The organism is Capnocytophaga haemolytica (assembly GCF_001553545.1).
In the GTDB taxonomy this organism is placed as follows: domain Bacteria; phylum Bacteroidota; class Bacteroidia; order Flavobacteriales; family Flavobacteriaceae; genus Capnocytophaga; species Capnocytophaga haemolytica.
This window is the reverse complement of sequence record NZ_CP014227.1, coordinates 2,532,501-2,590,171: the sequence shown is the minus strand read 5'-3', so window position 1 is coordinate 2,590,171 and position 57,671 is coordinate 2,532,501. Positions and strand designations below refer to the sequence as shown.

42 protein-coding genes (2 of these 42 cut by a window edge) are annotated in these 57,671 nt (G+C 45.7%); 28 read left to right on the top strand and 14 right to left on the bottom strand.

Going from position 1 to position 57,671, the window contains the following annotated elements; all coding sequences use genetic code 11:
• Positions 1-141 carry the 5' end (the start) of a M23 family metallopeptidase gene (locus AXF12_RS11345; RefSeq protein ID WP_066431348.1) on the bottom strand. 837 nt of this gene lie to the left of the window's left edge, so only the first 141 of its 978 coding nucleotides appear in the window; it begins with the start codon at positions 139-141; its stop codon lies beyond the left edge, outside the window.
• Between the two features lie 79 nt (positions 142-220).
• Between AXF12_RS11345 and AXF12_RS11340 the strand changes: the two genes are divergently transcribed.
• The gene (locus AXF12_RS11340) at positions 221-508 is read left to right on the top strand and encodes a Sec-independent protein translocase subunit TatA/TatB (RefSeq protein ID WP_066431346.1); all 288 of its coding nucleotides are present in this window, start codon (positions 221-223) and stop codon (positions 506-508) included.
• A gap of 2 nt (positions 509-510) precedes the next feature.
• Here the strand turns inward: AXF12_RS11340 and AXF12_RS11335 are convergent, their stop codons facing one another.
• From AXF12_RS11335 to AXF12_RS11325, 3 genes are read right to left on the bottom strand one after another with little or no spacing between them, the layout of a single operon-like run.
• Entirely contained in the window at positions 511-1,491 is a 981-nt protein-coding gene (locus tag AXF12_RS11335; protein ID WP_197697148.1) for a LuxE/PaaK family acyltransferase, read from the bottom strand.
• Positions 1,492-1,509: 18 nt separating this feature from the next.
• Positions 1,510-2,016: a DnaJ domain-containing protein gene (locus AXF12_RS11330; protein WP_066431344.1), complete on the bottom strand. Its 507-nt coding sequence runs from the start codon at positions 2,014-2,016 to the stop codon at positions 1,510-1,512.
• A gap of 5 nt (positions 2,017-2,021) precedes the next feature.
• The gene (locus AXF12_RS11325; protein WP_231909896.1) at positions 2,022-2,429 is read right to left on the bottom strand and encodes a hypothetical protein; all 408 of its coding nucleotides are present in this window, start codon (positions 2,427-2,429) and stop codon (positions 2,022-2,024) included.
• 321 nt (positions 2,430-2,750) lie between these two features.
• Between AXF12_RS11325 and AXF12_RS11320 the strand changes: the two genes are divergently transcribed.
• Positions 2,751-3,230, top strand: coding sequence for a Dps family protein (locus AXF12_RS11320; RefSeq protein WP_066431342.1), 480 nt, complete (start codon positions 2,751-2,753; stop codon positions 3,228-3,230).
• A gap of 73 nt (positions 3,231-3,303) precedes the next feature.
• Here AXF12_RS11320 and AXF12_RS11315 read toward each other — a convergent pair whose 3' ends face one another.
• From AXF12_RS11315 to AXF12_RS11295, 5 genes are all read right to left on the bottom strand, one after another.
• Positions 3,304-4,803, bottom strand: coding sequence for a DUF6850 family outer membrane beta-barrel protein (locus AXF12_RS11315; RefSeq protein ID WP_143325054.1), 1,500 nt, complete (start codon positions 4,801-4,803; stop codon positions 3,304-3,306).
• 7 nt (positions 4,804-4,810) lie between these two features.
• The gene (locus AXF12_RS11310) at positions 4,811-6,019 is read right to left on the bottom strand and encodes a DUF4876 domain-containing protein (protein WP_066431336.1); all 1,209 of its coding nucleotides are present in this window, start codon (positions 6,017-6,019) and stop codon (positions 4,811-4,813) included.
• A gap of 857 nt (positions 6,020-6,876) precedes the next feature.
• Positions 6,877-7,497: a DUF4876 domain-containing protein gene (locus AXF12_RS12600; RefSeq protein WP_231909897.1), complete on the bottom strand. Its 621-nt coding sequence runs from the start codon at positions 7,495-7,497 to the stop codon at positions 6,877-6,879.
• Between the two features lie 108 nt (positions 7,498-7,605).
• Complete coding sequence (locus AXF12_RS12595) at positions 7,606-8,085, bottom strand: hypothetical protein (RefSeq protein WP_231909898.1); 480 nt, start codon at positions 8,083-8,085, stop codon at positions 7,606-7,608.
• Positions 8,086-8,097: 12 nt separating this feature from the next.
• Complete coding sequence (locus AXF12_RS11295; RefSeq protein WP_066431329.1) at positions 8,098-10,839, bottom strand: TonB-dependent receptor; 2,742 nt, start codon at positions 10,837-10,839, stop codon at positions 8,098-8,100.
• Between the two features lie 307 nt (positions 10,840-11,146).
• Here AXF12_RS11295 and AXF12_RS11290 point away from each other — a divergent pair, with 307 nt between their 5' ends.
• Both AXF12_RS11290 and AXF12_RS11285 read left to right on the top strand, forming a co-directional pair.
• On the top strand, positions 11,147-11,377 hold the full coding sequence (locus tag AXF12_RS11290) for an HmuY family protein (protein ID WP_231909899.1): 231 nt from the start codon (positions 11,147-11,149) through the stop codon (positions 11,375-11,377).
• Between the two features lie 230 nt (positions 11,378-11,607).
• On the top strand, positions 11,608-13,236 hold the full coding sequence (locus AXF12_RS11285) for an acyl-CoA carboxylase subunit beta (protein ID WP_066431326.1): 1,629 nt from the start codon (positions 11,608-11,610) through the stop codon (positions 13,234-13,236).
• Between the two features lie 90 nt (positions 13,237-13,326).
• Here AXF12_RS11285 and AXF12_RS11280 read toward each other — a convergent pair whose 3' ends face one another.
• On the bottom strand, positions 13,327-15,213 hold the full coding sequence (locus AXF12_RS11280) for a DUF6493 family protein (RefSeq protein ID WP_066431323.1): 1,887 nt from the start codon (positions 15,211-15,213) through the stop codon (positions 13,327-13,329).
• Positions 15,214-15,279: 66 nt separating this feature from the next.
• Complete coding sequence (locus AXF12_RS11275) at positions 15,280-15,522, bottom strand: hypothetical protein (RefSeq protein WP_066431320.1); 243 nt, start codon at positions 15,520-15,522, stop codon at positions 15,280-15,282.
• Between the two features lie 155 nt (positions 15,523-15,677).
• Between AXF12_RS11275 and AXF12_RS11270 the strand changes: the two genes are divergently transcribed.
• The 3 genes from AXF12_RS11270 to AXF12_RS11260 all read left to right on the top strand — a co-directional run bounded on the left by AXF12_RS11270 (position 15,678) and on the right by AXF12_RS11260 (position 17,821).
• Positions 15,678-16,670: a hypothetical protein gene (locus tag AXF12_RS11270; protein ID WP_066431318.1), complete on the top strand. Its 993-nt coding sequence runs from the start codon at positions 15,678-15,680 to the stop codon at positions 16,668-16,670.
• A 122-nt stretch (positions 16,671-16,792) separates the two neighbouring features.
• A complete protein-coding gene (gene def / locus AXF12_RS11265; protein WP_066431316.1) occupies positions 16,793-17,383 on the top strand; it encodes a peptide deformylase in 591 nt (196 codons plus the stop codon).
• 18 nt (positions 17,384-17,401) lie between these two features.
• Entirely contained in the window at positions 17,402-17,821 is a 420-nt protein-coding gene (locus AXF12_RS11260) for a DUF5606 family protein (RefSeq protein WP_066431315.1), read from the top strand.
• 97 nt (positions 17,822-17,918) lie between these two features.
• Here AXF12_RS11260 and rpmF read toward each other — a convergent pair whose 3' ends face one another.
• Positions 17,919-18,113 (bottom strand): 50S ribosomal protein L32, encoded by a 195-nt coding sequence (gene rpmF, locus AXF12_RS11255; protein ID WP_066431313.1) that lies wholly within the window; start codon positions 18,111-18,113, stop codon positions 17,919-17,921.
• A gap of 7 nt (positions 18,114-18,120) precedes the next feature.
• Positions 18,121-18,654, bottom strand: a complete 534-nt coding sequence (locus AXF12_RS11250; RefSeq protein WP_066431307.1) for a YceD family protein — start codon at positions 18,652-18,654, stop codon at positions 18,121-18,123.
• Positions 18,655-19,370: 716 nt separating this feature from the next.
• On the opposite strand from AXF12_RS11250, the gene pncB reads away from it, so the two are divergent.
• From pncB to AXF12_RS11170, 17 genes are all read left to right on the top strand, one after another.
• Positions 19,371-20,558, top strand: a complete 1,188-nt coding sequence (pncB, locus tag AXF12_RS11240; protein WP_066431304.1) for a nicotinate phosphoribosyltransferase — start codon at positions 19,371-19,373, stop codon at positions 20,556-20,558.
• A gap of 26 nt (positions 20,559-20,584) precedes the next feature.
• A complete protein-coding gene (locus AXF12_RS11235) occupies positions 20,585-20,941 on the top strand; it encodes a four helix bundle protein (protein WP_066431301.1) in 357 nt (118 codons plus the stop codon).
• 96 nt (positions 20,942-21,037) lie between these two features.
• Entirely contained in the window at positions 21,038-21,199 is a 162-nt protein-coding gene (locus tag AXF12_RS12355; protein WP_169792834.1) for a hypothetical protein, read from the top strand.
• A gap of 56 nt (positions 21,200-21,255) precedes the next feature.
• A complete protein-coding gene (locus AXF12_RS11230; RefSeq protein ID WP_066431295.1) occupies positions 21,256-21,804 on the top strand; it encodes a Smr/MutS family protein in 549 nt (182 codons plus the stop codon).
• A 112-nt stretch (positions 21,805-21,916) separates the two neighbouring features.
• The gene (locus AXF12_RS11225) at positions 21,917-22,576 is read left to right on the top strand and encodes an ABC transporter ATP-binding protein (protein ID WP_066431292.1); all 660 of its coding nucleotides are present in this window, start codon (positions 21,917-21,919) and stop codon (positions 22,574-22,576) included.
• 64 nt (positions 22,577-22,640) lie between these two features.
• Positions 22,641-23,084: a PepSY-like domain-containing protein gene (locus tag AXF12_RS11220; protein WP_066431288.1), complete on the top strand. Its 444-nt coding sequence runs from the start codon at positions 22,641-22,643 to the stop codon at positions 23,082-23,084.
• A gap of 7 nt (positions 23,085-23,091) precedes the next feature.
• Entirely contained in the window at positions 23,092-23,493 is a 402-nt protein-coding gene (locus AXF12_RS11215; RefSeq protein WP_066432019.1) for a PepSY-like domain-containing protein, read from the top strand.
• A gap of 103 nt (positions 23,494-23,596) precedes the next feature.
• Positions 23,597-23,836, top strand: a complete 240-nt coding sequence (locus AXF12_RS11210) for a hypothetical protein (protein ID WP_143325055.1) — start codon at positions 23,597-23,599, stop codon at positions 23,834-23,836.
• Positions 23,796-24,098 (top strand): hypothetical protein, encoded by a 303-nt coding sequence (locus AXF12_RS12350; protein WP_074860974.1) that lies wholly within the window; start codon positions 23,796-23,798, stop codon positions 24,096-24,098. Before AXF12_RS11210 ends, AXF12_RS12350 begins: the two co-directional genes overlap by 41 nt.
• Before the next feature lie 6 nt (positions 24,099-24,104).
• A complete protein-coding gene (locus AXF12_RS11205) occupies positions 24,105-24,485 on the top strand; it encodes a hypothetical protein (RefSeq protein ID WP_143325056.1) in 381 nt (126 codons plus the stop codon).
• 63 nt (positions 24,486-24,548) lie between these two features.
• Positions 24,549-24,992 (top strand): PepSY-like domain-containing protein, encoded by a 444-nt coding sequence (locus AXF12_RS11200; RefSeq protein WP_066431280.1) that lies wholly within the window; start codon positions 24,549-24,551, stop codon positions 24,990-24,992.
• Between the two features lies 1 nt (position 24,993).
• Positions 24,994-25,431: a PepSY-like domain-containing protein gene (locus AXF12_RS11195; RefSeq protein ID WP_066431276.1), complete on the top strand. Its 438-nt coding sequence runs from the start codon at positions 24,994-24,996 to the stop codon at positions 25,429-25,431.
• A gap of 132 nt (positions 25,432-25,563) precedes the next feature.
• The gene (locus tag AXF12_RS11190) at positions 25,564-26,847 is read left to right on the top strand and encodes a BaiN/RdsA family NAD(P)/FAD-dependent oxidoreductase (protein ID WP_066431274.1); all 1,284 of its coding nucleotides are present in this window, start codon (positions 25,564-25,566) and stop codon (positions 26,845-26,847) included.
• Between the two features lie 59 nt (positions 26,848-26,906).
• On the top strand, positions 26,907-27,554 hold the full coding sequence (locus AXF12_RS11185; protein ID WP_066431271.1) for a hypothetical protein: 648 nt from the start codon (positions 26,907-26,909) through the stop codon (positions 27,552-27,554).
• A 313-nt stretch (positions 27,555-27,867) separates the two neighbouring features.
• Positions 27,868-29,787, top strand: coding sequence for a ribosomal protection-like ABC-F family protein (abc-f, locus tag AXF12_RS11180; RefSeq protein WP_066431268.1), 1,920 nt, complete (start codon positions 27,868-27,870; stop codon positions 29,785-29,787).
• A gap of 1 nt (position 29,788) precedes the next feature.
• Positions 29,789-31,240, top strand: coding sequence for an SGNH/GDSL hydrolase family protein (locus AXF12_RS11175; protein WP_066431265.1), 1,452 nt, complete (start codon positions 29,789-29,791; stop codon positions 31,238-31,240).
• Positions 31,241-31,250: 10 nt separating this feature from the next.
• The gene (locus AXF12_RS11170) at positions 31,251-32,912 is read left to right on the top strand and encodes an MBOAT family O-acyltransferase (RefSeq protein WP_066431263.1); all 1,662 of its coding nucleotides are present in this window, start codon (positions 31,251-31,253) and stop codon (positions 32,910-32,912) included.
• A 358-nt stretch (positions 32,913-33,270) separates the two neighbouring features.
• Here the strand turns inward: AXF12_RS11170 and gcvP are convergent, their stop codons facing one another.
• Positions 33,271-36,117, bottom strand: coding sequence for an aminomethyl-transferring glycine dehydrogenase (gene gcvP / locus AXF12_RS11165; RefSeq protein ID WP_066431260.1), 2,847 nt, complete (start codon positions 36,115-36,117; stop codon positions 33,271-33,273).
• Between the two features lie 765 nt (positions 36,118-36,882).
• Here gcvP and AXF12_RS11160 point away from each other — a divergent pair.
• From AXF12_RS11160 to AXF12_RS11145, 4 genes are all read left to right on the top strand, one after another.
• Positions 36,883-52,839 (top strand): T9SS type B sorting domain-containing protein, encoded by a 15,957-nt coding sequence (locus AXF12_RS11160; RefSeq protein ID WP_066431252.1) that lies wholly within the window; start codon positions 36,883-36,885, stop codon positions 52,837-52,839.
• Positions 52,840-53,158: 319 nt separating this feature from the next.
• Complete coding sequence (locus AXF12_RS11155) at positions 53,159-56,008, top strand: 2-oxoglutarate dehydrogenase E1 component (protein WP_066431250.1); 2,850 nt, start codon at positions 53,159-53,161, stop codon at positions 56,006-56,008.
• 32 nt (positions 56,009-56,040) lie between these two features.
• Positions 56,041-56,934 (top strand): DUF4299 family protein, encoded by an 894-nt coding sequence (locus AXF12_RS11150; protein WP_066431247.1) that lies wholly within the window; start codon positions 56,041-56,043, stop codon positions 56,932-56,934.
• Between the two features lie 30 nt (positions 56,935-56,964).
• A protein-coding gene (locus AXF12_RS11145; protein WP_066431244.1) for a DUF4299 family protein crosses the window boundary here: on the top strand, positions 56,965-57,671 show its 5' portion. It continues 199 nt past the right edge of the window; 707 of the gene's 906 nt are visible here — the first part of the coding sequence; the start codon lies at positions 56,965-56,967; its stop codon lies off the right edge, out of view.

The following is a 57,671-nucleotide window of genomic DNA, read 5'->3' as shown; positions in this document are numbered from 1 at the left end:
CATAATGAAGACTGCAAGCGTTCCGAAGAGTGCCGCTGCCAGAAGGAAGACAAGCACGTTGCGCACCTTAGTGCGCTTACGGCTTACTATGCGCTTGTACGACAACGTCTCGGGATCGTAATAATACTTTATCTTTTTCATCGCGACAAAGGTACAAAATTTTTTAGATATAATAATCTATTTCTGTAAAAAATTGTACTTTTGCAAATATTTTACAATAATGGGTATATCAGAAATTATCTTCATATTATTTATGGTTTTGGTCCTTTTTGGGGCGGATAAGCTGCCAGAAGTAGCTCGAGGCTTAGGTAAAGCAATGCGGCAAGTACGTGAGGCTACTAATGAGATCAAAACGGAACTCACTAAGACTACAGAGCAAGGCGGTGTGAACACTTCTATCATTGAGGATGCACAGCAGGAGATCAATAAGATAAAGGATGAGGTGGCTAATGCTACTTCAGTGGATTTGAAACAGGACAGTGGGGTAGAGGGTACGGTGAAGCGTTAGACTCAGAATACCATTAGGTTGCAGCCACGTATATCAGCATTATCAAATCTGCCGAGTATTTCGAAAGTACCATCGGGATAGCTTTTCCCCAGATCTTGCGTAGCGATGAAGCTGCACGAATAGAGGTTGGCTAAGTCGATGACGTTTACACCGCCTGTTTTTCCGTGAGGTAGAAGGTTTAGTGCATCGTTGGTGTCGCGGATTAGGATTTTCATCCAAGGAACGGGTGTAAAGATACCCTTGCCAACGGAATAGGCTTGTGAGAAGAGTTCGGTCATCCCATATTCGGAATGAATATGTGCTACGCCAAAACCTCTACGCAATGTGCGGTGTAATTCTTCTCGAACGAGCTCTTTGCGGCGTCCTTTCATACCACCTGTTTCCATTACCGTAGTGAAAGAGAGTAAAAATTGGTAGCGTTCTACTAAATCAAGTAGTGCAAAAGATACGCCTATGAGAAAGACTTTCTGCTCGTGGCGGTCGAGCTGGTTCATTAGGTCAGCTAAGGTGTTTAGCTCGTTGAGATAGAAGCCACTAAGTGGTTTGTTAGAGGCTTTTATGAGGTCGCTGACCATTGTGATGAGTGAGGAGCCGCTACGCTCTAAATAGGAGGGCAGAAGGGCTAAGATGACGTAGTCAGCGGGGTTGCCATAAAATAGCTCGAAGCCTTTGTGAAAGCTCTGCTCATAAAGGGATAAGTCTTTTACGTAATGCTTGGAAGTTTGTGATCCTGTGGTACCGCTGCTTGTAAAGATAGCTTCTTCGGGGGTATTGCCGCAGTATATCTTCTTCGTTTTAAAGAATTCAATAGGTAGGAAAGGAATGTGCTCAATGGAGAGGACATTCGTAGGGTTTTTACCTAAGAAGTTGCAGAAGTCGCGATAAACGGGGTTGTGTGTGTATTGGTAGGCAAATACAGCAAGGGCAGCCTGCTTGAAATCACCCTCTGATTGGATGTTGAATATATCGTTAATCAACTGCATTATAACAGTGAGGCTATGCTACTTCAACAGTCCAAAATAAGGATTGAGGAGCAGGAAGTTGAGCACAATGATTGCCACAGCTATTGCGACTTTCACCCACGATACGACTTTTTTCTTAGGAGATGCTAAGAGGGCGTCGTACTGCTTGCGCACTTGTAGGGTTTTGTCTTTTTTCTCTAAATAAATGTCTACCAGCGAGGGTAGGTCTGCAGCGGAGTAAGAAGAGGGGGTTGTATCTCTCTCTGTTTTGTTTTCAGGTCTGGCAGTTCTATTTTGTTTAGTGCCTTTTCTTTTCTTGGAGCTTTTCTGGAACTCAGCCCATTGTGCGTCGTATTCTTGCTTCTTTACAGGGTCGGTGAATACGGCGTAGGCCTCTTGAAGGCTTTTGAACTTCTCAGAAAAGAAAGCGTCGCCCTGATGCTTATCAGGGTGGAAAGCCTTAGCGAGTTTTTTATAGGCGTCTTTGATTTCGTCGAGAGAGGCTGTTTGGTGAACGCCTAATATTTCATAATAATCTTTTAGCATTATCTTTATTTTTTTGCCATCGGGTTATTGTTTTTCTCCCAACCGATGAGTTTACCGTTTTGGAATGTGAATATAAGGGCGTCATAGTGCCAACGCTCGGTTGAGGAGCTTTTGAAAGCAGCACTTTGCACCTCGTTGGGTATGCCCACAGCCATTTTTACTAAATAGTCGGACATTCCCTCTTTGAATTGATTTTTTTCAATCAAGTGCAGAGTGGGATCGCCATAAGTACTCTTAATGAGTCCGTGGATGATATCCTTAGTTTTTTGCTCGTCAACTACAGCATCTTCCCATTTTTTACGCATCTCTTCAATGGCTTTTTCGCGCTTTAAGTTTGTACGAGCTTGCGTAGCAAATACATAAATCACATAAGCCACGCATAAGCCGAATATGGAATAATAAACTATTTGCATTATGTTTCACTTCTTACTGAGCGCGCAAAAATACTATATTTTTCGCGAATGTCAAAATTTATTTTAATTTTATTGTGCTAAAAATCGGGAATAAACTTTGTAAAATGCTTGTTTTCATTATATTACATCTGTTTTTGACAGCAGTGGTGATTTGTCATTTTTTCATCTATTTGTGCTATCGATCCGTTGTGTGTTCGTCTGGAGTCCGTTCGGATATCAATTAATATTATATTAAAATGTAAAATATCTATCTATGGCGTATTGCTATTATGCGGAAATGTCGTATCTTTGCGCTGTAAAATATTAAAAATAATAAGAATCATGAGTTTAAACAGCTTAGGGCTTGATAAAGCCAAATTAGGAAAAGAAATTGAGGCGCTTAACGTATTGTTGGCTAACTATCAGACGTATTATCAGAACTTGCGCGGGGTGCATTGGAACATCAAAGGGAAACGTTTCTTTGAGCTTCACGTAAAGTTTGAGGATCTCTACACAGCTGCTCAAGAGCAAGTTGACGAGATTGCTGAACGTATCCTTACACTCGGTGGGGTGCCTTATCATACGTTTGCGAGCTATGTGAAACACGCTACGGTGCCAGTAGGCGAAAACGTTTTTGACGATGATAAAACCGTGCGCTTGGTTATCGATAGCATTAGTGAATTGCTACGTGTGGAGCGACCTCTCCTTGACTTATCAGATGAGTTGAATGACGAGGGGACAAACACCCTGATTAGCGATTTAGTGGTTGAGCAAGAGAAGAATGTCTGGATGCTCAAATCATATCTTAATGAGGCAATTTAATTGCATTAATACTATTGTCATTCATGAAATCCTTCTTATTCTTCGGAGTAAGGAGGATTTTCTTTTTACTGCCTTAGAAGTGAATGCCTATGCTGAGGCTATGCAGGTAATTTACGCGCTTTGGGAAAAGGGCTATCGCACTGCCTACACGGGTGAAAAGGCTGAGATTGTCGTGCAGACGGTGGTTGTACTCAATGCCCAGCGTGAGGCGGTGCTCATCCGAGGAGAGGTACTGCGCATTATCGGCGAGCATTTGTGAGAGACTTCTCTGGCTGTCGTTCCGCAATAGATATTCTTTACTGAGCGTTCGGCGGCTTAGCCAATCGAGAGTGTAACAGAGATAATGCTTTCTCTGGAAGGCTTGTGTATAGCTCAGATGAAGTCCTGCAGCAAGGTAGCTAAAATGCTCAAAGCTTTCAATGAGTGTATAATCCTCACGGTGGGTTTGATAGCTCACGTACGGACTGATGAGCAACTGCGACTCTCCTTCGCTGATGAAAATAAGGCTCAGGCGATAGTCGGCAGTCTTTAAAGTGTAATTTTTGTGGGTAGAAAGTACTTCAGCTCCGTTGCTATTGCGGGCGGAGAGGAGCGGCTCTATTCCTGCTTTTTGTCTATTGGAGTAGCTGAGCTTCAGCCCATAAGCGTACGATTTTTTATGGAAGAGTTTTGTGATCTCAGCATTCCATTGGCTATTTACAAGTGTGGAGGCGACGACATTGTTTTCGTCGGGGATATATTTTTCCACTTGGAGACGCTCGTAATCCACAGCGAGATACCAGTTGCCACGCTGATTGACGACCTGCGCCCCTGCGCCATAGCCGTAACCGTCGTAGATGCCTCGCAGATGATTTCCTTTCAGTAAATTATTGTAGTAGCCCAAGCCATTGAGATGGTATACAGAGGGTTGCCCTGTTTCGCTGAAGAACTTAATGTCGTTGGATTGTGTGTATTTCTCGAAACTTCCGTGCAGGGCGAGCGTGAGATGGTAGAAATCCCTCAGCGCACCTCCCGCTTTGATGCGAAGGTCTGAACTGATGTTTTTCGGACGTGGATCCCTATTGCGGCTTGCCAGTTTGGCAGCGTAATTGAGCGCTGCCCCCCAGCCGAACCTTTTATAATGCTTCAGATAGCCGCCCGCAAAAGCGTAGCGCTCCGTTTGCATATCTCCACCGATAGAATCCGCAGTGAAATACGGATATATCAGCGTGCGATCGATCGATTCGTTCCAGCGAAGATCTTTTTCCTTTTGATTTTGATAACTGGCACTTCCCCAGAGCCTTTTCCCATTCTTATATTCTAAGAACGACTCCGCCCGCACGCCAAATCCTTCGGTGCCACTGGGAAACTGCTTTGCGTATGCCTCGTTTTCGCTTTTGCCATAGTGCGCCTCAACGGTGGAGAACGAATCACTGCCCCAACTGCTCATCAGCGAAGGATTTTTGGTGATGCTGCGCACAAAATTGCGTATGCCGTACTCATTTTTTAAATTTCGATAAAGCGTATCGGGCACCTGACCCCAGAGGGAGGCGCTCATCACTATAAATAAAGGTGTAAGAAAATATGCTCTCATCGTCGTACTATTTTATCAGTGAGGCTTGCACTCTCGGGATGAAATCCACGGTGGAGTTATTCGTGTCTTGATAGTATATCTTGCCTGCCTCGCTATTTGATACCTTGCGGCGCACTGCCATCCCATAACGCCCGTTGTCGCCTTGATGCTCGGAGCTGTACGTCCATCCGCTGTCGAGCGCTTCAGAGGTGAGCAGCCACTGAAACTCCTCTTTCGGAGCGAGATTTACCGCATCGACAATCCACTGATTAGGAATTTTGTAGTTTTCTTGTGGGATATCAAAGTCCATCCCTGTTTCTCTGTAAGTGTAATTGTATTTGTACTCAGCGAGATATTGGCTGGCAGTCATTCCTTTGGGCAGACGTGCGATGGCAAACGATTTATTGCCTTGATTGCTAAGCACCAGCTCTCCGAGAATATTATTCAGGTTAGGCACTTGTGGATTGTCGGGATCCTCGTCGTCATCCGACTTTTTTATTTCAAAATTCGCCTGCCGCAGGTCGATTGAGTTCTTGTTATATTCCCTGTGGTCGATCGCGTCAGTTGCAATGATGATGGACGTATAGGGCAGCACGGGATAGTCCTTTCCGCTGCCAGGGATTTGCTGCACCGCATCCACATTAAAAGCCTCAGCGATGATGTTAGGGCTATGCTGCACTTTGGCATTCGTTTCAAAAAAAGATTGTAAGATCAGCAGTCCGTCGGCATACAATATCTCATCAGTATTGTTGTACAGCTTTATGTAACTATCCCCGATATACTGTTTTCCTTCGGGTGTACGCGTTCCAGAGATAAATATCTCTTCGAGGATTAGATCCTGAGCGGTTTGTTTAAGCATCAATTGCAGCGATTTGTGGGTCGAAGGCTCCGTGAGGTCAATCTTTTCCGAAAATGCCGATACGCTGCCTGTCAGCTTCTCATTGCCACGCTGATACGTTAGTCTGCCCTCTACCGACACCTCGTAACTTCCTGCGGCAAGGGGAATGCTTAGCGTGAGGCTCTGTAAATCGGTGTATTTTTTGGTAATCACGCCGCCCGTATTGAGTTCTTTAAGGCGGATGGTAAGCTCATTATACGAGAGTATTTTTTCACCTTCGAGGGCGATAAGCGTAAGGTTGAGAAGGCGCTCGCCATCGTTTGTATTCTCGTCTTTCCTGCAAGAGACTATTGATAATGCAGCGATGATAATGATAATGAGTTTTGAAAGTATCCTCATTTAAATTATTTTTAAGTGTTTATTTTTTAAAACAAAAATTATTGAGCTGTGAATTTTTATCCTGAGAAAAATTTCTTTCTTGCTCAGCTTGAGCAAGTGTAAAAAACTTTTGAAACTAACCGTCCGACCTCTCGGATCGTCAAAAAAAATCTGAAACTCATCGTCCGACACCTCGGATTGACTAAAAAAGTTCAGAAACTAACCGTCCGAGTACTCGGATTGATTAAAAAACTTCTGAAACTAACCGTCCGATCTATCGGATTGTCTAAAATTGTTCAGAAAGTAATTTGCGTGGCTCACGCAAGCCAAAAAAACTTCAGAAAGTGATTTGCGCAAGCTGCGCAAGTCAAAAAAAGTTCAGAAAGTGATTTGCGCAAGCTGCGCAAGTGCAAAAAACTTCTGAAACTAACCGTCGCATACATTTGCAATCCTAAAAAACTTTTTTTAATTGCCGTCCCACGTCTGTACAAGTGCAAAAAAGTTCAGAAAGTGATCAGCTCACAGCTGTACAAGCCTAAAAAACTTTTTTTAGTTGCCGTCCCACGTCGGGATAAGAAAAAAAAACTTCAGAAAATAGCTTTCCCACATCGGGGCAAGCCAAAAAAACTTTCAAAAATGATTTTCCACGTCGGGGAAAGCGTAAAAAAGTTTAGAAAGTAATTTTCCCACATCGGGGCAAGCTATAAAAAATAGTTTTTGAGCTTGTAAATACCCTAAAATAGGCTCTCGGAGTGCTATTTTAGGGTAAATACAACCTCTTTTTGTATACAGAAGTGCGCTTTCAGGTAGTTTTCAATGAAAAAAATAGTAAATGACTTTGTTTTGTAATCTGCCACAACTGTATACCGAGTGCAGCATTATTTAAACATTGTAGGCGGCGCAGTGATTACAAAGTCGTCGGTGGAATTGTTTGTATCTTGGAAGATAGGTTTCCCGCCGTTCTCTGACAGCACTTTTCTACGAACAGATTTTCCATAGCGGTTCTTGTCGTTCCTGTTTAAACCTGAATAGCTCCATCCGCTATCAAGTGAAGGATCGGTTACAATGCGTTTAAAATCATCCTTCGAACACAGATTTACCGCATCGACGATCCATTCATTAGGTATCTTCATCGCATCGCGTGTTTTTATCCCTGCGACAGTTTTGTAGCTATACTCGTACTTATAATCTTTAAGGAATGTTTCAGAGGTCATCCCCTTCGGCAGACGAGCAATTACATAGCTTCGATAGCCTCTGTTGTGGAATATAAGTTTTTCGTATAAAACAATGGTGTTGGTCACCTGAGGATTATCAACATCCTTCATATTCGGATAGAAGTTCTCGAAATTTGCCTTTGATAAGTCTACAGAATTAGAGTTTTTCTCTTTGTGATTAATGCCTTGTTCAGCAATAATGATGTATTCACCAGGTTTTACAGGATATTTTGTTCCATCACCAGGGATTTGAACAATCCCCTCGGTAGTAAACGCTTCTTTCATTATGTCGGGGGTGTACACATCGGTATCACTTGTCAAGAATCGTGAGTCGGCAAATAGCAACCCATCGGCATAAAGTGTTTTTTCAGTGTTGTTGTATAACTTGATATATTAATCGCCAATGTATTGTTTGTTTTCAGGCGTCAAGGTACCGTTATAGAAAATTTCTTCTATGATGAAATCCTTCCCGAACAATTTTAATGAAAGGTCAACCTGTTGCGTTATAGCGGCAGTATTTAAATCTACTTTATTGATGAACGCACTAAAATCACCCTCCTTTTCTTCGTTGTTGAACTTGTACTGGGCTTTTGCATCCACCTTTACTTCATAACTTCCGTGGGGAATAGCAAAGTTAAACATCTTTGCGTTGGTATTTTCGTAGGTCTTTACCGTTGTCTTGGCAGTATTCAGCTCGGTGAAAGTAAAGGTGATGGTTTTATACTTAGCGATTTCCATCTTTTCAGGCGCCTTTATCTCCAGCGAGAGGGTGCCTTTGCCGTTGTCAGAAGGGTCGGAGTTGTCGTCCTTCTTACAACCCACAGCGATTGCTAGCAGCGCAATCATCACAATGATGTATTTCAAGTTTTTCATTTGAAAATATAGTTAAAAATTAATATTCATCTCCATACCGAAATAAGGATCAACCACGCCTTTGCGGTTTACCCATAAGCCGTTGCTCTGATAACTTTCGGCATAATTAAAAAGATTGTTCACGTACATCGACGCGGTGAAGTAGTGGTAAAACTGCTTCGAAATCTTTAAATGCAAGTGCATTGACATCGGCACTCGCAGCGACGTCCCGCGGGAGGTGGGATAGGTGAGAAATTGCAATAGATAATCATTGCGCTCGCTCTCCGTGTAAGGATGTCGCACCCCATCTTCACTGATGTAGTGCGTCGGCACCCCGCTCACAGGCGGATTTTGGTCTAAGGTGTACCACACAAGGTCGCAACGCAGCGAGGTGATAAGCCCGAGTGCTTCGAGATACGTGTCAGCAGTAAAACTACTCTGAAAACGTTCGCGGTCATAGCGTTCCACCTCGGGATAAACGCCCAGATGGTAGTAAGTGCGGTTGTTAATGGTCATTGTGCTGGCAAATCGCAGCGCAGCTTGCGAGTTGTAGTAGCGCGTACGCAGCCACGCTCCGCTGAGGGTCATCCGCGTATGCAGCAAGGGCAAACGCTTGCCTGCATACTGAAATTCCACCCCTTGCTTGTCTGTCGCCGAGCCGTTGCTCTCCAAACTCCGCAGCACCAATTGATTTTTTTCCTCGAAGGGCAATTGCTCCACGCGTGGCGCCTCGGTGAGGTTGTTGCTGTCGATGCCCGAGGTGTCGTATTTCTTGTAGGAAACCTTGTGGTAATCGCTCATCTTGCGGAATCCGTTGTCCATCTTCTCGTTGAAGTAAGTCACATACAGCGAATGCCCGCCGTAGCTCAGCCCCAGCCGAGCCTCACGCTTTACATTCACCGCCGACTCCAGCGCGGGGTTTGTCTGCGAGAAAATATAAGTGCGGTAGTGCACCCGCCGATAATCTTTGTTGTTGTGGTAATAGTTGAGCTGCTCGATGTCGTCGTAAATATCCTGTGGGTATAACATTTCCTGTGTCGGCAGCTTGCTATGCTTGCCCCATCCCGCCGAGAGGCTCCCCTCGAGCGTTTTTCCACTGCTGAATTTTGCCAAAGGCAAGCGCAGCATAGCGTTCACCCGCGGATCGAGGTACACGCGCCCGCGCATCTTATAGTTCGCAGGCAAACCCAACAGACTGCTACCTTGCAAGCCTGCCCTCAGCGTTATTTTTACTGATCCTAACTCCTTGCTCAGCTCGTCCTGCACGTAGAAAGCAGCGTTTTGCATCGCTGGCACTGCGCTGAAGGCTCGAGGGCGTATGTTCATATCCTCCGATGGCGGATGTGCGATGTCGTACACCTGTCCGCGCCCGCGATTCTTAGCGTAAGTGTACGTAGCCCCTAAGAGCAACTCGCTCTTCAGCCCAAAAACCTCAAACTCCGACGTGCTGGAGAGGTCTGTGAATACGTCCAAAGGCTTGCCGTCAATCAATAAGTGCGACACGTAGTTAGGATCCATATAAACACCGTAGTATTCGCCCTCCTGCCAATTAGTTGCAATGGCTTTTGCCGACTTGACGCTCACGAACTTATCTTGCGTAATCTGGTCAAACGACTGCGAGAGGCTCGCCTGAACGTTTACCTCCTTAAACCATTTCTCGGAGAGTTGCGTGCCAAAAGCCGAAGCGATTCTTATATTGCTGAATGACGAATGGTAAGCGTCGCCGCGCACGCTATTGTCAGGGTCGAGCTTCTCCTCATCAAAAGTGCCCGTATAATCCAAGCTGAGCGATAGCGCGGAACGCCTCTCCGCCCCGAATTTCTTCTCGCTGCGCAGCGAGGCAGTGTAGCGCTTGTAGTTTTCAAAGCTGTTCCGCGGATCGATCTTGGCGTTGAGGTAATCAAAACTCGTGTTGAGCGTCAAGGCTTTATCTTTAAACTCAAAACCTTTCCCGAGGTAAAACAGCTTGCTGAAACCATCGGCTTTAATACGTCCGCTGAGCTTCGTCGCCCCTTTCTTACGGGTTATTTGCACCAATCCACTACTCAGATCGCCGTACTTCACCGACGGAATCCCACGGACTACCTCCACCTTCTCAATCTCATCAGTAGCAATGGCGCGCATATCCACGCCGCTACGGGTTGTGTTGCGCTTTCCATCTACGCTACTCGACTGCGGGGTTACTAGCATATCGTAGCCCACCGTCTCCTGCATATTGGCGTTTGTATTCAGCGGCACGCCATCCACTCTGAAGCCCACACCCATTGCCCCCGTACTGTACTGACTGCTGCTGATGCCCGCCTCCCTTAATGTAAGCGTGTTGGCGCGGTTCAGCACAGGGGATGACACGCTCCGCCCAGGTAAGAGGCTCACCAAGTCAGTGAAGCTCGACGGCTGCAAATGCTGCATTGCCTTACGGTCGATAACCGAAGTCGAGGTCGGTGCCGCCACCTCTCTGGCAGTAACCACCACTTCCTGCAACTGCTCAGCACTGGGGCGCACGCGCAGGGCAATAAGCGTATCCCTTGCAATAGTAACGCTCTTGTGAATGGCTTCAAAGCCCACGTGCGAAGTGCTCAAAGTGTACTTCCCTGCAGCCACACTCAGCGAGGCAAGCCCGTTGCTATCCGTGGCGGCTGCTTTCTGCCCTAAGAATATAGCCAACTCCTGCACAGGACGCCCAAGGGTGTCCCGCACCTGAAAGTCTACCCTTATCTGTGCGAAAGTCAGCTGGATAGCACACGTATAGACCATAAGCAAGAGCGTTCGCTTCATTGTGCTTTTTAAGTTCCTTTTTAAATCGGCGGCAAAGATACAAAAATAAACTATCAAAGTAAAATAATTCTAAATAAAAATACGTATCAAACCCTAAAACTACCCTCTTTGCACCAAAATCACCCACAGAAAAATTTTCTTTCGGACTCATCTCGAACACTGCTCGAACACATCTCGAACACATCCCGAACACATCTCCTACCTTTTTAGGCTCGTCTAAAATCTAACAAAGGGTATATTTGCAGTCAATAATACTACGTATATATATGTTTACAGAAAAACACATTTTACTATTATCCCTTGGAATTTGACTTTCTGTGGCAATAAGTTCCGCACCAAAGCCAACCTGCTGCTCAACGAGGCTTTGCTTTTTTCAGGTCCCCCGCCGAGCTATGTGCCATCCTTCCACACTTACCTCATTCGCACTGCCGATGGGGCGCACTACTTCAAGCTGCAAATCGTCAGTTGGTACGATGAGCATATTGAAATCGGCGATACAGGCGGCAAGATTAGCTTTTATGTGGAGGAGGTTAAATAATGAGCAGAGAGTAGAGAGTAATGAGAGGGTAAATGTTTGATTTTTTGTAACTTTTGCAGTTACCGATAAAGAGGCGGGCAACGCTGTTCGCCAGGTTAGGGTATGCCCTTTGTATGCCCTCTCAATGCTCTCTGAAATCATTGCAGCAGATTGATGAGGAATGTTTATTGCGCTCTACTCATTGCTCATTACTCATTAATTTGTATCTTTGCGCCCTATTTACGTAAACGATGGACATTCAATTCAATACCAATGAAGATCACAATAAGTTAGCCCTCGCGGAGCTGCGCAAGCGGCTAAAGCGCGTATATCTCGGTGGCGGGGCTAAGAACCTTGAAAAGCTGCATGCGGCGGGGAAACTCTCTGCCCGTGAACGCATTGACTATCTGCTCGATAAGGGAGCACGGCGGATAGAAATCGGTGCCTTTGCGGGTGAGGGTATGTACCCAGAACACGGCGGCTGTCCCTCAGCGGGGGTAGTGGTGGTGATGGGCTATGTAGCAGGCGTGCAGTGCATCGTAGTGGCGAATGACGCTACTGTAAAGGCTGGAGCGTGGTTCCCCATTACCGCTAAGAAGAACCTGCGGGCGCAGGAAATCGCTATGGAGAACCGCCTGCCAATCATCTACTTGGTGGATAGTGCGGGGGTGTACCTGCCGTTGCAAGACGAGATATTCCCTGATAAAGAGCACTTTGGGCGTATCTTCCGCAACAACGCTCAGATGAGTGCGTTGGGTATCACCCAAATCGCGGTGGTGATGGGCAGTTGTGTAGCGGGAGGGGCTTACCTGCCCATTATGAGCGATGAGGCGATGATAGTGGATAAGACGGGCTCTATATTCCTTGCGGGTAGCTACTTGGTCAGGGCGGCTATCGGTGAGGATATCGACAATGAAACCCTTGGTGGGGCGACTACTCACTGCGAAATCAGTGGGGTTACCGATTATAAGGCACTCGATGATAAGGATGCTTTGGATAGGGTAAGGCGTACGATGGGCAAGCTCGGGGACTATCAGCGGGCGGGCTTTAATCGGGCTGCGGCTGTGCCTCCTGCGAAAGACCCTAAGGAGATTTATGGGATACTGCCAACCTCTCGCTCTGAGCCGTATGATATGAAGGAATTGATACTGCGTTTAGTTGATAACTCTGAGTATGACGAGTACAAGGTGGGCTATGGGCAGACGCTCATCACAGGCTATGCACGGATCGATGGTTGGGCGGTAGGCATTGTCGCCAACCAGCGCAAGGTGGTGAAAACCAAAAAAGGCGAGATGCAGTTCGGCGGGGTGATTTACTCCGACAGTGCCGACAAGGCAACGCGCTTTATTGCCAACTGCAATCAAAAGCGAATACCGCTGGTCTTTTTGCAGGACGTTACGGGCTTTATGGTAGGCTCGAAGTCCGAGCACGGCGGCATCATCAAGGACGGGGCGAAGCTCGTGAATGCTGTGGCGAACTCCGTAGTGCCGAAGTTCACCATAGTGGTGGGCAACTCGTACGGGGCAGGCAATTATGCGATGTGTGGCAAGGCGTACGACCCGCGCCTCATTGCCTCGTGGCCCTCGGGGAACATCGCTGTGATGGGCGGAGCGCAAGCCGCTAAGGTGCTCTTGCAGATAGAGACCGCCACGCTGAAAAAGCGCGGTGAGGAGCTTACTCCCGAGCGCGAGGCAGCACTCTTTGAGGAGATTAAAGCGAAGTATGACGAGCAGATATCTCCCTATTACGCCGCTGCCCGCCTCTGGACGGATGCCGTTATCGATCCGTTGGAGACCCGTCTTTGGATCAGTATGGGGATTGAGGCTGCCGACCACGCACCAATTGAAAGGGCGTTTAACCTCGGGATAATACAAGTTTAATGTATAATTTATAGTGTATAATGCCCAGCAATTCATTTACTGATTGCTGGGCATTACTATTTATGTGCACTATACATTATTCATTGTGCATTATAAACTGAGCATTAGTTTGTGATTGCTTGGCTTATCTCTCTCATCTACATACTTCTTATAATTTTGGACTACCGCTTGTGTAAAGGCTTTTACTTCTGCGTAGGGCAGCGGTCTGTCGGTGAACTCTAAAAAACGCTTTACGGGGGCGTATTTGCTTGCTAAGAGTCGCCTTGTGCAGTCGGCGAGGTAGGTAGTGTCTACGCCCGCTCCCAATGCCCAGAGTAGGTAGTCGGTTGCCATATCGCGCAGCGGCTGCTTTTCGCCTATGAGGCAGGTAGCCACAAATAGCCAGCCGCCACTCTTTACGGGCAATTGCCATTGCAGAAGGAGCTGCACCACTCGGGTAGCAGCGTGCAAGGGTTCTGCGCGCTCGCCAACGCCTATCGGCAATATGTAGCGCAGCACTAAGCGGTCGATCGCATTGGGTTGCAAACTCAGCTGGTAGGCGATATTCTCTCCCATAGTCTGCGCGCCCCAATGCTTTTTAAATTGCAGCTGATACCGCTCGTAGTAATCAACGGTTGCTTTTTTTACTTCATACTTAGGATATACCTCCGCTTCTTTTGCGCCTATACATCGCGCTTGGGCTACCGTTACGTCTTCTGCTAAGGGACTCACCCCTGCTGCTTTATACGCTTGCAAACGCTCTTCTAATACTGCTGGATCGATGTAAAAAGGCTGTTGCGTAGGGGTAGAGAGGAATCCTAACGTATTATGACTTGCCTGCCGCGTTAATACCTCTTCTGCTTTATCTCTTAAGAAACTGAAATTATCGTGCTCCTCCTTGGGGTAGTAGTGGGAATACTTGTCCTTGTATACCTCTCCTGTGAGCACTTTATAGAGCGACCCGTAGTATTGATAGTATATTCCAAATCGCTCTTTAAGCTGCTGCACATAGGGCGCGATCTGCTCCGCATAGTTAGCAGGCAGCGCATCTTGCAGGCTTACAAACGCCTCGAAAATAGCGTCTAACTGTGCGGTCGTACCCTCACGCAGCGAGTCGCCTATGGCAAATAGCAGTTCGTCCCACGTGGCGATAGTTTTTAGCGGTTCGGGTGTGCGGGTAGGGTATACCTCTGAGAGGTTGCCCTTTGCGCTGCTGTCCTCTTCGGGGGTTACGCCCGCCTCGGCTAAGTACGCCGCTACTTTCTCCTTCAAGTACACCCGATAGGGCAATACCACAGCATCTACCACCGCTTTGCTGTAATAAGTCGTGAGCAACTGCGCCACCCGCTGCTGTACCTTTTCATCGCTAATAGTGAAGAACACCCCCAATCGCTCCGTGCCCTCTGTGCCCTCCTTTGTACCCTCCTGTTTTATGAGTTGTTCTACAATCTCCAAGCCTATGAGTATCGACTTGCCAATGCGCGGTGTATTGGCACATAAGAAGAAGTTATCGTGAAATGCCTGCGCATCAAACGCCTTTTCTTGGGCTATCTTCCGCAGCTGTGGCAAGGCAAAGTTGATGAGACTCGAGTTGCCTAAGCTCAGCAGGGCAAGCATACGCTCCTGATTGCACAACAATAGTGCGTTAGAGGGATGCAACACTTCTATAAGCCGACAGAGGAGGTCGAGCACGGGCTTCTTGCGTGGGGCGAGCAATGCCTCAAAGGCAGCGGTTACAAACGCCTCCACAGGCAGTATGCCCTTCTCTTGCAGTTGCTTAAAGAAATTGATATGTAGCTGGTTGTCAAACGTCAGGCTTTCCATATAAAGAGGCAATACGCTGAGTACCTTCTCGGCGAGCTCGGGTTGCTTTGCTAAGAGAGCTACTAAGCTCACACCCTGCTCTTCTTGGAAACCCCAAATACTGTTGTAAAGTCTCTGTGCAAAGGGTCCCTCATCAAAGGTGAGATCGCCCGCCTCCCATAACGCCACTAACATCGCAAAGGAGAACGAAAGAGGCGATTTCTTTAAGGTGAGCGCAATCCCCTCTCTGAGGTAAGAACCCTACTCGGTGTGCAGCAGTGCTAAGAAAGGCGTGGTGTACTCGCTGCATAGAAAGTACAAGTCCTTATTGCGCTCATAGCTCAGCTCCATTTTGCCTTCTACTTTCAATAGCGATTTCAGGTCGCTGCACACGCACATTGCCGCATAGCTGATAGCGAGGTAACGCTCAAAGCGCAACGCAAAATCCTCGTTTATTCCCAAGTATTGCTCCATAGCAGCCTTTAAGTCATCTAACTGTTGCATAAGTATATTTTGGGGGGCAAAGATACGGAAATATGCTTAATGATGTAATGGTTTTTAAGTGTAAAATAATCACTAAGCAAAATTATTGCTTGTGAATGATGTTTTATTCACAAGAAAGTTATATCTTTGCCGCGTTAAACAAATATCTTATAGCAATGAAGAAAATAATAACACTCGCAGCAGCGTTACTCTTTGTAGTAGCTTGCAGCAAAAATGATGACAAGGAAACTCCTACGCCAACCCCACCAGCTCCTAACCCTCCTTCTGTAACACCTACACCTGACCCCACTCCTACGCCTCCACCTACTCCTCCAGAGCAGATTTCTATGCTTCCAAAGAAGTCAGTTGCTGTTGGAAGTAATGGTGATACAGAGACTATGGATTATACCTACGAGGGTGATAAGATTAGAACTATTAAGAGACAAGTAAAAGATAGCAAGGGTATACGTAACAGTATAGATACTTATACCTACGAGGGCGATCTTGTCAAAATGTTTACAACAACCAGTGAGGGTAACTCATTAAAAACGACTTATTTCTATGATGGAGGATTACTAAAAAGTAGAGTGTCCAAAACGCACCAAGTAGGTAAAGATAATGCCATACATACAAGTGTTAGCACCACATCCTACACTTATAAAGGGCAAAAGTTAGTTTCTTGGTATACGAGTGTGGTTCTTACTAAAACTTTACAAGGAGAGAAAAAGCCTTCTATTATTATTACAGATTCCAATACGCTTGAATACATATCATCTACTGAGGTAAAAATTAGAAGTGAATATAATGGTGGTTTTCTCAAAGAAATTTCTTATAGTAAAGTTTATTTCGATGCTGATGGTGATGTTCTTCGTGATGAAGGCGTAAAAGACAATGGGAAAATAGAGTATCGCGTTGAGTATACTTATTCAAATGAGAAAACGGTTCCTTGGGTAACGTTCTTTAGAATTATAACTCCTGAAATGCCTTTTGTTGGTGCATCATCTAACAAGAAGAACATTCTTACAGGAAAGATTTATAATCAGGGGAGTTTGACCTCTACTACTAAACACGAATACTCTTACGACGATCACAATCGACTTACTAAAATTATCAACACGAATCAGAACTCTATAGGTAATTTTACGGAAACTATTACTTACGAGTATTGATAGATATGTATTCATAACATAAAAAAAAGGCGTCTATCACAATGGTAGACGCCCTTTTTATTTATGATCCATTGTTCATTATAAATTATTTATTACCTTTGCACCCGCAAAAAAGATATACAATGGTTTTACCGATTATCGCTTATGGCGACCCCGTATTACGAAAGGTAGGAGTGGAGATCACTCCTGACTACCCCAACCTGAAAGCCCTTATAGCTAATATGTACGACACTATGGAGGCGAGTAATGGCGTTGGCTTGGCAGCCCCTCAGGTGGGCTTGGCTATCCGCTTGTTTGTGGTAGATGCTGCGCCCTTTGCCGATGATGAAGATCTGAGCAAGGAGGAACGCGATTTTCTCTTAGGCTTTAAGCAGACTTTTATCAACGCTCAGATGATAGAAGAGGTGGGTGAGGAGTGGCTTTTTAATGAAGGCTGCCTGAGCATCCCTGGTGTACGTGAGGACGTGTCGCGCCGCCCTAAGATTACCATCTCTTACCTCGATGAGAACTTCCATCCTCAGACCCTTACGGTCGATGGGCTGGTGGCGCGTATCATCCAGCACGAGTACGACCATATTCAAGGGGTGCTTTTCACCGATAAACTCTCGTCGTTCAAAAAGCAACTTATCAAGAATAAACTTACTAATATCAGCAAAGGGAAAGTGAAGGTCGCTTACCGAATGAAGTTCCCTGACGCTCCTAAAAGAAGATAATTTAAACAACTCACTTATATGAATTTGACCAAAATATTAGCCATCTCAGGCAAGCCAGGTTTGTACCATTTAGAGAAGCAAACTCGTGCAGGGTTTTTAGCCACTTCACTTGTTGACGATAGCCGCGTATCAGTAGGGCTTCGCAATAATGTGAGTCTGCTCTCGGAAATCGCTATTTACACCAATGAAAGGGAGGTGCCTCTTGCGGAGGTTTTCAAGAATATGAAGCAAGTGGAGAATGGGCAGCCTGCCTCGGTATCGTCTAAATCCGATGGGGCTACTCTTGAAGAGTACTTCTTTACTGTACTGCCCACTTACGACAGCGACCGCGTCTATGCGAGTGATATCAAGAAGGTGATCCAGTGGTATAACTTATTGCTTGCCAAAGGGTTCTTGGAGGACACAGAGGAGGGGGATGACGCTGCCGCCTCTGCATAGTAGGGCGTTAAAAGGCATAAAAAAGAGGAGAGGTTAAGTTAGCTTCTCCTCTTTTTTTCACTATGAAAAAATTAAGTTTATAATTTTCTTAGGCGTATTATTCAGCTGCCTCAGTGCTATCGATGAGCACTTGCCCGCGGTAGTAGAGTTTACCTTCGTACCAGTGTGCGCGGTGATACAAGTGCAATTCGCCTGTTACAGAGTCTTTAGCGATTTGAGGAACTGCAGCCTTGTCGTGAGTTCTACGCTTATCTCTTCTTGTGCTTGATTGTCTTCTTTTAGGATGTGCCATTACTTAATTATTTATCAGTTATTAAATTCTTTAAACTTTCCCAACGTGGGTCAATATGTTCTGTTTCGTCAATAGGTTCTTTGGGCGATAGTGCTTCTAACTTGTCCAGCACTTCGGAGTGCATTTTGTCGCTGACGACGTCAGGGTGAATGCGCTTGGCAGGGATGGACAGCACTACAAGCTCGTAGATGTACTGCGCTACATTGAACTGATGTGCCCCGTGAGGGAGTATCAGCAGCTCATCGTCGTCATCGTTGTACTCTTCGCCAAATTTCACTACTAAGAAGAGTTCGCCTTCCACAGGCAAGTCAAAAGGCTCGTTGGAGACGTCGCAGTTCACATTTACGATGCCTTTATTCTTGAAGTGGAGCTCCATAAGGGTGCTTTTCTTGTCGAGAGAGAGGGTTACTTTCTCGTCGATGTCGTTCACTTCCTCGTAGTCAAAAAGTGCTAAGAACCTCTTATCAATCGCGTAAACGAACTCGTGTTTGCCTTGCTTGAGCCCTACAAAAGAAACCTCATATTCCTTTAACTTATTCATTCTGTATAGGTTTACGTGTTGATAATTCGATTTTCTGAGGTGCAAAGGTACGACTTATTTTTTAATTACAAACATTTTTTCAACTTTTTTTTACAAAAAACACTCGTAGGGCACTCCTCAGGGCTGCCTTTAAGCGACGTAGAAGGAGGTTACTTGAGTGAGATGCTCACTTGGCGCACTACCTTCCCTAAGGGGAGGAATACTGAGATGGTACATTAAGTGTTAGGTAGTTTTTAGCATATTCTCATAAAAATGATGTTATTGTTGTATATTATGCAATGTGAAATAACCCAAAAATGACCCTTTTTGGGTAGGGAAAAGGGATGATATTCATCCGTGCTGCATCCGTATTGGTAGCGTATTGGTACCGTAGTTGCTCTTACCTTGCTCTTACGTTGTTCTTAGGTGGAGAGATTAGGGATTAGTAGTTAGTGGTTAAAATATTAAGAGATAATGTTGTGTTGCGGTATTGTTAAAAAGATGGTGCAAAGTTAATAAATAATTTATAATGCACAAGGGGTAGTGGTCAGTTTTTTTACGAGGGGTAAGAGGTGGGGAATGAGTGGTGAGTATTGAGGGGCTATCAGTCAGTGAGTTGCAATGGAAAATCAGTGTTGCTACAAAATTATGCGTTATACATTATTTGTTATTTATTAAAAAGTTGTATCTTTGCATTTGCAATGAGTCCTTATGAATAGTTTATAAATACAATATAGATGGCAGTAGAAAATTACTCTGTTTTTAATTCCATTTTGGATAACGATTTTTACAAGTTCACGATGCAGTGTGCTGTGGTGCAGCTTTTCCCTACGAATAAGGGGCGTTATACGTTTATCAACCGAGGCAAGCACGAATTTCCTGAGGGCTTTGCAGGGGCATTGCAGCAGGGGGTCAATGCGATGGCTCAGCTGAAGCTCACTAAGGATGAGAAGCTGTTTTTGCAGGAGAATTGTCCTTACCTCTCGCCGCTGTATTTGGACTTTCTCGAGGGGTATCGCTATGATCCTTCGGAGGTGAAGATAGAGCAGCGTGGGGCGGACTTGGAGGTACACGTCGAGGGGTATTGGTATCGTACGATCCTCTGGGAAGTGCCGCTGCTGGCGATGATCAGTGAGTTGTACTACCGCTTGACCAAGGCACAGGGCTGGAGCGATGAGCGCATTGTGGAGAACACGCTGGAGAAGGTGCGGGTATACAATGAGCTGAATGTGGCTTTTGCTGAGTTTGGCACGCGCCGCAGGCATTCGTATCACGTGCACGACATCGTGATGCGCACGCTTACCAATGGTGCTGCGCGGCGCTTTGCGGGCTCGAGCAATGTGCATTTTGCGATGAAGTACCAAGTGAAGCCTATCGGTACGCACGCCCACGAGTGGTTTATGTTCCACGCGGCGGAGTACAGCTATAAGATGTCGAACGCCTTGTCATTAGAGCATTGGGTGGACGTCTACCGTGGCGACTTGGGGGTAGCGCTTTCGGATACGTATACTACGGACGTGTTTTTTAAGCAGTTTGACAAGAAGTTTAGCAAGCTCTTTGACGGGGTGCGGCACGATAGCGGCGACCCTATCGTCTTTGCAGAGAAGACGATCGCTCACTATAAGCGTATGGGGATTGACCCGCTTTCGAAGTACATCATTTTCTCGGATGGGCTCAATACGGAGAAGGTGCAGCTCATCACTGAGGCGTGTAGGGGTAAGATAGGGCTTTCGTTTGGTATTGGCACTGACTTGACGAACGATGTGGGTTTGCGTCCGATGAACATCGTGATGAAGCTCACTGAGGTGCTTACTTCGGACAATGAGTGGGTGCCTACGGTAAAGCTCTCCGATGAGCCTAATAAGCATACAGGCGATAAACGAATGATAGAGTTGGCAAAGGGCATACTTAATATTAGTGTATAATTTATAATGTATAATGTATAATTATTATGAGGGAGAGTGTTTTAAGGGAGAAGAGTTTTCATTTTGCTATAAGGATTGTGAGGCTCTATAAGTACTTATGCGAACAGAAGGATGAATATATATTATCAAAGCAGGTGATGCGCAGTGGCACTTCGATAGGGGCTATGGTTAGGGAATCGGAATGCTCTGAAAGTCTGTCGGATTTTACGCATAAACTGTCCATTGCACATAAGGAAATAAATGAGACGCTTTATTGGCTTGAATTGCTTTTTATGACTGAATATATCACTGAAAAGGAATTTGAGAGTATTAATGCAGAGGCAGTTGAATTGATCAAAATACTCACAAGTAGTATAAAAACCGCAAAGAAAAACAATAAATAATGTATAATTGTAGTAATTAGTGATTAGTAATTAGTGATTAGTTCGGTGCGTTAGCATCATTATACATTGTGCATTATACATTATACACTAAAAAATATGAATTACATATTAATGATATTAGGAGTAGCCATAGCCTTGTCGCGCTATTGGTTTAAGCAGTACGATCAGCTGTTGCTGACCGTAGGTGTGGTGCTATTGATGGTAGGTGTATACCGCATATCACGCGGATTGCCGCCAAAGGAAGAGAGTAATGAGTAAATTGCTAATCCCTATTCCCTATTCGCTATTCGCTAATCCCTAACCCCTAATAAACAATGAACATAGGAGATACAGTAGAGGTACTTGACGATACCATTCGCGGGGCGGTGATTGGTATTCGTGGTAATGAAATAACGGTGCTCAGCGATGAGGGTTTTGAGTTGGTTTTTCCTGCCCACGAGTTGGTTGTACTTAGGGCGGAGGGAGACCTTACGCGCAGTTTTGTGGCGGCAGATGCTGATACGCTTGCAAAGGACGCCCCTCAGCGGCGTGCAAAGCCTGTGGCACTGTCCAAGAAAGAGAAGAAGGTGCCACCGATGGAGGTAGACTTACACATTGAGCAACTTACCGATTCGATTAAGAATATGACGCCTTACGATATGCTCACTTTGCAGTTGGAGACGGCAAGGCGGCAGTTGGAATTTGCCATCGAGAAGCGGCTGCAACGCGTGGTTTTTATCCACGGAGTAGGGGAGGGGGTACTGCGCACTGAGTTGGAGTTCCTCCTCGGGCGTTACCCCAACGTTACCTTCTATGATGCTGAATACGCCAAATACGGCGTAGGAGCTACCGAGGTGTATATTTATCAGAGCAGAGGTCAGTAGTCAGGGGGCAGAGGTCAGAAGTCAGTAAAGAGTAAAGAGTAAATTGCTAACGCGCCGAACTATTCGCTAATTCCTAATTTTCTAATTTCTCCTTTCTAATTTCTTAAAAAAGATGATTCAAGCAACAAACATACATAAGACTTACAAGGATTTGGAGGTACTCAAAGGGGTGAGCATCGAGGTGGCTCGTGGCGAGGTGGTTTCCATTGTGGGGGCATCGGGTGCGGGCAAAACTACGCTATTGCACATTTTGGGTACGCTCGACAGTGCTGATAGTGGGCAGGGCAGCACGCTGCGCATAGGCGGCACCGATGTGCTGAGTCTCTCACAGAAGGCTTTGGCGCGCTTTCGCAATGCGCATATAGGCTTTATCTTTCAGTTTCACCAGCTGCTGCCTGAGTTTACGGCATTGGAGAACGTGTGTATCCCCGCGTTGATTGCTGGTCAGCGGCTCGCTGAGGCAGAAGAGCGAGCGCGTGAGCTGTTGGGCTTCTTGGGCTTGGCTGAGCGGGCTGACCATAAACCAGCGGCACTCTCAGGCGGTGAGCAACAGCGGGTGTCAGTAGCCCGAGCTTTGATGAATCGCCCTGATGTGGTATTTGCCGATGAGCCCAGCGGTAACCTCGATTCGGAATCGGCAGAGCAGCTGCATAGGCTGTTTTTCCGTTTGCGCGATGAGCTGGGACAAACCTTTGTGATTGTTACTCATAACGAGGAACTTGCCGCGATGGCTGACCGCAAACTTACGATGGTAGACGGTAGATTTTTGTGAGAAGTATTGTTTATTTCAAAATAAGTAGTATTTTTGCCGCATATTAATTAAAAATATTATAAAGATGAAAAAAATGATCAATTTTGCGGTGGTAATCATCGCTATGCTTAGTTTTAGCAATGCTTTTGCAAATGACGACCGTCAGATTAACTTCAATCAGTTGCCCAAGAAGGCACAGGCATTCGTAAAGCAGTATTACTCATTGGAGAGTGTTGCCTCAGTGTGGGTTGATGATGACGACCGTGATAAGGACTACAAGGTGGTGTTTCACAATGGTGATGAAGTGGAGTTTCACACCAATGGCGATTGGGATCAGGTCAAATCGCGCAGTGGTAAAGTGCCTGAGAAACTGTTGCCCGCTGGTATTAAGAGTTTTCTGAGCAAGAATCACGCAGGGGCTGGGGTTTATAAACTCGATAAGAAACGCTCAGGCTATGAAGTAGAGCTCGCCAATGGTGTAGAGGCTGAGTTTGATGCAAGAGGTAATTTCTTGAGATACGATGATTAGTAGCGGTATGAAGAAGTATATTTTATTGATTTTACCGCTGTTGATGGTCAGTTGTGCTTCGTTGCCACCAGAAGCAAGGAACTTCGTCTCTACCCACTTTCCTAATGCAAAGATTGTGGAGGTAGAGCGCGAGGACAATGGGCAGCGGTTCTCTGTGGAGATGAGCGATAAAACTGAGATTGAGTTTACCCGTGATGGCAATTGGGTGAAGGTAGAGGCTGAGGACGGCAATAGCATTCCTACGACTTTCTTACCGAAGGCAATCGCCGAATATGCTGCTAAGAACGGTTTGATTATAGAAGGTATTAGCAAAACAAATATTGGCTTTAGGGTTGATTTTGTGGGTAACGCCCCTGATGCGTACTTCGATAGCAAAGGTGACTTGGTCAATACGAATTATAATTATTAGTAAAGTAGTGGTTAGCGGTTAGTGCCTAGTGCAGAGTTCACAGTGCTCAGGTGCTGGACTAATCGCTAAGTGCTAACCACTAATTTTTAATTTCTAAATGATAATGTTGAATTACAAAAGACATACTGATGCAGAAGAGGCTTTGGCGTTAGACGCTGTGGAAGAGCCGTTAGCACCGCTAACAGCTGCTGAGCGAGTGCAAATAACACAAGCAAGGGAGCGAATGGCACAAGGTATTTATGTGAGTTCAGAAGAGAGAAAACAGTACATAAAGGAGTTTTTTATTAAAGAAGATAAAAAATATGCTGGTACTATGGGACAAGGAGGCTTTACAAAGTCTTAGTGATACGTATAGTTTTTGGAATAGAAAAACCTTTTCGACCTCATATTCTAAGAAGATAGAGTTAGCACTTGATTTGTTTGAACGAGAGCTTGCTGACGATCCTTACTTCTTGGCTCGCTATATTGAGGATGAAGATTTGTATCAGCGTTCATTCTTTAAGAATCGTTTTTATGTTTATTATTCAATAAATGAGGCTTTGGGTATAATAAGCATTCTCTATTTTAGAGGAGCTAAACAAGAGTCTCTGTTTGATTTTTATTAGATGAATATGAAGCATTGTCTACTCATTTTGATGCTTTGTGCACTCAGTAGTTGCATTATGGCAAAGCGATCGTACTATGTATATGGTTCCTCTGAGTTTGCTGAGAAAGAGAAGGAGCTCACCATAAAACTCACTACGGCAGCGGCTATAGCACAGGATTTTACGGGGCATAAGGGACGGCTATATCTCACGGTGATTTACGATGACTATTATGTGTTTTCGGAAAAAACTTATATCTATCACTTCAATCCTAAGGTAGGGTATGGCAATTCGGGGGTATGGGTCAGTGGAAAGGATGCAAGGTTTAAGCGTGTGGAGCGGGGCAAGTACATTCCTATGCCTTATGGACTTGGCGCGCGATTGCCTGAATGGGTGAGTGAGCCGTGAAGAGAAAAATAACCTGCGGTGAGTGCTAAAAGCTAAAAGCTCATTGCTAAAAGCTAATTATATATGTTAAAACAATGGTTACTAACAGCGGCTGTGGTGTTTAGCTTTAGCATCGCCTCAGCGCAACAAGAAGAGGGGTTAATCCCCATTGGGGCATTGCCTCAGGCTGCACAGCAGTTTGTGCAGCAGTATTATTCAGAACTTGCGGTGGTTTCCGTATGGCAAGAAGCCGACAGAGGTGAGCGCACCGAGTATACCGTCCTCTTTGACGATGGTACAGAGGTAGAGTTTCGCCACAATGGTCAATGGAAGGAAATCAAGGCACGCAACGGAGCGGTATCTGATAAGGTGCTGCCTGCGAAGATCAGTAAGTATGTGAAGAAGCACTATCCTAAGGCACTCGTTAAAGCCATAGACAAGGGCAATACCAAATACGAGGTAGATCTGAGCAATGGGGTGGACTTGGAGTTTAGTTTAAAGGGTAAATTTTTAAGAGCAGACGATTAAGATGAAAAAGATATGGTTATTAGCTGCCGCAGCACTCGCTGTGGGCACGCTTTCGGCACAAGATAGAAAGATAGCATTTTCAGCACTGCCTGCTACGGCAGAGAACTTTGTGCATCAACACTTTCTGGTAGCGGATATCGCCTCAGTATGGCAGGACAGCGACTGGGATAGCACTGAGTATACTGTTTTTTTTAAGAATGGTGTAGAAGTAGAGTTCAATGGTGAAGGTGAGTGGAAGGAAATCAAGGTGCGCCGTGGGGTAGTGCCCGAGCGATTGATACCTACGGCAATCCTCACAGAGGTGCAAGCGCATTTTGTGCCCTCAACCATCAAGGAACTCAAACGCAACCTACACAGTGGTCGCTTTAAGGTAGAACTCAGTGATGGTAGAGACCTACTCTTCGACAAAGAAGGTAATTTTATTGGTATTGACGATTAGTTAGAGGTCAGAGAATAGAAATCAAAGGTCAGTAGTCAGAACAAATAGTTGATTACTGACCTTTTTTGTGTACTATTGCTATGTGGAAAATATGTTGTACTTTTGCGCACATTAAACAAGCATACACTACTTATGAGTAAAGTAATTTGTGATACGAATATTGTTGAACAACCAAAAACGAGCAATGTTGAACTCTTAGATCTACTCGTTATTGGTGGAGGTGCAGCAGGCTTTTTCACCGCTATCAATGCCGCTGAGCGATACCCTCAGTGGCGCATCACTATCTTAGAGAAGGGCAAAGAGCCTTTGCAGAAGGTGCGTATCTCTGGGGGTGGGCGGTGTAACCTCACCAATGCGGAGTATGTGCCGCAGGAGTTCGTCCGTGCCTATCCACGTGGAGCTAAGGAGTTGCTGAGTCCTTTTCATCGCTTTATGAGTGGCGACGTGATGGAGTGGTTCGAAGCGCACGGCGTGCCCGTAAAGATAGAGGCTGACGGGCGTGTATTCCCCGATTCCAATAACTCAGAGAGTATCATCAACTGTTTTATGAAGGCTATCCAAAAGAGCGGTATAGCTTTACTTACAGCGCAGAACGTCCGTGATATACAATTTGCTAATGACTTATGGCAGGTGCAGACCGCTACCGATACTTTTACAACAGAGCGGTTAGTTGTTACCACAGGCAGCAATCCCAAGATGTGGGACATCTTAGCCCGCTTGGGGCATACTATTGTGCCGCCTGTGCCTTCTTTATTTACTTTCCATACAGATGATACATTTATCAAAGACTTGGCAGGGGTAAGTGCTGAGGTAGCACTCTCGTTGTTAAGCACAGAGGGTACGCCGCTAAAAGTACGACAACGAGGTCCACTACTCATTACCCATTGGGGGTTTAGCGGTCCTGCTGTGTTGCGGGCTTCGGCTTGGGGGGCACGGCTGTTGGCAGATCGCGATTACCAATGTGTGCTACAAGTGAATTGGACGGCTGCCAGCGGTGAGGAGCTTACTTTTGAGCAGGTACTTGCCGATTTGCAAGAGCAGAAAGCGCAACACGCCAAGCGACAGGTGTATACCCACCCGCTCTACGGTTTGCCCAAGCGACTGTGGGAGCGCATCACCGAGCGAGAGGGCATTGCGGGGCAACTATGGGCAGAAGTGGGGAAGCCCTTCTTGCGCGATTTAGCTATGGCACTTACCGCCTCGCACTTTCGCATTACGGGCAAGGCAACCTTTAAAGAGGAGTTTGTAACCGCAGGCGGGGTAAGGCTCTCTGAGGTGAACTTCAAGACCTTTGAAAGCAAGCTGCACCCACGCCTTTACCTCGCAGGTGAAGTGCTTGATATTGATGCTGTAACAGGCGGCTTTAACTTCCAAAATGCGTGGACAGGGGGGTATGTGATAGCTGATAGCTTTTAGAGTATACCTAAAAGCACTTTTACACTCTATTCTAAAAGCTAATTCCTAAAGGCTAATAAATGAATATATTACAAGATTATCTTACGATTTATGAGCGTTATCCTCTGGGGGAATATCTGCCTAAGGAGGCACGGCGGGCACGCTTTGAGGCGTTACGCGATTGGGAGCTATTCCCTTATGAAGCGTTACCCTCAGCGGAGGCATTACAAGACTTTGTATTTGCCAATGAAGATAAAGTGCTGCTCAGTGTACCCTTCTTTAAGAAGCTGCGTTCTATATGGGCTGGGGGTGAGGGCTGTGCGGCGTGGTTTGCTCGTCTGTTGTTGCACTTACGCGAGGGACTTAACACTGCTTGGGCTTTGGACTTGGAGACCGACGACCTCATCAGTGCACTGCTCGCTGACGACCCCGACGACCCTCAGGGACTCACCTTGTGGTACGATACCCTGCGCAAAGGCTTTTGGTTTTCGCTACACGAGTTGCCTTGGGCGATTCTCTTAGATGATGACCTGCCCACTGAGCTTGCCCGCATCGATGAATTTGAGACACTTTCACAGCGTTTGGGCAAGGACGACCGTGCGATGATTGCCGAGTGCCGTATGTTCTACAATGCATTGGCTGACTTTCGCACCCACAAGGAGCAATACAAAGGCTTAGAGGATTACCTCAGAGCACATCAATTGCCACTGCGCTATAGTTTTAGATAGCTTTTTAGCTTTTAGGGGATAGCTTTCAGCTCTCTACATTATCCATTACCATTACTCTCTATTGAAAAACGAAGCCAGAACGGATGCATAACGAAGCTGAATGTTAGGCTTCACTTTTTTTATGATTAGATGTCAATGATCAATTTACTCTCTGCTCTTTTTTCTCTTTATAATCGTCTATTTTCCAAAAAAGTTGTACTTTTGCGCCTTGTAAGAGCTTCGAGCTTTGAGCTTTGAGGGGCAAGCTATGCGTGATACGTATGGTTTGTGCGCTGTCTAAAAGCTAAAAGCTGAGAGCTGAAAGCTAAAAAAAGTGCTAAACGTTCACGATTTATCGGTTTCATTCCAAGGGGAATATTTATTTGAAGAGGTTGCCTTTATGCTCAAAGGAGGCGACCGTGTGGGGCTTATCGGCAAGAACGGCGCGGGCAAATCTACAATGCTCAAGCTGCTCTCGGGTGAACTCAAGCCCGACTCTGGGGTCATCGCTACTGATAAGGACGTACGCATCGGCTTCCTCAAGCAGGACATAGACTTCATCGCTGGGCGCACTATCCTCGAGGAGGCGTACCAAGCCTTTGACGAAATCAAGCAGGTGGAGGCGCAGTTAGACGCTATCCACCACCAGCTGGAACACCGCACCGACTACGAGAGCGAGGCATATCACCAACTGCTCGACACGCTCAGCGAACTCACCCACCGCTACGACATCCTCGGCGGTTATCACTACCAAGGCGACACCGAAAAGGTGCTCATCGGGCTGGGCTTTAAGCGCGAGGACTTTGGCAAGCTCACCGATAGCTTCTCGGGGGGCTGGCGTATGCGCATCGAGCTGGCTAAGCTCCTCCTGCAAAACAACGACATCCTGCTGCTGGACGAGCCTACCAACCACTTGGATATCGAGTCGATATTGTGGCTGGAGCAGTTCCTCACCACCTACTCAGGGGCGGTAGTGGTAGTATCGCACGACCGTATGTTCCTCGACAATGTTACCAATAGAACGATTGAGATTTCCGTAGGCAAGATATACGATTACCCCAAGCCCTACACGCAGTTCTTAGAACTCCGCAAGGAGATACGCGAGCAGCAACTCGCCTCACAGAAGAACCAAGAGAAGAAGATACAACAGACAGAAAAGCTCATCGAAAAGTTCCGCGCCAAGGCTACCAAAGCCTCAATGGCGCAGTCGCTGATGAAGAAGCTCGACAAGATAGAGCGCATAGAGGTAGATGAGGAGGACAATGCCGTGATGAGCGTGCGCTTCCCCGTATCGGTAACCCCAGGCAAGGTGGTGCTGGAAATCAGCGATGTATCAAAGGCTTACGGCGATAAGCAGGTGCTCGAACACCTGTCGCTATTAGTGGAGCGCGGCAGCAAGATTGCCTTTGTAGGGCAGAACGGGCAAGGCAAAACCACGCTGGCAAAGATGATCGTGAGGGAGATACCCTTTGAGGGACATATACGCCTCGGGCATAATGTGCAGTTGGGCTATTTTGCACAGAACCAAGCTCATTACTTAGACGGCGAACTGACGGTACTCGATACGATGTTTGGTGCTGCCAACGACAGCAATCGCACGAAAATACGAGACATCTTGGGGGCGTTCCTCTTCCGTGGCGATGAGGTGGATAAGAAAGTGAAGGTGCTCTCAGGGGGCGAACGCAACCGCTTGGCATTGGCGAAGATGCTGCTCTCGGACTTCAACGTGCTGGTGATGGACGAGCCTACGAACCACTTGGATATCAAGTCCAAAAACGTACTGAAAGCCGCCCTACAACAGTTTGAGGGTACGCTCATCATCGTATCGCACGACCGCGACTTCCTTCAGGGGCTCACCGATAAGGTATACGAGTTTAAGGATAGACACATCAAGGAATATCTTGGGGATATTGATTTTTACTTGGAGCAGCGTGCTGCAGCGTCGTTTAGAGAGGTGGAGAGAGTAGAGCGTAATGAGCAGAGAGTAGAGCAGAACACATTATCAGCTCCTCTCAAGCCTGATACCTCAAGCCTGATGCCTCAAGCTTACGCAGAGCAGAAACAACAAAAGGCGTTGCAGAATAAGATTAACAAGATAGAAAAGCGCATTGCTGAGGTGGAAACTGAGCTCAATCAGATGCTCAAAACAATGGAAGGCGGTATGCAAAGCGATGACTTCTACAAGGATTACGACCGTAAGAAACAAGAATTAGACACTCTGATGGAAGAGTGGGAAACCTTAGCAATTGATTGATATGCAACCTAAAAACATTCTTTTATTCATCGTGAGCGTGTTGCTCGCCCTACTGCTGATGACCCTCTTTAGCAGTTACTACACTACACCCCAAGGCACTGTGCGCGAGGGCATTGCTATCGGTGGCAAGATGCTGCGCTACCCTACTGTCGACATCCTCTTCCGCCAAGAAGAAAAGGAAAACCACAAAGTAGACGAGCTGATTAAGGATACGAAAACTATCGTTAAAGAAGAAGATGTGGTTACCGTAGCCGATACCATCACTGCCCCGCCCGACAGTCTTGATACCAATGCGATGGGCAAGATTTACTACCCAGGTAACCGCATTGATTATATCCGCGACTTAAAAAAACGCCTCCGCAAAGGGATATGCCAAATAGTGCACTATGGCGATTCGCAGCTCGAGGGCGACCGCATCACCGCCTATGTGCGCAATCGCTTGCAGATGGCTTACAGTGGTGGCGGTCCAGGCTTTGTGCCCATCAAAGTGGTTTACGGACAGAACAGCTTAGACATCACTACCTCACCACAGTGGGAACGTTATGCCTTCTTCGACCGTAAGCAGCGCAAAGGCGTTGCCCATAACAAGTACGGGCTCTTTGCTACCTACTCGCGCTTTACACCTTACTACGCCCTGCCTGTCGATACCACTAAGGTGAAATTTACCACCGCCTCCTTCACTGTAAAGCCCTCGGTGAAATCTTATGCAAGGCTGCGCAATTACACCAAGTTTGCCCTCTATTACGGCAATACCACTACCCCCGTAGACATCCGCGTATACCAAGATGGGGTGCTCATCCGCGAAGATGCCCTCATTGCCGATGGACAGGCACACGCCTATCGGTTGAACTTCACCACCACCCCCGCAGAGCTGAAAGTGGAGTTCCTTACGCGCGTAAGTCCTGATTTCTACGGCATCACCCTCGATGCAGCAGCGGGCGTGCGTATGGATAACGTAGCAATGCGCGGTGAGGCTGGGCGCATCTTCACCCGTATGAACTACCCCAACATACGCCAGATGAGCGTAGAACGCCCTGTGGATATCTTCATCTTTCAATATGGCGGCAACACCATTCCGTATATGCGCACCGAGCATCAACTGCGCGAGTACGTACAGGGGCTACTCTACAATATGAAATACCTCAAGAAAGCCAACCCCACGGCAATGCTGATGCTCATCGGTCCGGGGGATATGACCACCTCGCAGAATGGCAAGCTCGTTACTTACCCAATGCTGCCGAAGCTCAACGAAATAATGAAAGAACAGTGCTTGGAGAACGGTATCGCCTATTTCAGTCTGTACGAGGCTATGGGCGGCACCAACTCAATGGAAACTTGGGTGAAGAAAGGTATGGCAGCCTCTGACTACGTGCACTTCACCCCCAAAGGCACTCAGCTGATCTCCGAAGTGTTTTACCAATGCCTCCATAACGATCTTAACGCAGTAGAATAACTCCATCACAATGATAGAATTTTTTAAGAACTTCTTTAACTTCGAGTCCGACCATCCGCTGACCTTTGTGCGTATCGATTTCTGGATATTCTTCGCATTGGTCTACGCCATCTTCGTGCTCATCTTTGATCGCAAACACGTGCGCAACCTCTTTTTGCTACTGGCGAGCTTCTATTTCTACTACAAAGCCAGCGGTATGTTTGTGCTGTTGCTGGTGTTCAGTACGCTCACGGACTTCTATCTGGGGCACTACATTTACGCCCAAACCGATGAACGCCGCCGCAAGATAGCCGTTACCATCAGCGTGTGTCTGAACCTCTTAGTGCTCTTCTACTTTAAATACGCCTACTTCTTCACCGATAGCTACAATGCCCTCTTCCATACCCATCACCAGACGTTTAACTACTTAGCCTATTGGGCGAATGGCTTTTCTAACACAGGCTACTTCACCGTGGACAAGATTATCCTGCCTGTGGGGATATCCTTCTACACCTTCCAGACCATCAGCTACACCGTAGATATCTACCGCCATAAGCTACCGCCTTTGCGCTCTATCTTGGACTTCGGTTTCTACGTGAGTTTCTTCCCCCAACTTGTGGCAGGTCCCATTGTGCGTGCCGAAGAGTTTGTGCCGCAGATATTGCAGCGCACTTACATCTCACGCGATGATTTTAACAAGGCGATATTCCTTATCCTAAAAGGCTTAATAAAGAAGATGATCTTTGCCGACTTCATTGCCCTGCACTTTCTTGACCGCGTATTCGATGCGCCTACGATGCACTCAGGCTTTGAGGGAATAATGGCACTCATTGGCTATTCTTTGCAGATTTACGGCGACTTCTCGGGCTATACTGACATCGCCATTGGCGTTGCCCTCTTGATGGGCTTTCAGCTGCCCGTAAACTTCAATTCGCCTTATAAAGCCCTCAATTGTGGCGACTTCTGGAAGCGTTGGCACATCTCGCTCTCCACTTGGCTGAAGGATTACCTTTATATCCCTCTGGGGGGTAATCGCAATGCCTCGTTGGGTACTTTTATCTTCGGGCTTTTCTTTGCCATAGTGGCAGTGGTGGCGGTGCATAACCTCGCCTTCACCATCATCATTGGGGTATTGCTCGTAGCAGGTGCCGTAGCGGCGTATTACTTTAAAGATTTTGAACACGCGGTGATTACCAATATCAACATTATGCTTACGATGCTCATCGGGGGGCTATGGCACGGTGCTAGCTGGAAGTTCGTGATATGGGGCGGGCTCAATGGGTTAGGGGTCGTTGCCTATAAGTATTGGCGCAAGGTCAGCCCCTACGAGCATTCCACCCGATGGATAGCCCGCTTTTGGAAGATCACCTTCACCTTTGTCTTTATCACCTTTACACGTATTTTCTTCCGCAGTACCGATATGGAAGCCGTGGGACAGTGGTTCGGACAGGTGGCACATAATATGAATTGGGCAGGGGCAATGCAAGTGATTAAGTACAACAACATCCCCTTTATGATTATCCTCATCGGCTATATCACCCATTGGCTACCTCAAAAGTGGAAAGACCACATCGAGCATATCTTCGCACACAGCCATTATGTGGTAAAGGGAGCCATTGCCGTAGTAGTAGTGCTGATCTGCTATCAAGCCTACTCCACCGATCTGCAAGCATTTATATATTTTCAGTTTTAGAATAAAATCAAGGGTCAGCGAGCAGAAATATTTTCTCCTTACTACTCTGTCCATTTATCGAAACTATTACGGACACGTATCGGATACATATCGAATGAATATCGAACAGATCTCGAACAATAATAAGAAAATAAAACTAAGAATAACGGAAAATTAACCTATTATAATGGGATAAAAGAACTACTAAAGCTCAATGCAATATGGCACTATACCCTTAATCTTAAGGAATTTTTAGGTAATAGAATAAAGAAAAGGCACTGCGAAATACTTTCGCAGTGCCTTTTCTATAAGCTACACTATATAGGGGTTAGGAGTCAGGAGTCAGTTCTGTGAGCTGAGACCTGAGACCTGAGAGCTATTAAACCATATACGCCTCAATAGGGGCGCAGGTGCAGACTAAGTTCCTGTCACCGTGGGCGTCGTTTACGCGGCGCACTGCAGGCCAAAACTTATTCTCACTGAGGTAGGGTAGGGGGAAAGCGGCTTTCTGTCGACTGTAAGGCAGGTGCCACTCGTCAGCGGTGAGCATAGCCTGTGTATGAGGAGCATTCTTTAGCACGTTGTTAGTATCAGCCTCACTGCATTCGTCAATCTCTTTGCGGATAGCCACCATCGCTTCGACAAACTGATCGAGTTGTGCCTTGCTCTCACTTTCAGTAGGCTCTACCATCAGAGTGCCTGCTACGGGGAAAGAGACGGTGGGTGCGTGGAATCCGTAGTCCATTAGGCGCTTAGCGATGTCGATAGCTTCAATGCCTTTCTCCTTAAATGGACGACAATCAAGGATCATCTCGTGGGCTGCCCTACCTTTTTCACCTGTATAGAGTATTGGGTAATACGCCTTAAGACACTCTTTGAGGTAGTTAGCATTGAGGATTGCATAGCACGTTGCATCAGCGAGCCCTTTACCACCCAGCATCTTGATATAGGCATAGGAAATAAGGCACACGTAAGCACTTCCGTAAGGAGCCTCAGAAACAGCGATATGCGACTTCTTTCCGCCTACGGACACAATGGGGTTGGTAGGTAGAAAATCCTTCAAGTGGGCAGCCACACAGATAGGACCTACCCCAGGACCTCCACCGCCGTGAGGAATAGCAAATGTTTTGTGTAGGTTCAGGTGGCACACGTCAGCACCAATAGTGGCAGGATTGGTCAACCCCACTTGGGCATTCATATTAGCACCGTCCATATACACCTGGCCGCCGTTTTCGTGCACGATCTTCACCAGCTCAGTGATTGACGACTCAAATACGCCGTGGGTGGAAGGGTAGGTGATCATCACTGCTGCCAAGCGGTCGCGGTGGGTTTCCGCCTTTTCCTTGAAGTCAGCTACATCGATATTGCCTTGGGCGTCGGTAGCCGTTACCACCACTTCCATACCAGCCATCACTGCTGAGGCAGGATTGGTGCCGTGGGCTGAGGCAGGTATCAGGCATACATTGCGGTGCCCCTCACCCCTTGACTGATGGTATGAGCGGATCACCATCAAACCTGTGTATTCGCCATTAGCTCCTGAATTTGGTTGTAGAGAAGTGGCTGCAAAGCCCGTGATAGTCGCCAGATCGTGCTCTAACTCTGTAAGCATTATGTGGTAACCCTCGGCTTGCTCACGAGGTACAAAGGGGTGGATATTCGCCCAAGCAGCACTGCTCAAAGCGAGCATCTCGGTAGCGGCAGTGAGCTTCATCGTGCACGAGCCAAGCGATATCATTGAGTGGTTCAGCGACAAGTCTTTGCGCTCTAAGCTCTTAATGTAGCGCATCATATCAGTTTCGTTATGGTAACGGTGGAACACCTCAGCAGTGAGAAAATCGCTGTGGCGTTGTAACTCCTCAGGGATGGCATTACCTTCAATGAGCGCTCCCACAGGGGTGATCTTCTTGTGTTCAGCCTCTGAGAATACGCTAAGAATAGCGTTTAGCTCGTCGATACCCACTGTTTCGTTTAGTGAGATGGCTATGGTATCGCTTGTTGGATAATAGAAGTTGATACCTTGTTTCTCAGCTACTTCGCGCACTTTGGCAGCGTTGGCTTTTACTCTGACAGTGTCGAAGAATGTGTTATTCACCACCGTAAAGCCTGCTTGCTCTAAGTGGATCTTTAAGGTAAAGGTGGCTTGGTGTACCTTGTGAGCGATGTACCGCAAGCCCTCAGGACCGTGGTATACGGCGTACATACCCGCCATCACTGCTAGCAGCACCTGAGCGGTACAGATGTTGGAGGTCGCTTTTTCGCGCTTGATATGCTGCTCACGTGTTTGTAACGCCATACGCAGTGCGCGGTTATTGTCGGCATCGATGGTGATCCCTATGATGCGCCCTGGTATGGAACGCTTATACTCAGCCCGAGTAGCAAAATAGCCTGCGTGTGGGCCTCCATAGCCCAGTGGAATGCCAAAGCGCTGCGAGCTGCCTACTACCACGTCAGCACCGAAGTTTGCAGGTGCCTCTAAGAGTACTAAGCTCAGCAGGTCAGCAGCGACTACTACTTTTATTTGCTTGCTATGTGCCTCGTTGATAAAGTCGTTGTAGTTGAAGAGCGCCCCACTGGTTGCAGGGTATTGCACCAAAGCACCGAAGTAAGTCTCGTCGAGGCTTGTGGTTTGGTGATTGCCTACCACTACCTCAATGCCAAAAGGCTCGGCGCGGGTGGTGAGTACTAATAAAGTCTGAGGGAGTATTTCTTCTGAAACAAAAAAACGCTTTACATTGGCTTTCTTCTGTTCGCGTGAGCGTAGGTCAAAGAGCATCAGCATCGCTTCCGCAACCGATGTAGATTCGTCCAAGAGAGAGGCGTTGGCGATTTCCATTCCAGTAAGGTCAGCAATGACCGTTTGGAAGTTGAGCAGTGCCTCTAAGCGCCCTTGTGCGATTTCAGCTTGGTAAGGCGTGTAGGCGGTGTACCAACCTGGGTTCTCAAAAATGTTACGCTTGATTACCGAGGGGGTGATTGCCTCGTGGTAACCCAGCCCAATATAACTCTTAAAGATTTTATTTTTCTTAGCGAGCGTATCAATGTGATTCAGCAATTGGTACTCGCTCATCCCCTCAGGGAGGTCAAGTGGTTTCCTGAGGCGTATGTGCTCAGGGATAATTTCATCGATAAGCGCGTCAAGGCTTTCGGCTCCGATAGTGCGGAGCATTTCGGGGAGGTCTTTTTCCGCAGCCCCGATGTGGCGTAATTCAAATAGTTCTGTGTTCATAAGTTTTACGAATTTTAATGCGACAAAGATATAAATACTTTTCTTATCTACCAAATATTTTTGCGTTTATATATAATAGGTGTAAATAATTGCTTAGCACTTTGCAATACCTACCTATATATTTTCTGTATGTGAACGATCATTAAAATAAATTGTGTATCTTTGTCGTGTAAATTGGTTTCAATAGAAAAGTGTTGTTGTGAGTAACGTTAATTTTTGCAAAAAAAGTTTTTGTAGGGTAAAAAAGGGACGCGGTGTTTTTGTGAGAAGGGTAATTTTTTGACGGTGTGCTATATAAATGAGAATAATGTTTTTGATTGCTGATTTGTAAGTAATTATAAATGAATTGGTGTTTTTATTTTATAGGTTATTCAAAAAGATAGTGTGTAAAAAAGAACGCTTTTAAGAAATTCTCGAAGTGTTAAATAGTGTTAATTTTTTGATTATTGTTTTTTAATTAAAATAAATGTTTTACTTTTGCGGTTGAGTAGTGTAGTGTAACTATTATACAGAGCAATATGCAGAAAAGCCTTTTAGAGGTATGTTTGTATACTACTTTGTAAGTCAATTTGTTATAAAAATACATTGCTTAGGGTAATTTGATAGCCCGAGGCTTAGAAAAGCACTTAGATTTGTTAATAGAAGGTTAAAATTTCAGTGGGAGGCTCAGGGCAGTTTAGATAGTAAATAAAGTATGTGTGGCTGCGAGCTATGCAATATAAAAACTACGGAAAGATGATATTACGACATATAACTTCAACGAGTATGAAAAAGTTATTTTTATTACAATGTTTCTTATGGGCGTCTGTTGCCGCCTTTGCACAAACGTTAAAGCCTTATGCACCTATCTACCAAGAGACGGTAAAGGGGGATATGTTGGTAATAGGAAACTCTATTATCAATAAGGGGAAGTATCCAGCCAATACTCCCACAAAGGTAGTTTTCCCATTAAAGAATGAAGATTCAAATAATAGTGTGGAGCTCAACTTTACCGATGTGGATAATGATCCGAGTACCTTTAACTCGAGTTCGGCTGACCTGCTTAATCCTGTAAAAGGGGTAAATGCTCGTTGTTCGAAGATTAAGAAGGCCTACCTCTATTGGGCTGCTCATTTTACAAGAGATAAGCTAAACAAAGGGCGTCTGATGCAAGCTAACTTTAATAAGGTGAAGTTTAAAACACCTAATGGAGGCTATCAGCAGCTCACAGCCGATGAGCTTATTTTTGATGGTCTTACGGGAGGTGTTCCAGAAGTAGGTAAAGAGAATAGGGCGTATATTGCTCGTAAGGATGTTACTAACTTAGTAGCGGCAGGAGGCTTTGGTACCTACTTTGTCGCTGATATGCAAGCTCCTCAGCAAACAGCCTCTGAAGTTAACAGTTCTGCAGGTTGGGTGCTTTATGTCGTATATGAAAACCCTGATATAAGAAGCCATTATATTACTCTGTTCAATGGCTTTGCTACTGTAATTAATAAGCCAAATGGTGCTGTTACCTTCCCTATCTCAGGATTTAAAACAACCCCTGTGGGAACTGTAAATGCCAAAATAGGTTTTGCTGCTCTGGAAGGGGAGCTCCCTTGGATAGATGATGCGGTTCAAATTAAAGGGAAGAACCCTAATTTTGAATATATACAAGCTCCAGGACGTCAAGATTTACTTGATAATCTATGGTGTCATAGAAAAGGACCTAACTTCTTTAACAGTACTGTTACTGATGAGAATGGTATTAACACTCATCGTAACCCTGCTTCTGAGAACCTCTTTGGTTTTGATGCGGGGATTGCTGATGTACCCAACTCTGGGAATCATATCTTAGACAATACCACTACTTCTGTACAAATCAAGCTTACCGCAGAAGGTGGGTGCTCTGATGCTTACAACCCTTTTATGTTTGCCTTTAGTATTGAGGTAATGCGCCCTGAGGTGGAATTGGTGAAAACTGTTTGGAATACGTCAAACCAAAATATCACAGGTCAACAAATACAAAAAGGAACACCTTTAGTATATCAATTACAGTTTAGAAATACAGGGGCAGATGATGTAGAAGGAATGGTGATCACTGATAAACTGCCTTCTACTATCGACTTCGACCCTGCTACGGCTAACTATCAATTTCCTAATAGTCCAGGGATGACTGCTGCAGATGTGAGCTACAATGTCGCTAACCACGAACTCACCTTTAGGATACCTAATTCTTTGGTGAGCCGTGAAGACCACGCTTGGCACCAAATACGCTTCTCAGTAAAGGCAGCATCTGATTGTAGTAGGTATATTGACGCCTGCTCTAATGTGATTAAGAATCAAGCGGTGGCTACAGGGAAAGGTAAAGAGGATAAAAAACAATTTACAGCCCAGAGCTATAATGGGGTCGACTGTTCTACCCGTGAGGAAGGTCCTTCGAATGTGGTGGTTGACCTAAGCAACTGTGTGGCTGAGCGTACTGAAGTGCTCTGTAAAGGCAAGGTGACCATCACAGCAGGTAATGGCTTCGATACTTACCGTTGGACTAAAAAAGGCTCTACCCAAGTATTAGGAACAAAGCAGACTTTAGAGGTGTCTGAGCCTGGGGTCTACAGAGTGGACAAAACAAAACCTGGTTGTGTGAATGCTCCTGAAGAGATCACTGTAAAATACTACGAAGAGGTACTTAACAACCCTATCTCAAAATATATCAACGATAAGAGAATCAATGGTGAGGTATTCAAGTGTGCCAACGATGGCTTGGATTACCCACAGATCTACTTGTGTGGGGCTAATGCTAGAGCAGAAATCAGCCTCAGTGGTAGGGTGAATAACGCTGTCAGCTATAAATGGCAGAAGCGTGTGAATTGTACTGTGCCATCTTCACACCCTAAGGACTGCCCAGTACGCAATGAATACGGCTGTACTTGGCAGGATGTTGCCACAGGTCCTAACGTATCGCTGCGAGATAGGGGCGACTACCGTGTGGAAATCACCTACAATCCAGGGCAGTGTGTGGCTACCCACTACTTCACTATTACTAAGAATGATATAAGACCTCAAGTAGATAAGCGCGATATTATCTGTACTAAAAAAGGTACTATCAAAATCAATAATGTACCTACTAATTATAAGTTTGCGCTTTATCAAGGTACTTCAATGTTGAAAAACTACCAAGATAGCAGTGAGTTTACTATTGATAACCCAGGTACTTATACGGTAAAGATCAAACAAGAGCTCACTACTACGGCTACTTACTCTCCTTGTATCTTTGAGGAAACCGTACAAATAGATAAACGTACGCCTAACTTGGTGGTTACTACTAAACCGATGAACTGTTCTACTAGTCAAGGTAGTATCCGTATACAACTTGAGGGCAACCCTTATCCACCTATTACGTATACCATCAAAAGAGATAACGCCACTAAGGATATCGTCGATGGTCCTACAAAAACCAATAGTGTGGATTACACCAAAACAGGTTTGAACAACGGTGCTTACATCGTTGAAGCAAAAACCGACGATGGTTGTTCACTCACCCAGCGCGTGACAGTGGCTAAAACTACCGACATACAAGCTACTGCCTCTGTACTACAAGATATTATGTGTGGGGGTCAGGGCTCTGTACGTGTAACAGTCACAGGGGGAACGCCTCACGCTACAACAGGCTATAATGTAGTGATGAGACCTGGTGGAACTTCGCGACAAACATATAAAAATGGCTATACAGACTTCACCATCACCACTGCAGGTACTTACTCCTTTGAAGTGGTAGATCAGAATGGCTGTAAGGTGACTACTGCTGCCGTTACTATTAAGAAGATTGCTGAGCCTTCCTTTACTGCTAACTATGTGCCTACCCAGTGTGGGGCTACCGCTAAGATAGTGGTAACCACCACCAACCCTACAGGCTATAACTTCACTTTTGAATATAGTCTTGACAACGGGACTTACCAAAGCGGTAACGAGTTTCCTGGGGTAGCCTCTGGCAGATCGCATACGGTGAAGGTACGCTATAAATATGGTAGCAATACTTGCGAGCTAAGTCCTAAGACCGTAACCGTTCCTGCACAAACTGACACCCACCTCTTAGCTTCAGCAGGGGTAGAGTCCCTCATCGGTTGTGGTACAGGGGCTAACGCTGATAAAGCTAAAGTACGCTTTACCAATGTAGAGGGCGGTGACGGCAATTACCAGTTTAGCTTCGATGGAGGTAACTCGTGGACTACTAACCGTAGTGCTTATCTGCCAGCAGGTACCCACAACCTATACGTGAAAGACGGTGCAGGCTGTCAAGTAGGTCCTATCAAAGTAGAGGTAAAGAAGAAACCAGATCAACCTAACCTCCAACAACCTACTGTAACCTACAGTTGTGAGGGTAAAGGTAGTTTTACCATCAATAAGCCAGCGGGCTATAACTATGAGTATAGTATAGATGGTGGTGCTACTTGGCGTACAGATAACAACTTTAAGAACTTAGCACCTGGTACTTATAATGTATTGGTACGCTACTCTGATGCTACCATCCCTACTCCTAATGTACTCTTCAATGAAACATTTGGACAAGGTAAGAACACTAGTACACCGTATATTAATAAAAAGTACCACTTACAGCTACAAACAGGCGAGACCCCTAAGAATGCTTTAGGCGGCTTGAGTTCTTACGGACCTCACAAGACCTTAGCTGACGGTGAATATGTGGTGACCCACAGTTTGGGTGCTGATAATAACGGTGCGTGGGTAATCCCTAACGACCATACAGGCTTGCCTGATGGGCGCTACTTGATGGTCAATATTGGTGATATCATAGGTAGAGATGGAGCAATTCTCTATCAGCGCAAGATTACTGATATCCTCCCTAATAAGAAGATTAAATTCTCAATTGCCTTGATGAACCTCTTGGCGTATACTGATGGTCGCTACCCAGGTGGTGCACCTGATATCGCTTTAGAGTTGTACTACAACGAAACTGGTATCCTCGACGGTAGCAGCCGTGTAGCTTCTGAGCGTATCAACCCTCGTATTCGTGGTTGGCGCAATGCCAACGACTGGACAGTAAAAACCTTTGAGCTTGATCCGGGCACTCACGGCACGCTTTATGCGGTAGTTCGCTCATACAGTGACGTGACTGATGGTAATGACTTGGCTATTGACGATATCTACCTATGGCAGCAGCCTGAAATATGTCCTTTCACCCAGACCATTACGGTGAAAGTAGACAATGGTCGAGCTTTCAAAATAGATGATTCATCAGAACGAACTACGCAGCCGACTTGTAATACAGGTACGGGCAGTTATCAAATAGGGGTGCTTAACCCTCCTGCTGCGGGTTATTATGTGTCAAAAGATGGAGGTGCCTTTGTAAGAGAAACAGCAAACCCATTTGTATGGAATAATATTGCTCCAGGTAATCACCGCGTAGTAATTAGCTATGAGGCTAATAACACTACTCCTTGTAAGTTTACAAAGAATGTCAATATCTCAGCACCTACAGCTATAACAGCACCAACTGTACAAGGGGGTGACTTAGGTTGTAGCCCTGCTACCTTTGAACTCATAGCAACAGGAGTTACAGGTGGTAAAGCACCTTATAAATACAATTTCTATAGAGGAACAACACGCCTTGCGGGACCACAGGCTTCTAATAAACATACAGTTAATGCTGCAGGTACTTACACTGTATGGGCAGTAGATGACAATGGTTGTGAGGGTGCAAAAACAACTGTTGTGGTAAATCCTGCAAAAACACTTACACTTCAAGAAAACGCTACTGGCTCTGATTACTGTGCAGCTCCCACTGCTAAGGTGGCTGTAAAAGTAACTGTGACAGGAGGGGGTTCAGAAGCTCCGTATACCTATAAGTTAAATGGAATTGTAAAATCACCTAACAACCCTTCAGATACTTACGTATTTACAGGTTTGTCAGCAGGCAATTATACTGCTGAGGTGATAGGTAAGAACGGCTGTAGTGCTACTTATAATTTTGAAGTAAAGAATAAAATACAAACAGTAGGAGGAGCAGTAGTTATTAAAGATATTTTCTGTACAGCAGCTAATAAGAATGGTAAGATCACTTTGACAGTAAAGGATGGCTACCCACCATATACCTACATTATTAGAAGAGGAACTACCCAAGTACAAGGGGCAACTCCAGTGCCTCCTACGGGGGTTATTTCTTATGAAACGGCTACTGCTGGCACCTATACCTTTGAGGTAACTGACAGCAAAGGATGTAAAGTAACAGCTTCTGCTACTCTTACAGAACCTGCGGCTCCTACCGTTACAGTTACTACTACAGATATTAAATGTAATGGAGCTGGTAATGGTGAGGCTAAAGTTACTATAACAGGAGGTACTGCACCTTATAATCTCTTTATAGGCACTACACCAAAGGGTATGAGCAATGGGCAAATTACTCTTACAGGTATAGCTGTGGGAACACATACGTTAAAAATAGTAGATGCCAAAGGCTGTGAAACGACTACTACTATTGTGATAAGAGAACCAGAGCCATTAGTTGGCTTTGCTGCCGTAGCAGGGCTTATAGGCTGTGGCTCTGGTGCCAATGCTGACAAGGCAAAAGTGCGTATCTCGAACGTGAAAGGTGGTACACCACCTTACCAATACAGTTTTGGTGGTAATTTTAGCAGTAACAAAGAAGTATGGGTACCAGCTGGCACACATACTGTAACCATACGTGATGCCAAAGGCTGTGAAAAACAGCTTACGGTAACCGTACCACCCAAGATAGCTGACCCTGTTGTTACCCAAACTATCGTTGATTACGATTGTGAAGGTAAGGCTACTGTGCGCTTTACAGGAACTCCAGGTAGTTACAACTTTGAATACCACATAGGTGGTAAGGTAGCCTCTGGTACTACGGGCACCATTTCAGGGCTTACCCCTGGTACTTATACGGCTACTATTAAGTATAGAAATACCGTTCTACCAGCAAACTCAATGTTAATAGATGAGGATTTTGGTTTTGGAGCAGAGGCTTGTTTAGGTGAAATAGATCCTTTGGCAACAATAGAATTGCAATGTTTCCAAAACTGTCCTACAACAAGAGATTGCTTGGTAAATCACAATGGTTATGGTATTGTTAATCGTAAGTCACAAGCACTTATGATTAATGTTTTTCCTGGTAGTTGGACACAACCAAACTCACGTCATTACGCTGCTGGTACAGTATTAGGCGATACTGACCGCTTTATGAATATGGATATGGCAGACGGACAGCCAGGAACTAATGATATTCTCTATGAAAAATTAGTGAATGATGTAGATCCAACAAGGAAGATAAAATTTGAACTCTGGATATACAATTTATTCCAAGACAATAGCATACCTTCTCCACAAGGAAAATTACCAGAAGACCCTGAATTAACATTCGAGATAGTTGATGCTTCTAATAATGTACTATTTAGAAAAGATTCTGGTAAAATACCTAAGAATGGAGGAAATCCAGATGCTTGGATAAAGTTTGATGGAGAGTCTACTAATGTTGCAGGAACAAGTTCGGTAAAGATACGTATACGTAATAAAAACTTTACAGGATATGGTTGCGACTTCTTGGTAGATGATATTAAAGCGTTCCAAGAACCTGAAACTTGTTGGCTTGAAAAAGAAATAACAGTGAATGTACCTACTGGTCACGAGTTTAAAGTGACACAAGAGGGTCAAACCAACGCTACTTGTAATGGTACTAATACTGGTAAGGTAAAATTCAAGGTAGAAAACATAGGAAGCAGTGGCAGCACTTATAATATCAAGGTAAACAATGTAGCTCGCCCAGCACTGCAAAACCTTACAGCAGCTACAATAGAGATAGACAACTTGCAACCTGGTAGCAATACCATTGTGTTTGAAAACCGTGGTTGTGTGGTTACCAAGACAGTTAATATTACTCAACCTAACCCATTGAGTCTTACAGCTACCATAACTACACCAGCAATGTGTTCGAACAATAAAGTTGCAAGAGTAACTCTTACAACTGTGGGAGGTACACCAGCATATACCTATACTTGGCACCCAGCAGGCGGCGGAGCTCCTATGACACAAAGTTCACCAATGTTTGATATCACAGCACCAGCAAGTGGTAGCTTTGTAGTGAAAGATGCTAATGGTTGTGTGGCTACTACTACAGGTTCCTTCACCGTGCGAGAGCCTAAACTAGTAACCTTTAATACTGAAAAAGTAGGATGCTATTCAGGTAATAATGATGGCTGGATAGAAGTGAAGAATATCGACGGTAACGATGGCTATAAGTTACAGATAGATGGCGGTACCTCTATAACACTTACTGCAGGTGCAACAAACTATAGGTTCAACGGCTTAAGCCAAGGTACTCATACCATTAGGGTAATAGATCAGTATGGCTGTGAAAGCAGTACAACCGTTACTATTGATGGCAAGCTTGATGTAAATACCTCGGTAGTGCCAGTAAGTTGTGTAGCAGGTAAGATTACAGTAACTGCTACAGGTGGTAATGGCACTTATCAATATGCCTTTAAAGAAGCGGGTACAGCAGGTGCCCCTGTTTATGGTGCTGCAAATAGCATTACAGTACCCGTCTTTGCAGGTACTTCTAAAAACTATGAAATATACGTTAAGTCAGGCGATTGTACTAAGACCTCTACAGTAACCGTTAATAAAGCGGATGATGTTGACTTTACCCTTACGAAGGTTGAACCTTCTTGTAACGGTAGTGCCGATGGTAAGATAACCTTGAATAACATCAAAGGCGATACTACCTTTACAGTTACCGTAACAGGCGGGGCAACACCTCAAACCTTTGGAGGTATCAACACACGCACCTACACTATTAATAACTTAGCGGCAGGTAGCTATTCAATAGGTGTAACCGATAAGTATGGTTGTGTGGTAAATAAAACTATCACCCTTGCCGACTTCCCAGTCCTTGAAGGTACACTTAGCGTTACAGCAGGCACAGGGCAATGTACAACTACAGGTACAACAGCCATAGGCTTAACAGTTCATATCAAGCCAGCTGACTACACGAACTACACCGCACGTTATGATTTGTGTTATAGTGTAGATAACGGTACTTCTTGGCACGCAGTAACAGGCGCCAACACCAACATACCTGTAGGTAGTGGTTATACGCCAGGTACTTCGGTAATATTACAGTTAAAGACCATCACTAAGGGCGGCAACTGTGCTACTGACCCTGCAATCTGTACAGCTCAAATGGCAGCTTACGTCGTGCCAGGTCCTATCAAAGGGGTAACAGTGTCAACAACAGTACCTACCTTTACCAATGGTTGTGCACACGCACCAGCAGGCTTTAATGCAACAGTAACTGTTCCAGCAGGTGAAGGTAACCCACCATTCCAATACCGTGTTAACGGTGGTGCTTGGGAGCCAACAACACCTACACCAAATAGAACCTATACATTTAACAATCTCATCGTAGGTAGAACTTACCTATTTGAGGTAAAAGATAGTTATGGCTGTATTGCAGTTAGTGAAAAAGATATATATGAAGGAGTGGCTACACCAGCGGTTACCGTAACTACTGAACCTAAGCACTTATGTGCAGGTACAACCACTGGCGGTCAGCTTACTATCACAGTAACACGTAGTGCAAGCTATACAAGCCTTCCAGCAAATGCAACCTACAACTGGACAATCCATCAGAAAACGCCAGGCTTAGGCACAACACCAGGTCCTGTAATGGCAACAGGAGGTCCTCGACCATTCCTTGCCGCAGGAGTGCCTGACACCTTCGTAGCCCCAGTGCCAGCAAACTTAGCCGCGGGTACTTACTACGTGGTCATTAGGGAAAATACACCTAATGCTTGTCAGTGGGGTAGCCGTGATGTGGAAATAAAAGTACTGTCGCCATTGACACTTACTTTCACAGCAACTACCAATATCACTTGTGCTACTGATGGTACAATAGATATTAAAGCCAATGGTGGTGGCGGTAAGTATACTTACAAGGTAGAGCCTGCAAATCCAGCTGACTTTGTCAACCCAATAGCAGCAAGCACAGCACCTACTTTGACAGTGCCACGTAGCAATATTGCAAATGCACCAGTACATCCAGACCCTGCAAAGAATGTAACAGTGAATATCACCGTTACTGACCAGTATGGCTGTACCGACGTGAAGCAGCATACCTTTGTGGTACCACCTTCACCTAAGATCAACCGTATAGAAGGCGAAACTTGTAGCACAACCCTCGGCTTGAAAGTATGGCCACAGGCTAAAGCACCAGCAAGTCCTAATACCGATGCCCCACCTACTGAGCTTGGCAACTACGAGTATACTATCGATGGCGGTGTTTCTTGGCAAGCAAGTAACGTATTCACAGGCTTAGTGCCTACCACTTACGACGTGAGAATACGTGAAAAAGCTACAGGTTGTGAATACACTTACCCAGGTGGTTATGTACTCAGCCCAACCTTAGAGGTAGAGTTGAGTGTTGATAAGCACATCTCTTGTAATACACCACCTGATGGTGCTATCAAAATAGAAGTGAAGAAAGGTTCAGGTAAATATCACTTTACCGTGACAGGACCTGCAGGTGCTACACCTGCCAGTGGTACGATAGTGGCACCAGCTACGGTTCAGAATATCAATGTTACCACAGCAGGGGTATATACTATCAACGTACACGACGAAGCTACACCAGCAAGTTGTGTAGGCTTTACTAAGACGATAACAGTAAATGCTGGTGAGGTGCCTAACTTCGATGTGAATACCCAATCAGTAACCTGCCACGGCGGTACTGATGGTGCTATCTATATCATCGAGACTAATGCAGCGATAGGGGCTTATACGTATGCTATTCAAGGTTCTGCAGGGGTAGTACCTGCTCCAGGAGCTGATAAGAAGATACCTAACTTAAAGGCAGGTGTCTATACTATCACAGCTACAGCACCTAATAACTGTCAGTTCACCAGAACGGTAACCGTAGGTGAACCAACAGCTATAACTGTTAGTGCTACACAAATACAAGTTCAGCAGTTTGGTTGCGACCCATCGGGTAACGCACAGAGTGCACAGATCACAGTGCCTAATAGCGCTATCTCTGGTGGTACACCACCATACGTGATAAGCTATCAATTTAAGGCGGTCACAGGTACAGGTAATACATTCATCATTGGTGATGCTACAGGGGGTATAGCAACCATCACCATCACCGATAGCAGTGGATGTAGTACAGTCACTACGCGACAAATATTGCCTTACGAAGGCTTTGATGAAAATACGGCTACTGTAACGGTAACAGGTGGTACTTGTGCGACAGGTGATACAGCACAAGTGAAAGTACAACGTCTTGGTGGTGGTAGCTTTACAGCAGGTCAGGTATTCTATGCTCATAGTGCTACGAAACCTACATCACCTATCGGTACAGCACCTGAGTGGCAGGCAAGTAATACATTTACTAATTTAGCAGTAAATACCTTGCATACCTTCTGGATTGGTCACAAAACTACGGGCTGTATCATCCAAGTAGGCTATCGCTCAGTCGATCCTAACAACTTTAGGATTACCGATCCAAGAATTAAGAATGTAACTTGTAAAGGTGATAACGACGGTACGGCATCGTTCACATTGAGCAATACTGTTGCAGGTCACAATTACCAAGCTACCTTCCAAACATCAGCAGGTGGTACTACTATCGCACCGATAACTGTACCAGCAAGCAACATCATTACGGTGCCAAACTTGAAACCTGCTACCTATACAATGACAGTAACTGACTTGACCTCTCAGTGTGTACAAAGCACTACCTTCACTATTGAAGAGCCAGATGCAGCACTGACAGCCACCACAAGCGTACAGTCAATCACTTGTCAGGGTAATGATGGTAAGATAAGTGTGGTAAGCCCAACAGGTGGATGGGGCAGCTACGAATATTATGTAGGTAATACAGCACCAACACCAAGCTCAGTTTGGTTGACTACTAATGAGTTTAGCAACTTGGCACCAGGTACTTACCACGTATGGATACGTGATAGAGGTGGATGTGCTAAGCCAGTAGGAGGCACAGTTATGCTTGTCAATCCAAACCCTATAACAGGTACAGTTACGATCACAGCTCAGAACTGTGGTGTAAATGTAGGTCAGATCACCGTACAGAATGTACAAGGTGGTGCAGGCAAGGATTACATATATCAATTGATAAAAGACGGAGCTCCATTAGGAAGCCCACAAACAAGTAATGTATTCAGCGGTCTCGGCGCAGGTCACTATCAGGTGGTAGTATCTGATGCTTGGGGTTGTACAGCAACGCTCACTTCATCAGCTACCCTTTACGACCCTGTAACCGATGTAGACGCTAAGATCACTAAGCAAGTAACTTGTACACCTGCTACAGGGGCTACGCTCTCAGTTACTTACCAAGGTGGTTCTAGTAACTTGTGGTTCACATTGAAGACAAGCCCAGCGGGTACGGTAGTTCAACAGAATGCAATAGGCGTATTCACTAACGTCCCAGCAGGTAAGTACAAAGTAGATGTATTCGACAGAACTACTGGTTGTGCAACCGCAACAACTGCCGCTGAAATTGATGTTACCGATGCAGCGACGGTAACCTTTACCACAACCCAAACCAATGTAAGTTGCCACGGCGACAACAACGGTTCGTTTGTAGTAACCTTACCAGCATCGCAAACACAAACAGACTATCAAGTAAGGGTGGTAGGTGCAGCACCGTTTACACCACGTGTTGAAACAGTGAACACCACACCTAAGGATATCCGCTTTGAAGGTCTTACTGCGGGAGTTTACACAATCACAGTAACCTCATCACGTAGCTGTACAACTACCAGCACAGTAACCATTACAGAGCCTAATAAGCTAATTGTAAGCAATACCACTACGGTGACTACTCACTTCAAGTGTGATGCTGACAACAACGCGATGCAGGCAGTAATCAAAGCCGTTGCCGACGGAGGTACAGCACCTTATCAGTACGCCTTCCAAGTGTACGACGGCACAAGCACCAATACATCTGCCTTTACAAATAGCGATGTATACAGTGTGACAAGTGCAGGCAGTGCTACACAGACTATTGTAGTGTATGTACGCGATGCCAACGGTTGTACAGCAAGCAATAGCACTACACCTATTGTATTGCCACCGCTTAAGCGTATCACTGATATAGGTATTGTTAAGACGCAACCTATTAACTGTAATCAACCTGAAAAGATTGATATTACCATAGTAGGAGGCTCTAATAAGGGATATCGTATCGATATCACTACAACAGGAGCAGGCACACCAGTACCAGCTACGCAAACCCTTACAGCAGGAGTGAATACACTCAATGGAGTACAGTTTGATAAACCGGGTAACTACACTATTCAAGTCACAGACCTTGCAACAGATTGTTATACCTCAACAAACTACTTCATTGATAAGTTCGACACTATTGAAGCGAAGGCTACTGTAAGCAGCTCTGTAACTTGCTACGGTGCTAATGATGGTAACATAGAGCTTACTATTACAGGCTATCGAGGAAGCTATCGCTACACAGTATACGATGCGAATACCTTAACACCTATCACGCCTCCTAAGACAGCTGTGATACCAGGTTCAGGTAGTGCAACAAGAACAGATTTGATCACAGGCTTGCCACAAGGTAGCTATGTGGTACGTATAGAAGAGCAACAATCGCCATTCTGTACCGTTACTACTACGACAGCTATCATAGGTCAGCCAAGTGCACCGATCACCTTGTCGCCAACAATCACTAATCGCCTTACTTGCAACGGTGGCGGTAATGACGGAGCCTTCAGTATTGATGCAAAAGGTGGCTGGGGTACTTACGAATACCGATTGCTGGTAGGTGGTACACCACACGCAGTTTATGGTACTTATAGCGATACCTCAGTGTTCAGAGGCTTAAGTGCAGCTACTTACACAGTTCAAGTAAGAGATAAAGGTGGTTGCGAAACATCAACTAATGTAGTGATAGCTCCACCAACACCGATAACAGCTACTTACACAAGCACTGTGAGAGTAAACTGCTACGGTGATAAGACAGCCGTAATTCAGGTGACCAGCACTACAGGTGGTAGTGGTAACTACACTTACGAGTTGTGGAATGTAGGAGGGGCACAAGTATACGGTACACAAACCGATACTACCTTCTCAGGCTTGTACGCAGGTGTTTATAAAGTGAAGATTATTGACGGTTGGGGTTGTGATACCGAGTTAGGTCCTATCACTATCTTAGAACCTGATGAAATAAGAGTCACTGCAGCGATCGTCGATCCGCAAACCTGCTTGCACCAAGCTACAATATCTGTAACAGCCACAGGCGGTACAGGAGCGTATGCATATGGTGAAAGCGCAACAGGTCCTTGGAGCTCAGTAAATACCTTTGTGAAAGGTACAGGTACTTACACCTTCTATGTACGGGATGCTAACGGATGCGTATCGAAGGCGTCCAACAGTATCGACATTAAGGATGTGCCACCACTTACTATTGGGGTACGTACTGATACCGCTTATGTGAAGTGTAATGGTGATGCTTCGGCTCAGATTACCTTCTCAGCTACAGGTGGATTAGGTAACTATCAATACAAGCTCTATAAAGGTGGGGTAGCTCAAACAGCTACAGCTACTCAGATAAGTGCTACTGACTGGGCATTCGGAGGCTTGACCTCTGGTACTTACCAAGTAGTAGTAACCAGCGTAGACTGTGTGGCTACTGAAACTATTCAGATAAACGAAGCACCAGCATTGCAAGTAGGTGTGGCAACACATACCGACATCAGCTGCTTCGGTGAAAAAGACGGTACAATATCAGTAACGGTAACAGGTGGAACAGGTAAGATACTTTACGCTATCACACCGCGTCTTGACCGCTTCGAAGAAAAGAACTTCTTCGATAAGTTGGCAAAAGGCAAGTACACCGTATTAGCTCAAGATGAAAATGGTTGCTTCCGTGAGTTCCATTTCGAAATCAAGGAACCAACATTGCTCAGAGCAGCGATCGATAAGAAGACTGATGAGGTATGTATAGGCAGTGCCGACGGTACAGTATCTATTACCATCACAGGAGGCACACCTACTTATACCACATCTATTGATAAAGTTACTTGGACACCTAACAAGACCCTCTATACAGGCTTGGCTTCAGGTACACACTTTATCTATGTGAAGGATGCTCGTGGTTGTGAAACTACCGTACCAGTGAATATAGGTGAGGGAGTAGACCTCCAAGCTACTGCAACAGTGGAATACAGCTGTCCTAACAATGGTGTGAAGAACACTATCAAGGCAAGTGTGAACCCACAACATTCAGTACTTACATCATTCAGTTTGGACGGTGGTGCTAAGCAAGCAAGCGGTACCTTCAACAATGTAGCAGCAGGGGTACACACCATCACGTTCGAACACGCTAATGGTTGTACACGTACCTTGACGGTAACAGTAGAGGCTTATACATCGCTTACAGCTACCACTGCTACGAAGACCGATATCACTTGCTACGGCTTGAAGAACGGTACGATTACCTACGAGGTAACAGGTGGTACAGGTAGCTATACCTACGAAATTACGCCGAATACAGGCACATTCTCAGGTACTGGCTATACAGGCTTATCGCAAGGCTATTACACTGTGAAGGTGAGAGATAATGTACTGGGTTGTGAAATATCACAAGTGTTTAACATCATCGAACCTGATCAGCTTATAGCCACAGCGAAGACGGTAACAGAAACCTGCTTCGGACAAAATGATGGAGCATTGAGCTTTACTATCAAGGGTGGTAGACCTGCTTATAACTATACCCTTAAAGATCCATCAGGCAGTGTTATCGGCTCTGGTAACTTAGCTGTAGGGGCAGTGGTTACAAAGACAAGTATGACACCAGGTAGATATATGTTAGAATATGGTGATTCAGGTAGCTGTACACAAACCTTAGAAATAAGTATAGCAGCCGCTCCTGACCTCAGACCATCGCAAGATATAGAAGTGAAAGTGCGTTGTGCTACCTCATCAACAACCTACACAACAGGTTATGTGGTAGTAACCTTTAACAATGCCAACGGAACGCTTACACGTAGCAATACATCGTATGCTATCAATAGCACCGACCCAGCTGATGCGCGTCCGTTTGCAGAGTTCAATGGTAACCAAGCGATCACACACGACATAGATGCAGGTGATAATCAAGAAATCACTATCTTCTATAAGGGTGCAGGAGTAGCTACTGTATGTCACCATACTGTTACTAAGCACTTCGATATCAAGCGTTACCCAGGCTTAGAAGTTAAGGATAAGTCAGATGTACGTCGGCCTAACCACGTGATAGTAGAGGCAAGAGGTGGTCAGCCACCATACACTTACTACTTCAATGGATTGTACAACGGCACTAACGAGTACACTGTAAGAGGTTCCGACCCAGGACGTACAGCTAATGGACGTATCTATAAGACGGTAGTAGTTCGCGCAGTGGATGAGGCAGGATGTGAAACCTTCTTGACACTTGAAAAAGAATACATCAAGTCGGTACCACCTACACACTTCACACCGAACGACGACGGACAGAATGATGGTTGGGATCCAGATCCAGATCGTAGTTATCCAAATGCTGTAACACGCATCTACGACCGATATGGACGTTTGATCAAAGAGTTGCGTGCAGGTGAAAAATGGGATGGACGTTATGACGGTAAGGAAATGCCATCAGGTGACTACTGGTACATAATGCGTCTCAATGATGAAGCTGACGACCGTGAATTTATGGGTCACTTCACTCTATACCGTTAAGAAGCTCATATTAATAAATAATTAAATAGGTTTAAATCCCCTGTGGGAGTGCCTTTGGCACTCCCACAGGGGATTTAATAATACACTTGTTTCTCTTTGAAGTAGGCTTGTCGTGAAGAAGGAAATATGGTAGTTTTTGGTAGATGATAGGATTTTAGTGGATTGATAGAAATTGAGCGTAACTATTTTTATCATAGAGAATTAGAGAAAGTAGGTGAATATTGCATAAAAATTTGTGTTAAAAAGTTTGCCCATCTAAAAAGAAATCCGTACCTTTGCCTACTAATAACGAAACGTAACGAAACGAAACACGCTTATTATGGATAAGTATTCTTTTTTGAATGCCGCAAGTACGGCTTTTTTTGGTGAATTATATGATAAATATTGTGAAAATCCCGATGCAGTAGAGGCAAGTTGGCGCGCCTTTTTTCAGGGGTTTGACTTTGCCCAAGAAGAATATGGTGCGGGCAGTGATACACACGAGGACAGAACCCCACGGGTGGTATCGGAGCTGCACAAGGGTGCTGTGCCCACACAATCGGTTGCTACCTCACAAGCAGTGGTGGTTGCCCCCGAGAAGGTAGAGAAAGAATTGAAAGTTTTGACCCTTATCAATGGGTATCGGCAGTGGGGGCATCTCTTTGCACCCATTAATCCGCTACGCGCGCGCGAGGCATATACCCCCGATTTGAGCCTTGAGGCTTATGGGCTCTCGGAGGCTGATCTGGATACGGTTTTTGATTGTGCCAAGGAGATAGGGCTGCCTGCAAGTGCTTTGCGCACCATCGTTGAGCGGCTTAAAACGCTCTTTTGCACTGCCGTAGCAACTGAGTACACTTATGTGCGCGACCCTCAAGAGCGCGCGTGGATAGAACAGCGTTTGCAAGAGGACCTAGAGCGGCAATTTACTAAGGAAGAAAAGATACAGATACTTACCAAACTCAATGAAGCTACTTCGTTTGAGAACTTCCTACATACGAAATACGTAGGGCAAAAGCGTTTTTCGCTTGAGGGGAATGATACGCTTATCCCTGCGCTTGACTTCCTCATTGAGGAGGCGGGTGAGAAAGGTGTGGAGCACATTGTGTTGGGTATGGCACACCGCGGGCGACTGAATGTGCTCGCAAATATCTTTGACAAGAACCCTCAGGATATTTTCTCCGAGTTTGATGGAAAGGATTACGAGATGGACGACACTTTTGATGGCGATGTGAAGTATCACTTAGGAGTAACGACCTTAAAGGATACGCGCAAGGGCAAGCCTATGGATTTGAACTTGGCACCCAATCCATCACATTTGGAAGCGGTTTCGCCTGTGGTAGAAGGGATTACGCGTGCAAAGCAAGACCACTATTGTGCGGATAATTTTTCAAAAGCACTGCCTATTCTTTTGCACGGCGATGCGGCAGTATCGGGGCAGGGCATCGTCTACGAAGTGTTGCAAATGTGCCGCCTACGCGGTTTCCAAACGGGGGGTACGATCCATATCGTTACAAACAATCAAGTGGGCTTTACCACTAATTACACCGATTCGCGTTCTTCTACCTATTGCACAGATATTGCTAAGTCGCAGGATATACCTGTGCTGCACGTCAATAGTGATAATGCAGAGGCGGTGGTAAAGACCTTTCTCTTTGCGTTGGATTATCGCCAAAGGTTTGGGAAGGATATATTTATAGACCTCTTGGGCTATCGCAAATATGGGCATAACGAGGGTGATGAACCGCGCTTTACGCAACCAAAGCTCTATAAACTCATCGCTAAGCATCCGAATCCGCGTGATATTTATGCCAAGGAGCTGATGGCACAAGGGGTGGTTGATGAGGCGTTTGTTACCCAGATAGAGAATGACTATAAATCGAAATTAGACAACGATTTAGAGGTGTCGCGCAAATACCCAATGACCATCATCAAGCCGTTTATGCTCAATGAATGGGGCGGCTTTGAGCTTGTCGCACGGGAGGTAATGCTCGTATCGGTGAATACTTCTTTTGACAAGGAAAAGTTAGTAGAAATTGCTAAACTGACCACACAGTTGCCTGAGGGAAAGAGTTTTATCAATAAGATAAAGAAGGTGATTGCTGACCGCCGCGAAGGTATCCTTGAGAAGGATGCCATCGATTGGGGTGGAGCGGAACACTTGGCGTACGCATCGCTCTTGGCTGAGGGTTACGATGTGCGCCTGACAGGTGAGGATGTGCAGCGCGGTACGTTCTCGCATCGCCACGCGGTGGTGAAAACGGAGGATACAGAGGAGGAGATTACACCTTTGTATGCATTGAAGAAGGTGCCTGAGTTCGCTAAGGGTACGTTGCATATTTACAATTCGTTACTATCGGAATACGGTGTACTGGGCTATGAGTACGGCTACGCGATGGCAAGCCCCAATACGCTGACGATATGGGAAGCACAGTTTGGCGATTTTGCCAATGGGGCGCAGATAATGATGGATCAGTACATCTCGTGTGGCGAGGATAAGTGGAAGATACAAGACGGGGTTGTGTTGCTATTGCCACACGGCTTTGAGGGGCAGGGCTCTGAGCACTCGTCGGCGCGTGTGGAACGCTACTTGCAGCTTTGCTCGGATAAGAATATGTTTGTAGCTAATTGTACGACTCCTGCTAACTTTTATCACCTATTGCGCCGTCAGATGAAAGCACTTTATCGTAAGCCGTTGGTGGTATTTACCCCTAAGAGTCTGTTGCGCCATCCACAGGTGGTTTCAACCTTGGACGATCTGGCAACAGGTCATTTCCACGAGGTGATTGACGACCCTATTGCTGAGGCTGCCAAAGTAAAGACCGTAGTGTTCTGCTCTGGGCGTTTCTATTACGACCTCTATGCAGAGCGCGAGAAACTCGGGCGTGATGATGTGGCATTGGTACGCCTTGAGCAGCTTTTCCCGTTGCCAATAGCACAACTCAAAGAAGTGCTGGCGAAGTATACGAATGCTGATGACTATGTATGGGCGCAAGAAGAGCCTAAGAACCAAGGGGCTTATGGCTATATGTTGATGAATTTTGATTTGGTGAATTGGCGATTGGCATCTACGCCTGCTTATTCGGCTCCAGCCTCAGGAAGCCATACCCGCGATAGGAAGCGCCACGCAGAGGTGGTAGCAATGGTCTTTGAACGAGGTGCAGATGCGAGGATCAATAGGTATTATTGAGAAGTTAGAAAAATAGAAATGAGAAGGGAGGAATGAGTAGAACATTTTATATTAAGAATACGAAGGCTCCGAAGGTGATGAGCCCTAATGAATTATTGGCGTTGCAGCCAAAGGATTTTGTACAGTACTCATTAAGGGAAGATAATGAGGATTACGATGCTATTATGGCTGCTCCTATCAGTGAATATGGGGTGATGCTTATGGGGCGCGATGAGCACTCAGGTAGAGGCTTTGAGGTGGCGTATGACTCTAAGACTAAGCAGTATGATGTACGGGTATTTACCCCCTCAACCCTTAGCGATTGGGACAGTGCACTGCTCTTTATCAAAAACTTGGGACAGCACTTGGGGTCGCAAGTAGTTGATGAGGAAGAAGTAACCTACGCCCCTGAGGCTATTGATTACGACTATCGCAACGATATTGCCTTTGGCTTGCAGCATTACCAGGAGAATAGCGGCTTTATATTTGGCTGCTATCGTCCTTTGTGTATTGATGGGGCAGTGCGCGAGGCACTGTTAGCAGCAGAGGATAAAGTGCAATTCTTCAGCGATTGGGTAGTAGAACAGCAGAATTTAGATGCTTTTGTAGCTACCCCTATGTTCTATCAAGATCGCAAAAGCAAGGCTATTTATGGGGCGTACGCTATCACAGAGGGGGTTCCTACCGTATTGCCTTATGAGTATCCGCCCTTTATAGACCCTACACGTTGGGATATTAAAGAAGAGGATATCGACAAGTGGGAGCTTACAATGGTGGTTATCAATGGTGATGAGAACGACCCTGAGGCGTATGAGGTAATCGCCAGCATCAACTACCGCGACTTCTTAGCGCATTTACCAGAGGACAGCTATGAGGTGTTAGATGGGCACTATATGGTGGCAACCCTCACCCGCGAGGTGATGAAAGAGTTGAGTAATGAGGTGTGAGTAACGAGTAGTTAGAAGCAAGAAGTAACAATGGGAAAATATTTTTATATTGAGAATACGCAGGCTCCTGAGGTGATGAGCCCTAAGGAATTGCTGGCGTTGCCCTCTGAGGCATTTGAGCAGTACGAACTCTCAGAGGTAGCAGAGGACTATGAAAAGGTGATGAATGCACCTATCTCCGATTTTGGTGAGATGTTAATAGGCTTAAAAGGGCTAAGCGGTCGGGGTTTTGTAGTGAGCTACAATCAAGGGGAAGCCACTTATGATGTGCGTGCCTTTACTCCTGCAACACTCCACGATTGGGAAGGTTGTTTGGCATTTGTCAAGAGCCTTGCCAATCATCTGGGAACGCAGGTGCTTACTGATGAGGGGGATGAGGTGCGCGCCTACGACCCTGAGCATATTGACTATGACTATCGTAAGGATATTGCCAGCGGTATTGCCCTTTTTGAGCAGCAAGAGGCGGATAAAGAAATACTTGTCTATGGGGTGTACTCACCTGTGGTGTTCAATGAGAAATACCGCAAAGCACTTTTGGAGGCTGAGGATAGGGTGGCTTATTTTAGCCATTTTATACAAAGTTTACAGCACACAGATGCCTACGATGCCGATCTGAATTTCTATGAGATAGATGGTGCATTGCAAGGTTTTTACTCCCTTATAGCAGGCGATGCAGTGCTCTTACCGTATACTATTCCTCCTTTTATTGACCCTACGCGTTGGAATATTAAGGCAGA

Bases quoted from the DNA above. Each gene is read 5' to 3' on its own strand.
- AXF12_RS11340 (WP_066431346.1), top strand. From the start codon at position 221: ATGGGTATATCAGAAATTATCTTCATATTATTTATGGTTTTGGTCCTT.
- AXF12_RS11335 (WP_197697148.1), bottom strand. From the start codon at position 1,491: ATGCAGTTGATTAACGATATATTCAACATCCAATCAGAGGGTGATTTC.
- AXF12_RS11330 (WP_066431344.1), bottom strand. From the start codon at position 2,016: ATGCTAAAAGATTATTATGAAATATTAGGCGTTCACCAAACAGCCTCT.
- AXF12_RS11325 (WP_231909896.1), bottom strand. From the start codon at position 2,429: ATGCAAATAGTTTATTATTCCATATTCGGCTTATGCGTGGCTTATGTG.
- AXF12_RS11320 (WP_066431342.1), top strand. From the start codon at position 2,751: ATGAGTTTAAACAGCTTAGGGCTTGATAAAGCCAAATTAGGAAAAGAA.
- AXF12_RS11315 (WP_143325054.1), bottom strand. From the start codon at position 4,803: ATGAGAGCATATTTTCTTACACCTTTATTTATAGTGATGAGCGCCTCC.
- AXF12_RS11310 (WP_066431336.1), bottom strand. From the start codon at position 6,019: ATGAGGATACTTTCAAAACTCATTATCATTATCATCGCTGCATTATCA.
- AXF12_RS12600 (WP_231909897.1), bottom strand. From the start codon at position 7,497: ATGAAAGAAGCGTTTACTACCGAGGGGATTGTTCAAATCCCTGGTGAT.
- AXF12_RS12595 (WP_231909898.1), bottom strand. From the start codon at position 8,085: ATGAAAAACTTGAAATACATCATTGTGATGATTGCGCTGCTAGCAATC.
- AXF12_RS11295 (WP_066431329.1), bottom strand. From the start codon at position 10,839: ATGAAGCGAACGCTCTTGCTTATGGTCTATACGTGTGCTATCCAGCTG.
- AXF12_RS11285 (WP_066431326.1), top strand. From the start codon at position 11,608: ATGGACATTCAATTCAATACCAATGAAGATCACAATAAGTTAGCCCTC.
- AXF12_RS11280 (WP_066431323.1), bottom strand. From the start codon at position 15,213: ATGTTAGTGGCGTTATGGGAGGCGGGCGATCTCACCTTTGATGAGGGA.
- AXF12_RS11275 (WP_066431320.1), bottom strand. From the start codon at position 15,522: ATGCAACAGTTAGATGACTTAAAGGCTGCTATGGAGCAATACTTGGGA.
- AXF12_RS11270 (WP_066431318.1), top strand. From the start codon at position 15,678: ATGAAGAAAATAATAACACTCGCAGCAGCGTTACTCTTTGTAGTAGCT.
- def (WP_066431316.1), top strand. From the start codon at position 16,793: ATGGTTTTACCGATTATCGCTTATGGCGACCCCGTATTACGAAAGGTA.
- AXF12_RS11260 (WP_066431315.1), top strand. From the start codon at position 17,402: ATGAATTTGACCAAAATATTAGCCATCTCAGGCAAGCCAGGTTTGTAC.
- rpmF (WP_066431313.1), bottom strand. From the start codon at position 18,113: ATGGCACATCCTAAAAGAAGACAATCAAGCACAAGAAGAGATAAGCGT.
- AXF12_RS11250 (WP_066431307.1), bottom strand. From the start codon at position 18,654: ATGAATAAGTTAAAGGAATATGAGGTTTCTTTTGTAGGGCTCAAGCAA.
- pncB (WP_066431304.1), top strand. From the start codon at position 19,371: ATGGCAGTAGAAAATTACTCTGTTTTTAATTCCATTTTGGATAACGAT.
- AXF12_RS11235 (WP_066431301.1), top strand. From the start codon at position 20,585: ATGAGGGAGAGTGTTTTAAGGGAGAAGAGTTTTCATTTTGCTATAAGG.
- AXF12_RS12355 (WP_169792834.1), top strand. From the start codon at position 21,038: ATGAATTACATATTAATGATATTAGGAGTAGCCATAGCCTTGTCGCGC.
- AXF12_RS11230 (WP_066431295.1), top strand. From the start codon at position 21,256: ATGAACATAGGAGATACAGTAGAGGTACTTGACGATACCATTCGCGGG.
- AXF12_RS11225 (WP_066431292.1), top strand. From the start codon at position 21,917: ATGATTCAAGCAACAAACATACATAAGACTTACAAGGATTTGGAGGTA.
- AXF12_RS11220 (WP_066431288.1), top strand. From the start codon at position 22,641: ATGAAAAAAATGATCAATTTTGCGGTGGTAATCATCGCTATGCTTAGT.
- AXF12_RS11215 (WP_066432019.1), top strand. From the start codon at position 23,092: ATGAAGAAGTATATTTTATTGATTTTACCGCTGTTGATGGTCAGTTGT.
- AXF12_RS11210 (WP_143325055.1), top strand. From the start codon at position 23,597: ATGTTGAATTACAAAAGACATACTGATGCAGAAGAGGCTTTGGCGTTA.
- AXF12_RS12350 (WP_074860974.1), top strand. From the start codon at position 23,796: ATGCTGGTACTATGGGACAAGGAGGCTTTACAAAGTCTTAGTGATACG.
- AXF12_RS11205 (WP_143325056.1), top strand. From the start codon at position 24,105: ATGAAGCATTGTCTACTCATTTTGATGCTTTGTGCACTCAGTAGTTGC.
- AXF12_RS11200 (WP_066431280.1), top strand. From the start codon at position 24,549: ATGTTAAAACAATGGTTACTAACAGCGGCTGTGGTGTTTAGCTTTAGC.
- AXF12_RS11195 (WP_066431276.1), top strand. From the start codon at position 24,994: ATGAAAAAGATATGGTTATTAGCTGCCGCAGCACTCGCTGTGGGCACG.
- AXF12_RS11190 (WP_066431274.1), top strand. From the start codon at position 25,564: ATGAGTAAAGTAATTTGTGATACGAATATTGTTGAACAACCAAAAACG.
- AXF12_RS11185 (WP_066431271.1), top strand. From the start codon at position 26,907: ATGAATATATTACAAGATTATCTTACGATTTATGAGCGTTATCCTCTG.
- AXF12_RS11175 (WP_066431265.1), top strand. From the start codon at position 29,789: ATGCAACCTAAAAACATTCTTTTATTCATCGTGAGCGTGTTGCTCGCC.
- AXF12_RS11170 (WP_066431263.1), top strand. From the start codon at position 31,251: ATGATAGAATTTTTTAAGAACTTCTTTAACTTCGAGTCCGACCATCCG.
- gcvP (WP_066431260.1), bottom strand. From the start codon at position 36,117: ATGAACACAGAACTATTTGAATTACGCCACATCGGGGCTGCGGAAAAA.
- AXF12_RS11160 (WP_066431252.1), top strand. From the start codon at position 36,883: ATGAAAAAGTTATTTTTATTACAATGTTTCTTATGGGCGTCTGTTGCC.
- AXF12_RS11155 (WP_066431250.1), top strand. From the start codon at position 53,159: ATGGATAAGTATTCTTTTTTGAATGCCGCAAGTACGGCTTTTTTTGGT.
- AXF12_RS11150 (WP_066431247.1), top strand. From the start codon at position 56,041: ATGAGTAGAACATTTTATATTAAGAATACGAAGGCTCCGAAGGTGATG.